Origin of the sequence: Stenotrophomonas sp. P2112 (genome assembly GCF_041897515.1) — a bacterium.
In the GTDB taxonomy this organism is placed as follows: domain Bacteria; phylum Pseudomonadota; class Gammaproteobacteria; order Xanthomonadales; family Xanthomonadaceae; genus Stenotrophomonas; species Stenotrophomonas sepilia.
The window spans coordinates 114,157-169,307 of sequence record NZ_CP169216.1 but is presented as its reverse complement, the minus strand read 5'-3'; the positions used below and the strand labels follow the sequence as shown (position 1 = coordinate 169,307).

At 67.5% G+C, this 55,151-nt stretch carries 53 protein-coding genes, 1 pseudogene and 1 riboswitch (2 of these 55 only partly in view); of the genes and pseudogenes, 25 read left to right on the top strand and 29 right to left on the bottom strand.

The annotated features are described in order from the left end of the window. On the bottom strand, positions 1-2,840 hold the 5' portion of the coding sequence (locus ACEPA4_RS00740) for a M16 family metallopeptidase (protein ID WP_374082924.1). The gene continues 10 nt to the left of window position 1, outside the view; only the first 2,840 of its 2,850 coding nucleotides appear in the window; its start codon is at positions 2,838-2,840; its stop codon lies off the left edge, out of view. Between the two features lie 416 nt (positions 2,841-3,256). Between ACEPA4_RS00740 and ACEPA4_RS00735 the strand changes: the two genes are divergently transcribed. Together ACEPA4_RS00735 and ACEPA4_RS00730 are read left to right on the top strand one after the other, a co-directional pair. Beyond that, entirely contained in the window at positions 3,257-3,733 is a 477-nt protein-coding gene (locus tag ACEPA4_RS00735) for a hypothetical protein (RefSeq protein ID WP_014035556.1), read from the top strand. A 69-nt stretch (positions 3,734-3,802) separates the two neighbouring features. Then, positions 3,803-4,282 carry a tRNA (cytidine(34)-2'-O)-methyltransferase gene (locus tag ACEPA4_RS00730; protein WP_049400563.1) on the top strand — a complete coding sequence of 160 codons (480 nt, stop codon included), beginning with the start codon at positions 3,803-3,805 and terminating at the stop codon, positions 4,280-4,282. Positions 4,283-4,616: 334 nt separating this feature from the next. Here the strand turns inward: ACEPA4_RS00730 and ACEPA4_RS00725 are convergent, their stop codons facing one another. After that, positions 4,617-5,780 (bottom strand): acyl-CoA dehydrogenase family protein, encoded by a 1,164-nt coding sequence (locus ACEPA4_RS00725; RefSeq protein ID WP_005420799.1) that lies wholly within the window; start codon positions 5,778-5,780, stop codon positions 4,617-4,619. A gap of 257 nt (positions 5,781-6,037) precedes the next feature. Between ACEPA4_RS00725 and ACEPA4_RS00720 the strand changes: the two genes are divergently transcribed. Both ACEPA4_RS00720 and ACEPA4_RS00715 read left to right on the top strand, forming a co-directional pair. Continuing rightward, complete coding sequence (locus ACEPA4_RS00720) at positions 6,038-7,714, top strand: electron transfer flavoprotein-ubiquinone oxidoreductase (RefSeq protein WP_235649693.1); 1,677 nt, start codon at positions 6,038-6,040, stop codon at positions 7,712-7,714. A gap of 65 nt (positions 7,715-7,779) precedes the next feature. After that, positions 7,780-8,181: a cytochrome c family protein gene (locus ACEPA4_RS00715; RefSeq protein ID WP_053497753.1), complete on the top strand. Its 402-nt coding sequence runs from the start codon at positions 7,780-7,782 to the stop codon at positions 8,179-8,181. Here the strand turns inward: ACEPA4_RS00715 and ACEPA4_RS00710 are convergent. Beyond that, entirely contained in the window at positions 8,175-11,774 is a 3,600-nt protein-coding gene (locus ACEPA4_RS00710) for an ATP-binding protein (protein ID WP_262090534.1), read from the bottom strand. The genes ACEPA4_RS00715 and ACEPA4_RS00710 overlap by 7 nt on opposite strands. 75 nt (positions 11,775-11,849) lie before the next feature. Here ACEPA4_RS00710 and ACEPA4_RS00705 point away from each other — a divergent pair, with 75 nt between their 5' ends. The 5 genes from ACEPA4_RS00705 to pnuC all read left to right on the top strand — a co-directional run bounded on the left by ACEPA4_RS00705 (position 11,850) and on the right by pnuC (position 17,617). Further along, entirely contained in the window at positions 11,850-12,488 is a 639-nt protein-coding gene (locus ACEPA4_RS00705; protein ID WP_065178373.1) for a response regulator transcription factor, read from the top strand. 436 nt (positions 12,489-12,924) lie between these two features. Further along, a complete protein-coding gene (locus tag ACEPA4_RS00700) occupies positions 12,925-13,332 on the top strand; it encodes a glycine zipper 2TM domain-containing protein (protein WP_065185565.1) in 408 nt (135 codons plus the stop codon). Positions 13,333-13,460: 128 nt separating this feature from the next. Next, positions 13,461-14,585 carry a phosphotransferase enzyme family protein gene (locus tag ACEPA4_RS00695; RefSeq protein WP_065185564.1) on the top strand — a complete coding sequence of 375 codons (1,125 nt, stop codon included), beginning with the start codon at positions 13,461-13,463 and terminating at the stop codon, positions 14,583-14,585. Positions 14,586-14,683: 98 nt separating this feature from the next. Beyond that, positions 14,684-14,779: riboswitch (TPP riboswitch) on the top strand. Between the two features lie 70 nt (positions 14,780-14,849). Then, positions 14,850-17,039 (top strand): TonB-dependent siderophore receptor, encoded by a 2,190-nt coding sequence (locus ACEPA4_RS00690; RefSeq protein ID WP_164093070.1) that lies wholly within the window; start codon positions 14,850-14,852, stop codon positions 17,037-17,039. A gap of 8 nt (positions 17,040-17,047) precedes the next feature. After that, positions 17,048-17,617, top strand: coding sequence for a nicotinamide riboside transporter PnuC (pnuC, locus tag ACEPA4_RS00685; RefSeq protein WP_005420817.1), 570 nt, complete (start codon positions 17,048-17,050; stop codon positions 17,615-17,617). 59 nt (positions 17,618-17,676) lie between these two features. Here pnuC and ACEPA4_RS00680 read toward each other — a convergent pair whose 3' ends face one another. The 4 genes from ACEPA4_RS00680 to ACEPA4_RS00665 form a co-directional block, all read right to left on the bottom strand. Further along, the gene (locus tag ACEPA4_RS00680; RefSeq protein ID WP_164093071.1) at positions 17,677-18,093 is read right to left on the bottom strand and encodes a hypothetical protein; all 417 of its coding nucleotides are present in this window, start codon (positions 18,091-18,093) and stop codon (positions 17,677-17,679) included. Between the two features lie 86 nt (positions 18,094-18,179). Beyond that, on the bottom strand, positions 18,180-19,154 hold the full coding sequence (locus ACEPA4_RS00675) for a Dyp-type peroxidase (RefSeq protein ID WP_139726591.1): 975 nt from the start codon (positions 19,152-19,154) through the stop codon (positions 18,180-18,182). A 254-nt stretch (positions 19,155-19,408) separates the two neighbouring features. Continuing rightward, positions 19,409-19,741 carry a YecR family lipoprotein gene (gene yecR, locus ACEPA4_RS00670; RefSeq protein WP_065185560.1) on the bottom strand — a complete coding sequence of 111 codons (333 nt, stop codon included), beginning with the start codon at positions 19,739-19,741 and terminating at the stop codon, positions 19,409-19,411. A gap of 182 nt (positions 19,742-19,923) precedes the next feature. Beyond that, the gene (locus ACEPA4_RS00665; RefSeq protein WP_053497769.1) at positions 19,924-20,499 is read right to left on the bottom strand and encodes an Ax21 family protein; all 576 of its coding nucleotides are present in this window, start codon (positions 20,497-20,499) and stop codon (positions 19,924-19,926) included. A 161-nt stretch (positions 20,500-20,660) separates the two neighbouring features. Between ACEPA4_RS00665 and ACEPA4_RS00660 the strand changes: the two genes are divergently transcribed. The 3 genes from ACEPA4_RS00660 (at position 20,661) to ACEPA4_RS00650 (ending at position 22,986) form a co-directional block, all read left to right on the top strand. Next, positions 20,661-21,656 (top strand): DUF2268 domain-containing putative Zn-dependent protease, encoded by a 996-nt coding sequence (locus ACEPA4_RS00660; protein ID WP_235649692.1) that lies wholly within the window; start codon positions 20,661-20,663, stop codon positions 21,654-21,656. Positions 21,657-21,868: 212 nt separating this feature from the next. Continuing rightward, the gene (locus ACEPA4_RS00655; protein ID WP_005420910.1) at positions 21,869-22,141 is read left to right on the top strand and encodes a hypothetical protein; all 273 of its coding nucleotides are present in this window, start codon (positions 21,869-21,871) and stop codon (positions 22,139-22,141) included. Positions 22,142-22,299: 158 nt separating this feature from the next. Next, entirely contained in the window at positions 22,300-22,986 is a 687-nt protein-coding gene (locus ACEPA4_RS00650; protein WP_139726589.1) for a murein L,D-transpeptidase, read from the top strand. 15 nt (positions 22,987-23,001) lie between these two features. On the opposite strand, the gene arsH is transcribed toward ACEPA4_RS00650, so the two are convergent. Then, positions 23,002-23,730, bottom strand: a complete 729-nt coding sequence (gene arsH / locus ACEPA4_RS00645) for an arsenical resistance protein ArsH (RefSeq protein WP_065185559.1) — start codon at positions 23,728-23,730, stop codon at positions 23,002-23,004. 17 nt (positions 23,731-23,747) lie between these two features. Here arsH and ACEPA4_RS00640 point away from each other — a divergent pair, with 17 nt between their 5' ends. The 5 genes and pseudogenes from ACEPA4_RS00640 to ACEPA4_RS00620 all read left to right on the top strand — a co-directional run bounded on the left by ACEPA4_RS00640 (position 23,748) and on the right by ACEPA4_RS00620 (position 26,945). Next, entirely contained in the window at positions 23,748-24,077 is a 330-nt protein-coding gene (locus tag ACEPA4_RS00640; RefSeq protein WP_139726588.1) for a helix-turn-helix transcriptional regulator, read from the top strand. Position 24,078: 1 nt separating this feature from the next. Further along, positions 24,079-24,498 (top strand): annotated as a pseudogene (gene arsN2 / locus ACEPA4_RS00635) (arsenic resistance N-acetyltransferase ArsN2); the annotation flags it as partial. A 36-nt stretch (positions 24,499-24,534) separates the two neighbouring features. Beyond that, positions 24,535-25,038 carry an arsenate reductase ArsC gene (locus ACEPA4_RS00630; RefSeq protein ID WP_235646199.1) on the top strand — a complete coding sequence of 168 codons (504 nt, stop codon included), beginning with the start codon at positions 24,535-24,537 and terminating at the stop codon, positions 25,036-25,038. Between the two features lie 13 nt (positions 25,039-25,051). Further along, positions 25,052-26,083, top strand: a complete 1,032-nt coding sequence (gene arsB, locus ACEPA4_RS00625) for an ACR3 family arsenite efflux transporter (RefSeq protein ID WP_005420922.1) — start codon at positions 25,052-25,054, stop codon at positions 26,081-26,083. A 487-nt stretch (positions 26,084-26,570) separates the two neighbouring features. Continuing rightward, a complete protein-coding gene (locus ACEPA4_RS00620; protein ID WP_065178711.1) occupies positions 26,571-26,945 on the top strand; it encodes a hypothetical protein in 375 nt (124 codons plus the stop codon). Positions 26,946-26,958: 13 nt separating this feature from the next. On the opposite strand, the gene ACEPA4_RS00615 is transcribed toward ACEPA4_RS00620, so the two are convergent. Further along, positions 26,959-27,633 (bottom strand): hypothetical protein, encoded by a 675-nt coding sequence (locus ACEPA4_RS00615; protein WP_065178710.1) that lies wholly within the window; start codon positions 27,631-27,633, stop codon positions 26,959-26,961. Between the two features lie 136 nt (positions 27,634-27,769). On the opposite strand from ACEPA4_RS00615, the gene ACEPA4_RS00610 reads away from it, so the two are divergent. Beyond that, positions 27,770-28,225: a DUF4440 domain-containing protein gene (locus tag ACEPA4_RS00610; protein ID WP_139726586.1), complete on the top strand. Its 456-nt coding sequence runs from the start codon at positions 27,770-27,772 to the stop codon at positions 28,223-28,225. Positions 28,226-28,368: 143 nt separating this feature from the next. Here ACEPA4_RS00610 and ACEPA4_RS00605 read toward each other — a convergent pair whose 3' ends face one another. The 5 genes from ACEPA4_RS00605 to ACEPA4_RS00585 form a co-directional block, all read right to left on the bottom strand. Beyond that, positions 28,369-29,394 (bottom strand): NAD(P)H-dependent glycerol-3-phosphate dehydrogenase, encoded by a 1,026-nt coding sequence (locus ACEPA4_RS00605; RefSeq protein WP_065195990.1) that lies wholly within the window; start codon positions 29,392-29,394, stop codon positions 28,369-28,371. A gap of 20 nt (positions 29,395-29,414) precedes the next feature. Continuing rightward, complete coding sequence (gene secB, locus ACEPA4_RS00600) at positions 29,415-29,933, bottom strand: protein-export chaperone SecB (RefSeq protein ID WP_005407596.1); 519 nt, start codon at positions 29,931-29,933, stop codon at positions 29,415-29,417. A gap of 100 nt (positions 29,934-30,033) precedes the next feature. Continuing rightward, the gene (locus ACEPA4_RS00595) at positions 30,034-30,471 is read right to left on the bottom strand and encodes a rhodanese-like domain-containing protein (protein WP_053497787.1); all 438 of its coding nucleotides are present in this window, start codon (positions 30,469-30,471) and stop codon (positions 30,034-30,036) included. Between the two features lie 57 nt (positions 30,472-30,528). Further along, complete coding sequence (locus ACEPA4_RS00590) at positions 30,529-30,954, bottom strand: hypothetical protein (protein ID WP_065195989.1); 426 nt, start codon at positions 30,952-30,954, stop codon at positions 30,529-30,531. A gap of 32 nt (positions 30,955-30,986) precedes the next feature. After that, positions 30,987-31,454 carry a YiiD C-terminal domain-containing protein gene (locus tag ACEPA4_RS00585; RefSeq protein WP_005407593.1) on the bottom strand — a complete coding sequence of 156 codons (468 nt, stop codon included), beginning with the start codon at positions 31,452-31,454 and terminating at the stop codon, positions 30,987-30,989. A 35-nt stretch (positions 31,455-31,489) separates the two neighbouring features. Here ACEPA4_RS00585 and ACEPA4_RS00580 point away from each other — a divergent pair, with 35 nt between their 5' ends. The 3 genes from ACEPA4_RS00580 to ACEPA4_RS00570 all read left to right on the top strand — a co-directional run bounded on the left by ACEPA4_RS00580 (position 31,490) and on the right by ACEPA4_RS00570 (position 34,684). Continuing rightward, positions 31,490-32,299 carry a uroporphyrinogen-III synthase gene (locus tag ACEPA4_RS00580; RefSeq protein WP_065195988.1) on the top strand — a complete coding sequence of 270 codons (810 nt, stop codon included), beginning with the start codon at positions 31,490-31,492 and terminating at the stop codon, positions 32,297-32,299. Between the two features lie 105 nt (positions 32,300-32,404). Beyond that, positions 32,405-33,382, top strand: a complete 978-nt coding sequence (locus ACEPA4_RS00575) for a uroporphyrinogen-III C-methyltransferase (RefSeq protein WP_262090531.1) — start codon at positions 32,405-32,407, stop codon at positions 33,380-33,382. A gap of 6 nt (positions 33,383-33,388) precedes the next feature. Then, positions 33,389-34,684: a heme biosynthesis HemY N-terminal domain-containing protein gene (locus tag ACEPA4_RS00570; RefSeq protein WP_065185554.1), complete on the top strand. Its 1,296-nt coding sequence runs from the start codon at positions 33,389-33,391 to the stop codon at positions 34,682-34,684. Positions 34,685-34,845: 161 nt separating this feature from the next. Here the strand turns inward: ACEPA4_RS00570 and ACEPA4_RS00565 are convergent, their stop codons facing one another. Beyond that, positions 34,846-36,141, bottom strand: coding sequence for an acetyl-CoA C-acetyltransferase (locus ACEPA4_RS00565; RefSeq protein WP_005420942.1), 1,296 nt, complete (start codon positions 36,139-36,141; stop codon positions 34,846-34,848). Between the two features lie 93 nt (positions 36,142-36,234). On the opposite strand from ACEPA4_RS00565, the gene ACEPA4_RS00560 reads away from it, so the two are divergent. After that, entirely contained in the window at positions 36,235-37,122 is an 888-nt protein-coding gene (locus tag ACEPA4_RS00560; RefSeq protein WP_065178704.1) for a hypothetical protein, read from the top strand. 121 nt (positions 37,123-37,243) lie between these two features. On the opposite strand, the gene ACEPA4_RS00555 is transcribed toward ACEPA4_RS00560, so the two are convergent. From ACEPA4_RS00555 to glnA, 11 genes are all read right to left on the bottom strand, one after another. Beyond that, the gene (locus ACEPA4_RS00555) at positions 37,244-37,870 is read right to left on the bottom strand and encodes a superoxide dismutase family protein (protein ID WP_053497798.1); all 627 of its coding nucleotides are present in this window, start codon (positions 37,868-37,870) and stop codon (positions 37,244-37,246) included. Positions 37,871-37,902: 32 nt separating this feature from the next. Further along, on the bottom strand, positions 37,903-38,472 hold the full coding sequence (locus tag ACEPA4_RS00550; protein WP_065178703.1) for a superoxide dismutase family protein: 570 nt from the start codon (positions 38,470-38,472) through the stop codon (positions 37,903-37,905). 93 nt (positions 38,473-38,565) lie between these two features. Next, the gene (gene ntrC / locus ACEPA4_RS00545; RefSeq protein WP_374082923.1) at positions 38,566-40,014 is read right to left on the bottom strand and encodes a nitrogen regulation protein NR(I); all 1,449 of its coding nucleotides are present in this window, start codon (positions 40,012-40,014) and stop codon (positions 38,566-38,568) included. Next, positions 40,007-41,068, bottom strand: a complete 1,062-nt coding sequence (locus ACEPA4_RS00540) for a nitrogen regulation protein NR(II) (protein ID WP_262090528.1) — start codon at positions 41,066-41,068, stop codon at positions 40,007-40,009. The genes ntrC and ACEPA4_RS00540 overlap by 8 nt, the downstream gene beginning before the upstream one ends. 171 nt (positions 41,069-41,239) lie before the next feature. Further along, entirely contained in the window at positions 41,240-43,285 is a 2,046-nt protein-coding gene (locus ACEPA4_RS00535) for a TonB-dependent receptor (RefSeq protein WP_262090527.1), read from the bottom strand. 103 nt (positions 43,286-43,388) lie between these two features. After that, positions 43,389-43,703, bottom strand: a complete 315-nt coding sequence (locus ACEPA4_RS00530) for a hypothetical protein (RefSeq protein WP_262090526.1) — start codon at positions 43,701-43,703, stop codon at positions 43,389-43,391. Positions 43,704-43,810: 107 nt separating this feature from the next. Further along, positions 43,811-44,977 (bottom strand): murein transglycosylase A, encoded by a 1,167-nt coding sequence (locus ACEPA4_RS00525; protein WP_262090524.1) that lies wholly within the window; start codon positions 44,975-44,977, stop codon positions 43,811-43,813. Positions 44,978-45,044: 67 nt separating this feature from the next. Beyond that, entirely contained in the window at positions 45,045-45,791 is a 747-nt protein-coding gene (locus tag ACEPA4_RS00520; RefSeq protein WP_235649685.1) for an N-acetylmuramoyl-L-alanine amidase, read from the bottom strand. Between the two features lie 217 nt (positions 45,792-46,008). Next, on the bottom strand, positions 46,009-47,439 hold the full coding sequence (amt, locus tag ACEPA4_RS00515) for an ammonium transporter (protein ID WP_235649684.1): 1,431 nt from the start codon (positions 47,437-47,439) through the stop codon (positions 46,009-46,011). Positions 47,440-47,461: 22 nt separating this feature from the next. Further along, positions 47,462-47,800, bottom strand: coding sequence for a P-II family nitrogen regulator (locus ACEPA4_RS00510; RefSeq protein ID WP_004134334.1), 339 nt, complete (start codon positions 47,798-47,800; stop codon positions 47,462-47,464). Positions 47,801-48,141: 341 nt separating this feature from the next. Then, positions 48,142-49,551 (bottom strand): type I glutamate--ammonia ligase, encoded by a 1,410-nt coding sequence (glnA, locus tag ACEPA4_RS00505; RefSeq protein ID WP_005420964.1) that lies wholly within the window; start codon positions 49,549-49,551, stop codon positions 48,142-48,144. Positions 49,552-49,774: 223 nt separating this feature from the next. Here glnA and ACEPA4_RS00500 point away from each other — a divergent pair, with 223 nt between their 5' ends. The 3 genes from ACEPA4_RS00500 (at position 49,775) to ACEPA4_RS00490 (ending at position 52,073) form a co-directional block, all read left to right on the top strand. Further along, complete coding sequence (locus tag ACEPA4_RS00500) at positions 49,775-50,569, top strand: undecaprenyl-diphosphate phosphatase (protein WP_139726579.1); 795 nt, start codon at positions 49,775-49,777, stop codon at positions 50,567-50,569. Positions 50,570-50,643: 74 nt separating this feature from the next. After that, positions 50,644-51,471: an META and DUF4377 domain-containing protein gene (locus ACEPA4_RS00495; RefSeq protein WP_065185550.1), complete on the top strand. Its 828-nt coding sequence runs from the start codon at positions 50,644-50,646 to the stop codon at positions 51,469-51,471. 143 nt (positions 51,472-51,614) lie between these two features. Then, positions 51,615-52,073: an META domain-containing protein gene (locus ACEPA4_RS00490; RefSeq protein ID WP_065185549.1), complete on the top strand. Its 459-nt coding sequence runs from the start codon at positions 51,615-51,617 to the stop codon at positions 52,071-52,073. A gap of 126 nt (positions 52,074-52,199) precedes the next feature. Here ACEPA4_RS00490 and ACEPA4_RS00485 read toward each other — a convergent pair whose 3' ends face one another. The 3 genes in view from ACEPA4_RS00485 to ACEPA4_RS00475 are tightly spaced (at most 56 nt apart) and all read right to left on the bottom strand, a layout consistent with a single transcriptional unit that may run on beyond the window. Next, positions 52,200-52,811, bottom strand: coding sequence for a YbhB/YbcL family Raf kinase inhibitor-like protein (locus ACEPA4_RS00485; RefSeq protein ID WP_065185548.1), 612 nt, complete (start codon positions 52,809-52,811; stop codon positions 52,200-52,202). A 10-nt stretch (positions 52,812-52,821) separates the two neighbouring features. Continuing rightward, positions 52,822-54,891 carry a lipopolysaccharide assembly protein LapB gene (locus tag ACEPA4_RS00480; protein WP_065185547.1) on the bottom strand — a complete coding sequence of 690 codons (2,070 nt, stop codon included), beginning with the start codon at positions 54,889-54,891 and terminating at the stop codon, positions 52,822-52,824. Positions 54,892-54,947: 56 nt separating this feature from the next. Beyond that, positions 54,948-55,151 carry the 3' end of a YheT family hydrolase gene (locus ACEPA4_RS00475; protein ID WP_050562730.1) on the bottom strand. Its footprint extends 786 nt past the window's final position, so the window shows 204 of its 990 coding nt (coding positions 787-990); the start codon falls outside the window, past its right edge; its stop codon occupies positions 54,948-54,950.

Below are 55,151 nucleotides of genomic sequence, written 5' to 3'. Positions count from 1 at the left end.
ACCGGGTTGCCTTCGGCGTCGATCACCGTCACCTCGCCCAGGTTCAGCGCGCGCACGGCCGCTTCGGTCTGCTTGAGGTCACCCACCACCACCCAGGTCAGGGCCTGCGGCTTGATCTCGGCGGCGGCCTGCTGCACCTGCGCCGGGGTCATCGCTTCGATCTCGGCCTTGCGCCGCAGCACGTAGTCGTCCGGGCGCTTGAACTGCACGATCGAACCGATGGTCGACGCCACCGCACTGGCGGTCTCGTAGGCACCGGGCAGGCTCAGGGTCTGGATGTTGCGGATGCGGTTGACCTCGGCAGCGGTGGCCGGCTTGCTGCCATCGGCGAACGCGGCGATTTCCTTGCGCATTTCCGCCAGTGCCGGGCCGGTCTTGTCGATCTGCACCGGCGCGCTGGCCATCCACGGGCGCTGGCCCACCGAACTGACCGCGCTGCTGCGCGCACCGTACGACCAGTGCTTGTCCTCGCGCAGGTTCATGTTCAGGCGCGAGGTGAAGTCGCCGCCGATCACGCCGTTGGCGATGTCGAAGCGGGTCGAACTGGTGGCGCTGGAAGGTGCCACCACCTGGCCGGCGAACAGGTTGGCCTGTACTGCGCCCGGCTGGTCGATCAGGAACACGCGCGGGCCCTTCGGCAGCGCAACGTCGGTGGCCGCCTTCACCTGCGGGGCCTCGCCACTGGCCTTCCAGTCGCCCAGCTGCTTGTCCAGCAGCGGCACGATCTCGGCCAGGGTGGTGTCGCCGACCACGATCAGGGTGCCGTTCTGCGGGCGCAGCCAGTCGTGGTGGAAGTCGACCAGGTCCTCGCGGGTCAGGCCGTTGATCGCCGCCTCGTCACCGCTACCGGTAAACGGAATGGCATACGGGTGGCCCTTGCCATACAGCAGCGGGGGCAGCACGCGCATCGCCACCGCACCCGGGTTCACCTTCTCCTGCTGGATGCCAGCGATCCAGCTCGCCTTGACCCGGTCGATCTCGCCCTGCTCGAAGCGCGGTTCGCGCAGCAGGTCGCGGTACAGCGCCAGCGACGGTGCCAGGTTTTCCTTCAGTGCCGACAGGTCCACGCTCATCGAATCCAGGCCGGCCGAAGCATCCAGGCTGGCGCCCAGCGCATCCGCGGCGTCGGCGAAGGCCAGCGAGCCCAGCTTGCCGGCGCCTTCGGTCATCAGGCTCATGGTGAAGTTGGCGGTGCCCGGCTTGCGGCCCTGGTCGGCACTGAAGCCGCCCGGGAACTGGTAGCTGAACTGCACCACCGGAATCTCGTGGCGCTCGGCCAGGATCACCTGGGTGCCGTTCTTCAGCGTGGCACGCTGCAGCGCCGGGAACTTCAGCTGCGGGAACTCGCTGGTCTGCGGCACGCCGGCCTTGCGGTCGACCTGCTCGGGCAGGGTGCTGTACTTCGGGTCCACCGCCGGCACGGTGAACGGCTTCGGCGCCTGGCTCGGGTCTTCCTTCAGCGCCACGCGCTCACCCGGTGCGATCACCAGGGTGTGACTGCCCTTGTCCAGCCACTGCGCGCCCAGCCGGCTCAGATCAGCAGCACTGGCCTTCTCGATGTTGGCCAGCGAGGTACGGAAGCAGCCCGGGTCGCCGGTGAACACCGCACATTCTGCAAGGGCGTCGGCCTTGCCGCCGAAGCCACCGATGCGCTCGATACCGCGGATGAAGCCTGCGCGGGCACCGGTCTTGGCACGCTCCAGTTCGGCCGCGGTCGGGCCCTGCTTGATCAGCCGGTCCAGTTCCTCGTCGATGATCTTCTCGACCTTGGCCGGGTCCTGGCCCTGCTTGACCGTCGCCATGATCACGAAGTTCGAGCCCAACTGCGAGGTCGACAGGCCCGACGCGATGCTGTCCACCAGCTTGTCCTGGTGCTGCAGGCGCTGGCTCAGGCGCGAAGACTTCGCACCGCCGAGCACCTGCGCGAACAACTGCAGCTGATCGACCTCGGTGGTGCCGACCTGCGGCACGTTCCAGGCGCGGTAGATGCGCGCCTGCGGCACCTTGTCGGTCATCGTCTCGCGCGTGTCGGCACTACGCTTGGCCACGTTCACCGCCGGCTGCGCCATGGTCGGGCCGGCCGGGATGCTGCCGAAGTACCTGGCGACCTTTTCCTTGGCGGTGGCCAGGTCGATGTCGCCGGCCAGCACCAGCACCGCATTGTTCGGGCCGTACCAGGTGCGGAACCAGGTCTTCACGTCATCCAGCGACGCCGCGTTCAGATCGTTCATCGACCCGATCACGCCGTGGTGGTACGGGTGGCCCACCGGGTACAGCGCCTTGTTGAGCTGGTCCCAGGCCTGGCCGTAGGGCTGGTTCTCGCCCTGGCGCTTCTCGTTCTGCACCACGCCACGCTGCTCGTCCAGCGCGGCCTGGTCGATCGCACCGACCAGATGGCCCATGCGGTCCGATTCCATCCACAGTGCCATGTCCAGCGCGGTGGTCGGCACGTTCTCGAAGTAATTGGTGCGGTCGGTGTTGGTGGTGCCGTTCTGGTTGGTGGCACCCACCTGCTTGAACGGCTCGAAGAACTCGCCGTCGTGGTTTTCGCTGCCCTGGAACATCAGGTGTTCGAACAGGTGCGCAAAGCCGGTACGGCCAGCCGGCTCGTCCTTGCTGCCCACGTGGTACCAGACGTTGACCGCAACGATCGGCGCCTTGCGATCGGTATGCACGATCACGCGCAGGCCGTTGGGCAGGGTGAACTGCTCGTACGGGATATCGACCTTGGCCGGTGCCGCCGGCTTGGCGGCGAGCGCATGGGTGGGCGCGAGCGTGCCCAGGGCGGTGCTGAGAGCGACGGCCAGCAGTGCAGCGCGCGGGCGAAGGGCGAGAGACATATCCGGATCCTTGGTCACGAAGGTGAACCCCGATCCTAGCCTGCGCGCGCGGCGGCCGGAATCGGTCGCCAGTCACTGGGGGTGTTTGCCCAGATGACCATCCAGCCCGACGCCCAGGGGCGCTCTTGAAACGTCACAGACGCCGGCTGAAGGCGTCCGGACAGTGTCCGCGGCTTATCGAATGGACAGGTGTCCGCCCAGCGGACACTTTCGGGACCACATAAAAGCCTTTCAAATCAATAACTAAAAGTTGGCACGCGGATTGCTTGGTACTTCCTGCGCCAGGAAGGGCTTCAGACAAAAGCTGACTGAAGACTGAACAGATGCAGGAAATCGAAAATTTCTCTTGCATGCCCAGAACTGGTGTACTACCTTACTACCACACCACTGCTCACCAACACTAAACAGGCCCCGTCATGAACGCCAAGACCATTGCCATCGCCATCGCCCTGATCGCCGGCACCGCGGTTGTTTCGTCGGTGCAGGCCTCCGAATCCATCAAGACCCTATCCACCGTGCAGGTTCGCCCGGCCGCCGACCAGCTGGCCCAGCAGGCCTGGGAACAGGCCAGCGGCATCCCGACCCTGGCCACCGTGGAAGTGCGCCCGAGCGCCGACCAGCTGGCCGAGCGCAACGGCTACGTCGCCGCCCCGGTCGCCGCCGCGATGCCGATCACCACGCTGGCCTCGGTGGAAGTGCGCCCGAGCCTGGAACAGCGCGTCGCCCTGGCCGCCGAACTGGAAGCCCAGCGCTACGCCGCCACCCTGGCTGCCGCGGCCACCAACGTCGCCAACTCGGTCATCGTCAACCTGCCGGCCCTGCAGGTGCGTCCGAGCGCTGCCGACCTGCAGGCCCTGGCCACCGAAACCGCCCAGGTCCTGCTGCGCCCGTAACCGGTGCCGCCCTGCCCCGCGCAGGGCGTGCGCCGTAAAGGCGGCGGTCGTCGCAGGTACACTGCGCCGATGAATGCCGCGCCCCAGTTCCACGTGATCCTGTTCCAACCGGAAATCCCGCCCAACACGGGCAATGTGATCCGGCTCTGCGCCAACACCGGCGCGCAGCTGCACCTGGTCGAGCCACTCGGCTTCGCACTGGAAGACAAGCAGCTCAAGCGCGCCGGCCTGGACTACCACGAGTACTCGCGCCTGCAGGTCCACCCCGACCTGGACACCGCGCTGGCGCGGATCGCACCAAAGCGGTTGTTCGCACTCAGTACCCGCGCCAGCGTGCGCTACGACAGCGTGGCCTTTGAAGACGGTGATGCGTTCCTGTTCGGCCCGGAAAGCCGTGGCCTGCCGCAGGAGGTGCTCGATGCCCTGCCCGACGGCCGCCGCCTGCGCCTGCCGATGCGGCCGGACAACCGCAGCCTCAATCTTTCCAACACCGTTGCGGTGGTGATGTACGAGGCGTGGCGGCAGCATGGGTTTGCCGGTGGGGCGTAGCTCACGTGTGTCACTTTCTTTGCTCGCGCAAAGAAAGTAACCAAAGAAACGCGCCGCCGCCCGCGAGCCGGTGCTCTGCACCGGTACCCTGCGCTCCTCGGCCCGCCGGGGGACGGCGCGGAACTCGCTGCGCTCAGACACCCGCGCCTCTTCGCCCCCGTCGGTCCTGTGGTGCTCGGCTCGCTTCAAGGCGGACCCAACAGCCGCGCGGTAAATCCACGCCATGCGTGGATGCCTTCCGCCTGGATCAATCAGGAGTGGGCGCCCTTGCGTTTCCCGGGGCGCGTGCACCCTACCTGGCAATGCCGGCCAGCGGCCGGCACTACCGGTGCACTCAGAACGCGTTGATGCCGGTCAGTTCGCGGCCGATCACCAGCTGGTGCACGGTCTCGGTGCCTTCATAGGTGATCACCGATTCCAGGTTCAGCGCGTGGCGGATCGCCACGTGCTCGGTGGTGATCCCAGCCCCACCAAGCAGATCGCGACACTCGCGGGCGATGTCAATCGCCATGCGGCAGTTGTTCCACTTGGCCAGGCTGACCTGCTGCGGCTGCAGCTGGCCGGCTTCCTTCAGGCGGCCCAGCTGCAAGGCCAGCAGCTGCGCGGTGGTGATGCGGCGGGCCATCTCGGCCAGCTTGATCTGCGCGCTCTGCGTGGCCGCCAGCGGACGACCAAACAGCACGCGCTCCTTGGCATAGCCAAGTGCTTCATCCAGGCAGGCAATCGCCGCACCGATCGGGCCCCAGCTGATGCCGTAACGGGCCTGGGTCAGGCAGCCCAGCGGCCCCTTCAGGCCCTTCACGTTCGGCAGGCGATGGCTGTCGGGCACGCGCACGTCATCGAAGAACAGCGCGCCGGTCAGCGACGCGCGCAGGCTCATCTTGTGCTTGATCTCCTGCGTCGTGAAGCCGGCCATGCCCTTTTCCAGCACGAAGCCTTGGATGCCATCTTCGGTCTGTGCCCAGACGATGGCCAGGTCGGCCACCGGGCCGCTGGTGATCCACATCTTGCTGCCGCTGATGCGCCAGTCGCTGCCGTCGCGCACCGCGCGGGTCTTCATGCTGGCCGGGTCGGACCCACCGTGCGCCTCGGTCAGGCCGAAGCAGCCGATCAGTTCGCCGCGTGCCATCGCCGGCAGCCACTGCTGGCGCTGTTCCTCGCTGCCGTACGCGTAGATGGGATACATGCACAGCGAGCTCTGCACCGAAACGAAGCTGCGCAGGCCCGAATCGCCGCGCTCCAGCTCCTGGCAGATCAGGCCATAGCTGACCGCGCCGAGGCCACCGCCGCCGTACTCGGCCGGCAGGGTCGCGCCCAGCAGGCCCAACGAGGCGATCTCAGGCACCAGTTCATCGGGGAAGCGGGCCTGGTCGAAGGCATCGCCGATGATCGGCAGCACGCGCTCGTTGGTGAAGCGGGCGACGCTCTCCTGCACTGCGCGCTCTTCCTCGTTGAGCAGGGAACGGACATCGAACAGATCGTACGGATGCAAAGCCATGGCACTCACACGCAGTCAGGACCCGGCCATTGTCGGTCATCCGGGCAGAGCGTGCCGACCAAGGTCGGCACCCACCAGAGCTGCAGCACTACGCTGCAATGCAGCAATCGTGGTGTGAACATCGCTGATCTAGCTCGATCACGCGCGTACCGGTACCCTGACACATTCAAACAACTGTTTCGCCCGTGGCCGCACGCGCGATTCCCAGGCACCGCCGGTGGCCCCGATGCCGGCCCTACCCACGAGTCATGCAATCGATGAGCGCTGAAGCCAACGCCCTGCCCCCGCGTGAAGTAATGGAATTCGACGTGGTGATCGTCGGTGCCGGCCCCGCCGGCCTGGCCACCGCGATCCGGCTGCGCCAGCGCGCGCTCGAAGCCGGCCGCGAGCTGTCGGTGTGCGTGCTGGAGAAGGGTTCCGAACCGGGCGCGCACGTGCTGTCCGGCGCGGTGATGGATCCGCGCGCGCTGACCGAGCTGTTCCCGGACTGGGCCGAGCGCGGCGCACCGCTGAAGCAGAAGGTCACCCGCGACGAATTCCTGTTCCTCAGCGAGACCGGCGCGCGCAGCACCCCCAACGCGCTGCTGCCGGAGTGCTTCCACAACGAAGGCAACTACATCATCAGCCTGGGCGAAGTGACCCGCTGGCTGGCGCAACAGGCCGAGGCGCTGGAGGTTGCGATCTTCCCGGGCTTCGCCGCTGCAGAAGTGCTGTACGGCGACGACGGCGAGGTGATCGGCGTGGCCACCGGCGACATGGGCATCGAGAAGGACGGCAGCATCGGCCCGGCCTTCGAGCGTGGGATGGCGCTGCACGCCAAGTACACGATCTTCGCCGAAGGTGCGCGCGGCCACCTCGGCCGCCAGCTGATCGCCCGCTACAAACTGGACGAAGGCAAGGACCCGCAGGCCTACGGCATCGGCATCAAGGAGCTGTGGCAGATCGACCCGGCCAGGCATGAGCCGGGCCTGGTGGTGCATGCGGCTGGCTGGCCGCTGGACAGCGACACCTACGGCGGCGCGTTCCTGTACCACGCCGACGGCGGCAAGGTCGCCATTGGTTACGTGGTCGGCCTGGACTACAAGAACCCGTGGCTGAGCCCGTTCGAGGAGTTCCAGCGTTTCAAGACCCATCCCTCCATCCGCAAGCACCTGGAGGGCGGCACCCGCATCGGTTACGGCGCCCGTGCGATCACCGCCGGCGGCCTGCTCTCGCTGCCGAAGACGGTGTTCCCCGGGGGGGCGCTGGTCGGCTGCGAGGCCGGCTACCTCAACGCCAGCCGCATCAAGGGCAGTCATGCCGCGATCAAGACCGGCATGCTGTGCGCCGACGCCGCGTTCGACGCGCTGGCCGCCGATCGCCAGCACGATGAACTGAGCGCCTACCCGAAGGCGTTTGAAGCCAGCTGGCTGTTCACCGAACTGCAGCAGGCCAAGAACTTCAAGCAGTGGTTCAAGAAGGGCCAGACCGTTGCCACGCTGATGACCGGCGTGGAGCAGTGGCTGCTGCCGAAGCTGGGCGTGCGCAACCCGCCGTGGACCCTGCACCGCACCCAGCCGGACCACGCCTGCCTGGAGCCGGCGTCGCAGCACACCCGCATCGCCTACCCCAAGCCCGATGGCGTGCTGACCTTCGATCGTCTCAGCTCGGTGTTCCTGAGCAGCACCAACCACGACGAGAACCAGCCCAGCCACCTGACGCTGAAGGATCCGAGCATTCCGGTGAAGGTGAACCTGGCCGAGTACGCCGGTCCCGAAGCCCGTTACTGCCCGGCCGGCGTGTACGAGTTCGTCGGCGACGCCGACAACGCGCGCCTGCAGATCAACGCGCAGAACTGCGTGCACTGCAAGACCTGCGACATCAAGGATCCGACCCAGAACATCGTCTGGGTGACCCCGCAGGGCGGCGGCGGCCCGAACTACTCGGGCATGTGATCGCCCCGGGCTGCGACCGCGTGTCGCAGCCCGGTCGCTCCACCGCACCGCTATCCTGCCCGCCCATGCGTGCCTCCCGCCTGCTCACCACCGTTGCCGTGGCCCTGCTTGCCACGGCCTGCCAGCGCCCGCCTGCGGCGCCGGCCACGCCCGAACAGGCCCGGCAGCAGGCCATGCAGCGCGCGTTCGAACTGTGCGCCGGCTGCCACACCGTGCAGCCTGGCGGCATCCACCGCTTCGGCCCCAACCTGCACGGCGTGATCGGCCGTCGCGCCGGCAGCCTGCCCGATTACGGCTATTCCGACGGTATGCGCCGCGCCGACATCACCTGGAGCGCGCAGACCCTGGACGCGTTCCTGCAGTCGCCCACCCACGTGGTGCCCGGCACGCGCATGTACAACGCCTTTCCCAGCGCCGAACGCCGCGCGCTGGTGATCGCCTACCTGCAACAGCAGTCGGCTCAGTGAGCCAGTCGCTGCAGCTGATGCTGCAGCCTTGCCACGAACGCCGTTACAGCGGCGAATACCGGTGCCGGATCGGCCTCGGTCGCATCCTGCAGGCGCTCGACCAGCGCGTTGGCCTGCCCGGCCAGTGCGCTTGCCCCGATCGCCCCCAGACCGCCCGCCTGGCGATGCAGGTGGAGCGCCGCAGTCGCGCGGTCACCGGCCCGCACGGCGCGCTGCACCGCCGCCAGATCACTTTCACTGGCCTGCAACAGGCTGTCGCGCAGCTGCTCGGCCACGGCGCGCGAGCCATAGCGCTGCTGCAGGGTGGCCAGATCAGGCAGCACTTCAGCGTCGTCGGCGACAGTCTCCTGCACCGGCGCATCGAATGACTGGCCCTGTGCCTGCGGCAGCCAGCGCAGCAGCGCGGTGCGCAGCGTGGCCAGCGACAGCGGCTTGGCCAGCACCTCGTCCATGCCGGCTTCGCGGCAGCGGCGCGCATCGTCGTCCAGCACGCTGGCGGTCAGCGCCAGCACCGTCAGCCGCGGCTGGCCGGTACGGCCCTCGCGCTCGCGCAACAGGCGGGTGAAACCGAAGCCGTCGAGTACCGGCATGCGGCAGTCGGTAATGACCAGGTCGAAGGCCTCCGATGACAAGCGGTCCAGTGCCTGCTGGCCATCGCCCAGCAGCACATGGGGTACGCCCAGCTGCTGCAGCCGCCACGCCATCATCGCCTGGTTGGTCGGGTGGTCCTCGATCACCAGCACGCGTGCCTCGCGCAACGCCGGCGGCAGCAGCGCCGCCTGCTCCTGCTCCGCAACCAGCGCTTCAACGTCACCCCTGCCTGCCTCCACCAGCGCCAGCCGCACCTCGGCGCGGGTGCCCTCGCCCAGCGTGCTGTGCAGCTCCAGCTCGCCGCCCATCATCTGCACCAGGCGCTGGCAGATGCTCAGGCCGAGGCCGGTACCACCATGGTCGCGCTGGATGTAGGCACCGGCCTGGGTGAACGGCGCAAACAGGTGCTGCAGCTGTTCCGGTGCGATTCCGATGCCGGTGTCGGTGACGCTCAGGCACAGCGGCTGGCTGCCGTCGTCGGCGGTCGGGCCCAGTACCTCCAGCTGCAGCCGCACTTCGCCGCGCGCAGTGAACTTGATGGCATTGCTGAGCAGGTTGAACACGATCTGGCGCAGGCGCACGCCATCCACTTCGTGCGCTGCCGCCAGCTGAGGGTCGATCTGCACATGCAGCTCCAGCCCGCGTGCACTGGCCTGCGCCGACATCAACCGGCACACGCTTTCCAGCAGCGGCCGCAGCGGTTGCGGTACCGGCTCCAGGCGCAGTGCACCCGCTTCCAGCCGCGAGTAATCGAGGATGTCGTCGAGGATCTGCCGCAGCATCTGCGCCGAATCCTCGATCACGCCGAGGATGCGCTGCTGCTCGCTGTCCAGCGGTGAGTGTGCCAGCACCTCCAGCATGCCCAGCACGCCGCTCATCGGCGTACGGATCTCGTGGCTCATCGTGGCCAGGAAACGCGATTTGGCCTCAGCGGCCTGCTCGGCGTCCGCCTTCGCCGCCGCCAGTGCATCGGCCTGCATCCGCGCCTCGCTTACATCCACCCAGTACCCGCTCCAGATCACCGCGCCTTCTTCGGCGGCGTAGGGATGGGCCTGGCTGCGCACCCAGCGCACGCCTTCCCCGTCGCTGCGCAGGCGAAACTCCAGGATCAACGGCGCGAACTGGTGCGCGGCCTGCTCGATGGAATGCAGGATGCGCGCGCGGTCCTCCTGCTCGACGCGTTCCAGCAACACCCTCGCATCCTGTTCGGCCTGCTGACGGGTGATACCGAACAACGCAGGCAGGTCACCGGCGATGAACGGGAAGCTCAGCGTGCCATCGGCATCGCGACGGGCCTGGTAGACCACCGCCGGCAGGTTGTCGGTCACCTCGGCCAGGCGCTGCTCCAGCTGGCGGCGTCCTGCCACCTCACGGCGCAGCCGCCAATGGCCCACGCCATGCACCAGCAGTGCGGTCAGCAGCACCATCAGCACGGGCACGCCCCACCGCAGCAGATTGCTCCAGTCGACCCCATTGCGGTACTCCACCGCCAGCCAGGCGCTGCGCAACGCCTCGCGCTTGCGTGGGGTCATCTGCAGCAGCAGGCGATCGAAGGTCGTGGCCAGGGCCGCATGGCGGCGATCCACCGCCAGCGCCAGCTGGTCGTTGAAACCGGCCGGAGCCGCGACCTGCATCCGCCCCGGGAAACGGCTGCGCAGCAAGTGATCGACCACGGCAAGGTTGCCCACATAGGCATCGGCTTCACCCTCAAGCAGGCGCTGCAGCGCCTGCTCGGCACTCCGCGCAGCAATGATCCGGGCCTGCGGCGCCTGTTGCTGCACATAGCCACGCACGCGCTCCGGGTCGGACAGCAGCACGCGCTTGCCCTGCAGGTCGGCCAGGCCCAGCAGCGATTCGCCATCGCTCCTGACCACAATCACGTTCGGCACGCTGATGAAGGGCTGGCTGAACACCCAGTCCGGGCCCAGGTAGCGCGAATCAACGGGTATGCCCATCACCGCCTGCAGTTCACCGCGGCGGGCCTTCTCACGCACCTCGTACCAGTCGTGGCTGTTCTCGACCTTCAGGTTGGCGCCGGCCTGCATCAGGCGCTGCAGGTACTCGCTGGCCAGGCCACTGGGCCGGCCATCCTCGCCGGTGAACGACAGGGGCGCGGCATTCGGCGCGAAACCGATCATCAGCGGCTGCTCCAGCACACGCTTCTCGGCCTGGCTCAGCGCCAGCTGCGCCGATGCCGACCAGTGCGGCGGTGACAACCAGCGTTGTGCGAGGGCATCGCGCTGGGCCTGGCTGGTCGCGGCCAGCGCCAGGTCCAGGGCTTCGGCCAGGGGTTGCTTGCTGTTGGGAATGCCGAAGTGCAACCGTTCGGGGGGCAGGTCGCTCGGCCGCAACAGCGCCACGCCCTGCAGGCGCCGGCTGGCAATCAGCTCGGTGGCGACGAAGGCATTGCCGATGTAGACGTCCGCTTTGTCGTCTATGACCATCTGCAATGCGCTCAACGTGTCGTTTGCGACAAGCTGGCGGGCACGCGGGAATCGGGCGCGCACCTGCGGACCGGTCAGGAAGTCCTGTTCGATCACCACCCTCAGCCCATCCAGGTCCGGCATGTCGGAGGCACGCAGGTCATCGGGCCGGCCCACCAGAGCGAGCGGCGCCTCACTGTAGGCTGCGGTATAGACCATGCAGCGGGTGCGGTCGGCACTGAGGCCGACATTCATCACCACGTCGATCTCGCCACGACATGCCGCATCCAGCACGAATGTCCAGTCCGGATAGCGGCGCGCCTCGACCTTCACACCGAGCTGGCGAGCAAGATGCGACAGGTAGTCCGGTCCCAGCCCGACCTGCTTGCCATCACGGAGGGACTCGAAGGGCGGCCAGCCGCTGTCATACTGCCCGACAACGATGGTCGGATGCGCCACCAGGTATTCGCGCTGCAACGGGCTGAGCGGCAGCAGGCCAGGGGCCGGCTGTGCCTGGGCCACGGGCAGCGCCAGCACCGCCAGCAGCAGGAGCAGCCCGCGAACAGCCCACCTACGCATCTGCGTCGATCTCCTAGAATCCTGCCAGGGACCGCGATGGTCGCGGTCCGGCGTGCCCGATGGCCATACTAGAGCATGAGCTTGCGCATCATCATCGCAGACGATCACCCCGTGGTCCGTATCGGTACCCGCGCCGTCATCGAGTCGAGCGGCGTCGGCCGCGTGGTCGGCGAGGCCGACAGCGCGCAGGCGCTGATGACCCTGCTCGCCAGCCAGCCCTGTGACCTGCTGGTCACCGACTACTCCATGCCGGGCAGCCCGCAGGCCGACGGCTTCGCCATGATCGGCATGATCCGCCGCCGCCATCCCGAACTGCCGGTGCTGATGCTCAGCGTCTCCAGCAACCTGGCGATCCTGCGCATGGTACTCGACAGCGGCGTGCTCGGCCTGGTCGACAAGAGTTCGTCGATGGACGAACTGCCACAGGCCATCCAGTCGGTCTACCGCGGCCAGCCCTACATCAGCCGCAGCCTGCGCGAGCGGGTGGAAGCGGCCGGCAGCTGGCGCATGCGCGAGGGCGACGGCAAGCCGCTGTCCCCGCGCGAGGTGGAGGTGCTGCGCTTGCTCGGCACCGGCATGACGGTAAAGGAGATTTCGCTGCTGCTGCACAAGAGCGTCAGCACCATCAGCCGGCAGAAAGGCGATGCGATGCTCAAGCTGGGGCTGAAGGGCGATGCCGAATTGTTCGACTATCTGCGTGACGGGAAAATCTGAGACGCGATTCACATAATCGCACCGGCAACAATGCGAGGTCGAAGGAATCGACCGGCGCATGTCCGGCCGCCAGCGGGCAGAGCCTGGCGCTTCGCAGCGGTTCGGTGCAGAGCGCGCCTGACGTGCTGCAGCCGCAGCAGGAGACCCCGCAGGAGCAGGCGCGGCAGGCCCAGAAAGCGATGGGCGTCGGACATGCCAACGCCTTGGCAGAGAAGGGAGGGGCCACCTCCGCGGCCCTTTTCCTTTCCGCCAGCTGAGCGGCCGCAGCCGCTTTCAGCCTTGCTTCATGCCGCCTGCCGCTAGATGAATGCGCAAGCCGCTCGGTGCACCAGGCAATGTTCCGGCAATGTTGGAACGCCAGCGTGGACATCACGGCAGCCGGGGCGCCCCGCGCCCTCCCTGCCCAGCGTGGCATGCACCTCACAGGAGAACGAACATGCTCAGTACTTCCACACTCAGCTTCCGTGGTCTGGCGATGGCTCTGGCACTGGTTGCCGGTGTCGCCATGGTCAGCGATGCCAGCGCGATGTCGAGGAAGGACAAGCGCACCCTGGTCGGCGCCGTGGTCGGTGGCGTGGCCGGCAACCTGCTCTCCAACGGTGATCCTGCCGCCACCGTCGGTGGTGCCGTGGCCGGCGGCGCGATCGGCAATCTGACCACCTCCGACCGCCGCGACCGTCGTTATTACGACAATCGCTACTACGACAACCGTTACGACCGCCGCTACGATCGTGGCTACTACCGCAGCGGTTACTACGATCGTGGCGACGACCGCCGCTGGCAGCGCGAGCGTTACTACGACAACCGCTACTACCACGACCGCGGTCGCCATCGCGGCTGGTAAGCGGCACAGCGGCGTTACCCTGCCGATGGCAGAGACGGGCGGGTCGATGACCCGCCCGTTTGCGTTGGCCGCGCGCATGGCGTTGAATGCGCAGCCTTGGATGTGACTTTCCCCTCTCGGGCTGCGGCATGACGTCTTCCTCCCACCGCGTGCAGGGCCTCAACAACGACGAGGTCGCTGCCGACTGGCCACCGATCAGCGCGGCGGACATCGCGTGGTTGCGGCAGTGCTATCCGCAGCTGCACAGCGGCAGCCAGCCGCGCTGGCACAGCCCGCGACCGCTGTCGGCTGCCGCCATCGTCGATGGCACGCGCGGCGCGGTGTTCATCAAGCGCCATCACCACAGCGTGCGCAACGCGGCCTGCCTGGAGGAAGAGCACCGCTTCATCGCCCATCTCGACGCTGCTGGCGTGCCGGTGGCACAGGTGCTGGCAGCGACCGATGGTCACACCGCGGTCGAACACGGCGAATGGACGTTTGAACTGCACGACGTCGGCGTAGGCGACGACCTGTACCGCGACGCGGTGTCGTGGTCGCTGCTGACCGACGTCGCGCAGGCCCGTGAAGCCGGACGCATGCTGGCCCAGCTGCACCGTGCTGCCGACGGCTACCGCGCGCCCCAGCGCAGCACCCATCTGCTGGTCGCGCGCGATGATCTGATCCGCGCCGACGATCCGGTGGCGGCAATCAAGGCAGGGCTGCACGAGCGCCCCGGCCTGGCCCGCTATCTCGCGCGCATTCCGTGGGAAGCACAGCTGCGGCGTGACGTGCTGCCTTGGCACACGGGACTGGCCGAGCGCCTGCGCGACGAACCACGGCTGTGGGCGCACAACGACTGGCATGTCTCCAACCTGCTGTGGCGCGACGGGCAGGTCAGCACCGTGCTGGATTTCGGCCTGGCCTCGCCCACCAGTGCACTGTTCGACCTGGCTACCGCCATCGAGCGCAACGCCGTGGCATGGCTGGAGCTGGAGCGCGGCATGGAGGCGGTGCGCATCGATATCGCGCTGGCGTTGCTCGATGGCTACCGCCAGGTGCTGCCGCTGTCGGCGGCACGCGTGCACCTGCTGGCCGACCTGCTGCCGATGGTGCATTTCGACTTCGCACTGTCCGAAGTGGAGTATTTCGAGGGCGTCACAGGCTCGACCGCCAATGCCGATGTGGCGTGGCAGCCCTTCATGCTTGGCCATCCGGCGTGGTTCCATACCGCCCCGGGGCAGGCACTGCTGCAGGCCCTGCACGCCGCCGCGTGATCCGGTTGATGCAGCGTTGGGGTCAGATCCCTTTCCGCAGGAAAGGGATCTGACCCTGGGTGGCGCTCGCAAATCCGTACCATTTGTAGTGAAATGGTCACCTGAAGCGGGGGTGCCTGGATCTGCCAGGCTGAGAGAGTCCCTTGGAACCTGATCCGGTTTGCACCGGCGTAGGGAGCTTTGAGCCGCAGCCACACCCCCGTCATGGGCCGGTGCACCTGCGCGCCGTCGCTTCGTCTCCCTTGTTGTCCGAAGACGAACCGAATGAACCGCTGCCTGCGCCCCACCCTGCTCTCCCTCGCACTCTGCGCCGCGCTGCCACTGCACGCCAGCGAGGCCGAAGCGTCCCCCGATGCGGCTGCCACCGGCGCCGAGCGCTCGCCGACCGAACTGGCGGCGGTGCGCGTGCAGGCCGGCAAACCGAAGGCCGATACCTCGCGCGTGAATGCCTTCGGTGGCGGCAGCTGGAAGGACACGCCCGCGTCGATGAACGTGCTCGAGCGCGATTACCTCGACCGCCGCCAGGTACGTTCGCTGTCCGAGCTGGCCAGCAACGATGCCTCGCTGGGTGATGCCTACGCGCCGGTGGGCTACTACCAGAACATCGCCATCCGCGGCTTCGCCCTGGACGCCGCCACCGGCTACCGCTTCAACGGGCTGTCCATCGCCGGCGAACAACGCCTGGCGCTGGAGAACGTGCAGTCGGTGGAGATCCTCAAGGGTGAAGCCGGCCTGGCGGCAGGCGTGATGGCGCCGGGCGGGATCATCAATTACATCGGCAAGCGCCCGGCGGAAGTGCGCACCGCCACGCTCGGCACCGATTCGGAAGGCTCGCGCTACGTTGCCGTCGATGTCGGCCACTGGATCACCCCGCGCTTCGGCGTGCGCCTGAATGCCGCATGGGATTCCAGCAATTCCTACGTCGAGCACGCCGATGGCCGCCGCAACTTCTACTCGCTGGCCGCCGACTGGCTGATCGGCGAGCGCGGCAAGCTGGAAGTGGATGCCAACTACCAGACCAGCTCGCAGCGCTCGGTGTCCGGCTACCAGCTGCTGGGCGCGCGTGACCTGCCGCGCGGTGTCGACCGCGAGCATCTGCTCGGCTACCAGCCGTGGCAGCGCCCGGTGGATATCGCCAGCACCAACATCACCGCGCTGCATACCTACGACTTCAACGACGCCTGGCAATCACGTGTATCGGTAGGCCATAGCCGTTCGGTGATCGATGACAACGTCGCCTTCGCCTACGGCTGCTACTACGCCGCGCAATGTGCCGATGGCAGCGTGCCGGGCAACTACTTCGCACCCGACGGCGACTATGACATCTACGACTACCGCAGCCCGGACGACACCCGCCGCAACCAGCAGGCCCGTGCCGAACTGCGTGGCCGCTTCGAGACCGGCAGCGTCGGCCACCAGCTGACCCTCGGTGCCGACTACTTCCGCCGCACCGTGGACAGGCGCCCGAGCGTCAACGAGTACGTCGGTACCAGCAACATCCACGAGGCACCGGTGCCGGTGTTCGCGCCATCGCCGAAGATGCCGGGCCCATCCGCACGACGCCTGGACAGCCGCCAGACCGCGTTCTTCGCGCTGGACCGGATGAGCTTCGGTGACGACTGGCAGTGGCTGGCCGGTGGCCGCTTCGTCCGCCTGGACGAGCGCGCCTTTGACAAGCGCGGCACCCCGCAACGCCACAGCCGCCTGTCGCGTTTCCTGCCACAGACCGCCGTGGTGTGGAAAGCCACCGACCAGCTCAACGCCTACGCCAGTTACGTGCGCGGCATTTCGCTGGGCCAGGAAGCGCCGTTCTGGACCAGCAATGCCGATACCTTCCTGCCGTCGGTGCAGTCGCGGCAGCTGGAAGTGGGCCTGAAGTACGTGCCGGTCGAGGCGCTGACGCTGGGCGCAGCCGTGTTCCGCATTTCGCAGCCGTACCAGTACGCCAAGCCGGACAACAGCGACGTGGGCTACACCTTCGTCGAGGAAGGCACGCAGACCCACACCGGGCTGGAGCTGACCGCCAACGGTCAGCTGACGGATGCATTGCAGATCGTGGCCAGCGCCAGCGTGCTGCAGGCGCGTGCGCGCGACACCGGCACGCCAGCCTATGAAGGCCATCAGCTGGTGAACGTGCCGAAGGTACGCGCCAGCGTGCACGTGGCCTACGCGCTGCCGTTCGTGCGGGGCCTGGACGTGACCGGCGGCTGGCGCTATGCCGGTGCCAACGTGGCACGTGCCGACGGCGGCGTGCGCGCACCGGACTATTCGGTATTCGATGCCGGCCTGCGCTTCCAGCATCGCCTGCACGAGCGCGCGGTGACCTGGAACCTGTCAGTGGACAACCTGTTCAACCGCTTCTACTGGCGTGATACCGGCAGCAGCGGCGGTGACTACTACCTGTTCCCCGGTGCACCACGACAGGCCCGCCTGTCGGTGACGTTCGCGCTGTGAGCAGCGTGATGCTCGAGTGGAGCGCCGCGCTGTGCAGCATCCTCGGCGTCTGGCTGATGGCCCGCCGCCGGTTGTCTGCATGGCCGGTGGGCCTGCTGTCGGTCACGCTGTATGGCCTGGTGTTCGCCGAGGCCAAGCTGTACTCGGACACCCTGCTGCAGGTCGCCTTCGGTGGCTTCCTGGTCTATGGCTGGCTCAACTGGCGCCAGCACGCCGCCGATGAGGGCAGCATCCGCATCGTGCCGCTGGCGCGCGGCAAGCTCTTGCGTGACCTGGCCATCGGCCTGTGCGGCGGCGTGATGCTGGGCGCCGGGATGCACACCTTCACCGATGCCGCGCTGCCGTGGCTGGACGCGATGCTGACCGCACTGAGCCTGGTCGGCCAGTGGTGGCAGGCACGCCGCCACGTCGCCTGCTGGTGGGTATGGATCGCCGTGGACGTGGTCTATGTGGGTGCGTACCTGTTCAAGTCGCTGCATGTGACCGCCGCGCTGTACGTGTTCTTCCTCGGCCTGGCCGTGTTCGGCCTGCGCGCATGGAGCGCGGCCGCGCGCGAGCCGCAGGTGGCAACGCAGTAGAGCCACGCCATGCGTGGCTGTTGCGGGCAATCGGCGCGCCATCCACGCATGGCGTGGATCTACGGGCTCAGGGCCAAACCCAGACGCAGCGGCTGGCGCATGTCGGCCGGTGGGGCCGCCTGCAACGGCGCAGCCTGCAGCGTCGCGCGCAGGTCGGCATCGACCTGGGCATCACCCAGGCTGTCGAATTCCAGTTTCGAAATGCGGCCGTCCGCGGCGATCCACAGGCTTACCGGTAGCGGCGTCGGTGTGTCCGGATGTGCCTGCAGCCATTCCAGCACGCGCTGCGCCTGCGGGTCCTGCTCCTGCTGCAGGCGCTGCTGCAGTTGGCCACCCACGGTGGTGGCGTAGGCCATCCAGTGTGCGGGAGCCTCCTGCGCGGAAACGCTGGCACTCCCCAGTGCCAATGCCCCGAACAACGCGGCAAGTGGCCGCCACCAGCGGCGTACGCCGGTCCTGTTCCCTGCCATGACCATCGCCAGCCTCCTGCACTCCCATCCAGCGCGCCATGGTCGGCGCCATAGATGACAGGCAGATGGCGGGCCGTGATGGCCCGGCGCGATCACTCGCCCAGGTCGGCCAGCACCTTGCGCGACGGCGCGAAGAAGGTCACGCCGGTGGTGGCGGTGGAGAAGTCGAGGATGCGGTCGTGCAGCGGCGCGGGATTGCCGATGAACATGCGCTCGAGCATCTTCTCGATCACCCACAGGCGGCGCGTGTAGCCGATGAAGTAGGTGCCGTACTCGCCACGGCCCGGGTTGGCGAACGGCATGTTGTCACGCAGGATCTCGTGCTCGCCGTCAGCGTCTTCGATGGTGCACAGCGTCTTGTGCGATTTCTGCGCATCGGCCGGCGCATCATCCAGCTCGATGTTGTCGTGCTTGGTGCGTCCGATGATCGCCTCCTGCGCCTCGGTCTTCTGCGCGCGCCAGGCATCGAGGTTGTGCAGGTACTTCTGCACCACCACGTAGCTGCCACCGGCATGCTCCGGGTCTTCATCGCCAACAATGGTGGCTTCCGGCAGCGACAGTCCTTCCGGGTTGGCGGTGCCATCGACGAAGTCGAGCAGGTCGCGGCCATCGAAGTAGCGGAAGCCGGCCACGTCATCGACCGCCTCGACCGCATCACCGAAGGCCATCAGCAGGTTGCGCTCGAACGCCACGATCAGGTCCATGGTGCGTGCGCGGATGTGGTACAGCAGGTCACCGGGCGTGGACACAGCGGTGTGGGTCGCGCCCTTGATCTCGCGGAACGGCTTCAGCTCGCGTGGCGGCGTGGAGCCCACCAGCGGCTGCCACACGCGATGGCCGATGGCCACGTTGCAGGTGAAAGTGCGCTCGATCTCGCGGATGGCGGTGTTCTTGATCAGATCATCAGTGCTGGCCAGCACCTCGCGCGCCTTGGCGATCGACGCCACGTCGTCCTTCACCTTCAGCACCAGGAACGCCGCCGAATGGGTGAGTGGCGCGGTGATCTGCTGCGGCTCGTTGTCGGGCGTGTGATTGAGAGCGGTGATCTGGGCGGGCTGGGTGTTCACGGCAGTTCCTGCTGGCTTGAGGCGGGTGCATCGTCAATGGCGACGTGCCGGGATCATAGCGGAACCGCCTGACCGGCGACGGAGCAGTTCTCGTTCCGTCCTGCGCGCAGTACCGTGCATTCCTGCGCTACATGGAACTGCTGCGGCCCACTCCGGGCGATACGCTGGCAGCGACCGCTTGGCAGACCGCGTTCGCGCAGCCAGTCGAACACCTCGCCGGGGCACCCCCATGCCCTGCGGCAAACGACACGACGTCACTGTGAAACCGCGGCACTGCACTGCAAGGGCATGGTGAACTGCCACCGCTTGCACTTGCCGAAACGGCTGCGCCCATCGCACGCACGCTCGATCTCACCGTTCAGTTCGGCAGCGGGAAGGCCCCAGGTTGCACACTGGCGCGTTGCGGTCTGTTCGGCCGCCTGCCGGTTGGCTGGTGTCAGTTCGGGCGTCTTGCTCACCAGGGTCAGCACAACCCGGCCTTCCGAACGGTTGGCGCCTTTCAGATTCCACTCGGCGCTCGAACGCGCCTGCGCCGTTCCCAGCAGCAGCAGTGCTGCCACAGCAGTGATCGCCTTCATCTTCATCATGTCCCTTGATCGTGATTGCGCTGGAATCCGCCGCGCCAGGCTCTGCAGGACCGCCCTGCGGCCCTGCACTCTACCGGATGCACAGAAAAGAAGAAGCCCGGCGCGAGGCCGGGCTTCGGTTGGCGTGTGGGAGAGAGAGAGAGTCACACGCCAGCACAACACGCTCTAACGACAGGCGTTTGTTACCAGGTGAAGCGCGGGCCCACGAACCACTCGCGGTCGCCGGCCTTGGCCAGCTTCACTTCGCCACTCAGGCCCCAGTTCTGGTTGAACTTGGCGGTGGCGCCGACGCGGCCGTAGAACTCGCCGTCCGGGTTGATACCGTGCTTCTTGGCGTAGTCCTCGTAGCCGGCCATCACGTAGCCTTCCACGTACGGGTTGAACGCGGTACGCACGCCGACTTCGGTCGAGTAGCCGTTGAAGTCCAGGCCGTGCTTCATGTCGAACTTCTGGTACGCGACACGCGCCACCAGGTCGGTGTTCGGTGCGATGCCGTAGTTGTAGCCGGCACCGATGCGCCACTGGTCGACGTCGTTCTTGAACTTGTCGGTCTCCTGCGCGCTGTAGTCGCCGAAGATGTGGAAGTTCGGGTGCACCGCCACGGAACCCTTCACCTTCCAGCCATCGGCGTCGCCGCCCTTGGCATCGGTGTTCACATAGCCGCCTTCAACGTAGTTGTACGACAGGCCATCGGTTGCCGATGCAGCGAACGGCAGGGCAGCCAGAAGACCCAGGGCGAGCAGCGAATTCTTGTTCATCGGGACACACCTTTAATTATTTTGGTTTCGTCGGCCGCCTCCCGGGAGGGGGAGAGAGAGGAGGCGGTCGACAGGTGTGAATTATCCGTTAGGGGGTCTAATCGACCCTGAATATTGAACTGACTGGTGTATAAATAAGGCTGGCGTTCAGGGAACTCCTCATGCCGCATGCATCCATCGCGTCACTGCTGTTTCCGCTTCATGCCCGGCGCACAGTGCGGGCTTTGCTGCTCTTCGCCCTGCCGATGATGCTGCAGGTAGCCAACGCAGCCGAGCGTACCCGCCCTTCCGGGCGCATCGTGATTCAGACCGACGATGTCGCGCGCTTCTTCAGCGTGCTGGATGCAAGCGGAGGGAAGCCAAGTGCCGACGATCTGCAGCGCGGCTATCTGCATGCGGGTACGGATGCACTACGCAGCTTCACTGACAGCCGTATCGGCTCGATGGATCGTCTTGCAGATGCGATCCAGCACAAACCTGCGCTGTTTGCCAAAGCCCGTACCTGTGCGACGGCGCTGCCGGAGATCCGCGAGCGGGTTGCCAAGGCACTCGATCGGTTGGGCACGCTGCTTCCCTCCGCACGTTTTCCGCCGGTCACCGTGCTGGTCGGTCGGGGAAACAGCGGCGGTGTCACCACGCCCGACGGCGTGGTGATCGGACTGGAGGCGCTGTGCAACGCCGACTGGATGCAGCCCGACATCGGCGATCGTTTCGTGCACCTGATCGCCCATGAGTACGTGCACGTGCAGCAGCCCGGTGCGAGCGTCGATGTCGCGCAACCGACCCTGCTCTATCAGACGCTGCTGGAAGGAGGCGCCGAGTACGTGGGCGAACTGATCTCGGGGCAACCGGCCAACGCGCATCTGCGTCGTTGGACGCAGGGCCGCGAATGCGCCCTGGAACGCCAGTTCGCCCGGGACAGCGCCGGTACTGATCTGTCGCAATGGCTCTACAACGGAGCGGGCGACGAAACGCGCCGCGGCGATCTTGGTTACTGGATCGGCTACCGCATTGCCGCTGACTACGTTGCCCGCACCGATGACAAAGCCGGTGCCGTCGCCACGCTGCTGGAGGTGCGCCCGGATAGTGCGCCGGCATTGTTCGCCGCAAGTGAATGGCGCCCGACGTGTGGGCCAGTGGAAAACGGGAAAGAATGAGGCCGTCTTCAGGCTGATGAATTGGGCGATTCGAGCAACCGCAAGGCCGTCGCCTCTGCGCACATCAGCTCGCCTGATCTCACTCGTTAAGCTTCGCTGACGAACATATTTCACAACCCTTCCACGTCTTCCAACTTCAGCTGAAAGCGCTTGTCAGCGTGGGGAACAAACGCCGCTATATTCCAGCTTCCCCAGACGAAGGAGGGAGTGCAATGAACCTGAACCCGCAACACATGAAGACGGCCCGCGCACTTGCTGTCGCGCTCATCGCCACCGTGAGCCTTGGCGCTTGTGCCACCTACAAGGACGAGTTCGCAACCATCAACTCGCGCCTCGATCAGCTCGATGTAAAGGTGCAGGGCGCTGCACAGAGTGCCGAGTCCGCCAACCAGTCGGCACAGCAGGCCAACCAGCGCCTGGACCAGATCGAAGGCCGCGTGCAGCAGCTTGAAAGGGCACCCGTCGGACGCAAGCCGCGCGGCTGATCGCTCCCTCACTGTTTGAATTGATCCACCTGTGTATCGGGAACCAGTGGCCCTCGCCGGCCACTGGCGTCCTTCCACCTCAGATCTGCATTGCCAGGAGCCGTCTCATTCGTACCTCCTCCTCCCCTGCACACCGCGCCCTGCACGCCACTCTGGCCGTGGCACTGGCCGTTGCATGCAGCGGCGTAGCCAACGCCAGGGACAAGGACGCACCCGCACCACAGGCGGCCGCCGTTGATGAACTTCCGCCCGACCAGAGCGTCTCCGAAACAGTGATCGAGCTGGCCGGCTGGGTGGTCGCCAGCAAGGACAATCAGGGTTATCCGTTCGCGATCATGGACAAGGCCGCCGCGCAGGTCCTGGTCTTCGGCGGCGACGGCAAGCTGCGCGGCGCCGCGCCGGCACTGTTCGGTTCGGCCATCGGCGATCATTCCGCACCGGGCGTCGCCAAGCTTGCTCTGAGCGCGATTCCCGGCCACGACCGCACCACGCCTGCGGGCCGCTTCATTGGCGCCTATGGCCCCTCCGACGATGCCGGGCGCGTGCTGTGGGTGGACTACGATTCCGCCGTCTCGATGCATCCGCTGCCACCGGGCAGCCCGAAGGAAAAGCGCGCCGAACGACTGGCGACGCCGACGCCGGACGACAACCGCGTCACCCACGGCTGCATCAACGTTTCGCCCGGCTTCTACGAACAGATCGTGCAATCCACGTTCCAGAAGGGCGGTGTGTTCTACATCCTGCCGGACAAGGATTCGATCGCGAAGACGTTCCCGGCGTTCGCGCAGAGCCGTGGCGATGCAAAGGACGAGAACAGCAAGGGCGCGCAGCGCGCGAGCAGGTAGCGCGCGTGCTGGAACTCAGGAAGCCGTCGCCCCTGCAGCCCGCGCCAAGGCCGCGGCGTGCGCGTCGCCCTTCCGCTCGCTGTAGCGGTCCACCAGGTAGTCCGACCGGCCCCGCGTCAGCAGCGTGAACTTCACCAGTTCTTCCATCACGTCCACCACCCGATCGTAGTACGGCGAGGGTTTCATCCGGCCGTCGTCATCGAATTCCTGCCAGGCCTTGGCCACCGACGACTGGTTGGGGATGGTCAGCATGCGCATCCAGCGGCCGAGCACGCGCAACGTGTTGACGGTATTGAACGACTGCGAGCCGCCGCTCACCTGCATCACCGCCAGCGTCCTGCCCTGCGTGGGCCGCACGCTGCCATCTTCCAGCGGCAACCAGTCGATCTGGTTCTTGAACACGCCGGTGACCGTGCCATGCCGCTCGGGGCTGACCCAGACCTGCCCTTCCGACCACTGTGACCATTCGCGCAGTCGCTGCACTTCGGGGTGATTCCTGTCCACGCTGTCCAGCATCGGCAGCGCATGCGGATCGAACACCCGGGTTTCGCACCCCAGGTGGCGCAGCAGCCGCTCGGCTTCCAGCGCAAGCTTGCGGCTGAACGACTGGGGCCGCAGCGAGCCGTAGAGCAGGAGAATGCGTGGCGGCCCCAGATCTGCCGCGGCGAGCTGGTGATGATTGGGCTGGGGCAATGACGATTCCAGCAGGTTGGGCAGGTCCAGGCTTGTGATTGGCTCATTCATTCGACTATTCTAGAAATATGGAAACATCTAATGCAATCACCGCCCTGACCGCCCTCGGCCATGCCACCCGCCTGGCTGCCTTCCGACTGCTGGTGGAGGCGGGCCCGGCAGGGCGCATGGCGGGCGACATCGCCACGGCCCTGCAGGTACCCCCAGCCACGCTCAGCTTCCACCTGAAGGAGCTGGTGCAGGCCGGGCTGGTGGAGAGCGAAAGCCAAGGCCGCCACGTCTGCTACCGCGCCAACTTCGATGCGATGAACGGCTTGGTCCAGTACCTGACGCACAACTGCTGCGCGGGCTCCCCGGATGAGCGGTGCACGGTGAGCGAACCGGCATGCAGGTGCTGAGATGAAACCCGACCCGGTGATTCGTGCAGGCACGCGCGACGACCTGTGCTCCATCCGTGACCTTCTGCAGCAGGCGCAGTTGCCCGTGGCCGATCTGGAAAGCAGCGAGGTGGCGTTTCTCGTCGCAGACCTCGACGGCGTTCCCGTGGGTGCCGTTGGATTGCAGATCTTCGGCGCGTCGGCCCTGCTTCGCTCGCTGGTGGTGTCCGACGACCGACGCAATACCGGCCTTGGGCGCGCGTTGCTGTCAGCGGCCGAGGACATGGCCCGCCGCATGCAGGTCAGGGAACTGGTGCTGCTGACAACGTCGGCAGGCCCATGGTTCGCGCGGCACGGCTATGCCGGATGCGATCGCGCGCAGATAGCCGAGGCGATCCGCAGCTCTGCCGAGTTCACTAGTCTCTGCCCGGCAAGCGCGCTTTGCATGTCCAAGCCACTCACTGACCACGGAAGCCACATGACCCGCAATGTCCTGTTCCTCTGCACCGGCAACAGCGCGCGCAGCGTGCTGGCTGAAGCCACCCTGCGCGCCTGGGGCGGCGATCGCTTCAGGGCTTTCAGTGCGGGCAGCCAGCCCACTGGCCAGATCAATCCCTTCGCGCTCGCCCAGTTGCAGGCCGAAGGAATGCCCATTGAAGGGCTGCGCAGCAAGTCGTGGGATGAGTTCGTAGATGCGGCCCCGATGGATCTGGTGATCACCGTGTGTGACGCGGCCGCTGCCGAAGCCTGCCCTGTGGTGTTCGGTGACTTCATCCGCAGCCACTGGGGCCTGCCCGATCCCGCCGCCGTGGCAGGCAGCGATGCCGACAAGGCCGCGGCCTTCGCACTGGCCCATGCCATCGTGAAAACGCGCCTGCGTGCGCTGCTCGCACTGCCCGAATCGGTGTGGTCCGAACGCGAAGCGCTGCAGCACGCGCTGGACCGGATCGGCCAGCTGCTGCCGACCGACGGCGCACAATGACGGTGCCACTGCCATGAGCCTGTTCGAGCGACACCTGACGCTGTGGGTTGTGCTGTGCATTGCGATGGGCACGCTGCTGGGCCACGTCCTGCCCGATGCCTTCGCGGTGCTGGCCTCCGCCGAAGTGGCCAAAGTCAACCTGCCGGTTGCGGTGCTGATCTGGCTGATGATCATCCCGATGCTGCTGAAGGTCGACTTCACTGCGATGCGCCAGTTGCAGCAGCACTGGAAGGGCATCGGCGTGACGCTGTTCATCAACTGGGCCGTGAAGCCGTTCTCGATGGCGCTGCTGGGCTGGCTGTTCCTGCGCCATGCCTTCGCGGACTGGTTGCCTGCAGCACAGATCGACAGCTACATCGCCGGGCTGATCCTGCTGGCGGCCGCGCCCTGCACCGCCATGGTGTTCGTGTGGAGCAACCTGTGCCGCGGTGATGCCAACTTCACCCTGAGCCAGGTGGCGTTGAACGACGCGATCATGGTGGTTGCCTACGCGCCGGTGGTTGCGCTGCTGCTGGGCCTGTCGGCGATCAGCGTGCCGTGGGACACCCTGCTGTTGTCGGTTGGCCTCTACATCGTGGTGCCCGTGCTGGTGGCCGCGTTGCTGCGGCGCTGGATCCTTTCGCGCAGCGGTGAGACGGGGCTGCAGCGTGCGCTTCGACGGCTGGGCCCGCTGTCGCTGTCCGCCCTGCTGCTGACGCTGGTGCTGCTGTTCGGGTTCCAGGGCCAGCAGATCGTGAAGCAACCGCTGGTGATCGCGCTGATTGCGGTGCCGATCCTGATCCAGGTCTATTTCACTTCGGGCCTGGCCTACCTTCTGAACCGCCGTCTGGGCGTGGCGCATTGCGTGGCCGGCCCGTCAGCGCTGATTGGTGCGAGCAACTTCTTCGAACTGGCTGTGGCCACAGCGGTGGGACTGTTCGGCGTGCACTCGGGAGCGGCGCTGGCCACCGTGGTGGGTGTGCTGATCGAGGTACCGGTCATGCTGTCCGTGGTGCGGATCGTGAACCGTACTCAGGCTTGGTACGAAGGACCCGAAGAGCGCTGACAACCAGAGTGGGGCGAGTTCGATTTACGTTCTTCGCTGCGCACTGTCGTCATCGGCCTGGTGGGGTACCCACATCCCTGTCATCAAGTTCGAATCATGTCGCATATTCTCCATGCTGCTACGGACGTTGCGGCACCTGCGTCCGCGACGGCTTAACAGCGTGCAAGAATGCTGAAAGCGTCTTCGATCAAACGCTGTTTGCAACTCGTCTGATTGGCGTTGCGCAGCGACAGCGGTACAGATGGCGGGCCACCGGAAGATGGGTGGCCGGGCCTCGAAAACCCGTCAGATCACGAACGTTGTTTGCGCTTGCCAGCCGGCGTCACCCCGCGTGGCGCCGGCTGGCATTCCGTCTGCCGGCTATGGCGGGCGGAGCGTGGAGGCCTTGCGCCTGCCGGTCTTGTTCGTGATCTCCCGGTTTTCGAGCCACGTCTCCGCCCGCCACCTTTGCGTGGCGGCTAACGTCTGTCCTGCACGGAGCACTGCCATGACCTCACCGGACTTCCCCCGCCTGCATCCGCATCGCTCGTCCGCCACTGGCGGTGAGCCCTCAAAGCACGCGGCTGCGACCGACCCGAACGCCTTCATCGCCACGCTTCACCGCATCGGCAAAGGCGCGGCCGCCGATGGCCAACCCTGGCCGGAGCGTCACCAGATGCCGGGCCGTTGCATGGCGCTGGCCGATGCGGACTGTGCACTGGCCGGCCAACGCGTGACGTTGGAGCTGCTGCTGGCGGCCGAGCGCGTGCGTCAGAACGGCGCGGAGGCCGAGTACGTGGGCGACCGGGTGATGGAAGGGCTGATCATGGCGTGCCTGACGATGAACGCACAGGCCAGCGCGCGCATGCAGCCGGACGGGTGACGCCGGCGCCACATCACTCGCAGAGCGCGCTGTCTTCCTTCAACGCGGCATCCTGCAGTGGCTGGCGCTGTTCGATCTGCTCACGTTGTTCCGCCGTCGGCTCGCCCAGCCACCACACACGGCAGCGCGCGGTAAGACGGCCGACCATCTTCGCTTCCGTCGGCGAATACAGCATCGCCAACGCGGTGCCGGGGCAGTCGTGGGCCTGGCAAGCGGTGTAGAACCACCATGGCTCGCCTTGCAGCACCAGCAGCTCGCCGGGCCCACTGGGTCCGCTCAACAGGCGTTGGCGCAGCGAGGGAATCTCCTTGTCGCTGGATTCGGCTGCCGAAGTACCCTTCATCAGGCTGTTGAAGGCCGCCAGCACCTTCGGGTCCTTGCGGCCGCAGTCGTCCACGGTACTGCCGCCGACCAGGGTGAAGAAGTGGGTCGCCAGCGGATTGTCCGCACAGGTCTGTTCGCCGCCGGCACTGGGGTCTTCCGGTTCACCTTCGTTGTCCCACACCGCGGGATCCACGCTGTCTTCGATGGACGGTTCCTTCTCGACCACCGTGGCCGTGGCGGCCAGAGCTTCGGTGGTTGGTGCTGGCGCCGCAGCAGGCGCGGCCTCGCCAGTCTTCTCCGGTGCCTGTCCGCAGGCTGCCAGCAGCGCGGCCATCATCGCCATCCCTGTGATTCGCGTCTTCATCGCGTGTCCTTGTCTGATCTGCGCTGCATCCACCGAATCGGCGGCCGCGTGATTCTAACCAGCGGCGCGCTAGGATGCGTCTGAAGTCTTCCCATCATCGCCAGGGCCTGGACGCATGCGCCGCACACGACTCGCCATGATCTTCTGCAGTGCCCTGCTGATGGCATCGCCGGCAAATGTCCACGATGCAGAAGGCGCGGAGCCTGCGCAGCCTCTCCCGGACGCAGCCCTGCCCGCACCGCTGGACCGTGTGCTGCGCAACTACGAGCAGGCGTGGCGCGGGGGTGATGCCAGGGCACTGGCTGCGCTCTTCGCCGAGGATGGCTTTGTGCTGCAGAGCAACCAGCCACCCGTGCGCGGGCGCACTGCGATCGAGGCTGCATATGCCGGACAGGGCGGCAGTCCGTTGCGGTTGCGTGCCTTGGCATATGCGGTGGAGGGGAACACGGGTTACATCGTCGGTGCGTACAGCTACGGCAACAACGTGGGCGATACCGGCAAGTTCACGCTCACGCTGAAGCGTGAGCGTGATGGGCCTTGGCTGATCTTTTCGGACATGGACAACAGCAACGCGCCGCCGCCGGCGCGGTGAGGGATTCCGCAGGGCATGGCCCGGCGCTACTGGGCGCCAACCAAGGTTGGCCGCTACCAGAAGCGGGTTCCGTCCTGGATCCACGCCATGCGTGGATGAGGCGCACAAGAAAAAACCCCGGCACCTGGCCGGGGTTTTTCGATTCACTTGAACAGCGTGTCCGGATACTCCGGTTTCTGTTCCCGCGCCAGCAGTGCGCGCAAGCCTTCTTCCGGGGTCTGCTCGCCATGCAGCACGGCACGCACACCGTCGGAGATCGGCAGGTCGATGCCATGGCGGCGTGCCTGTCGCATCACTTCGTCGGCGGTTTGCACCGACTCGACCACCTGACCGATCTCGCGCACGGCATCCTGCAGCGTCTGGCCGCGGCCCAGGGCCAGGCCCAGGCGGCGGTTGCGCGACAGGTCGCCGGTGCAGGTCAGCACCAGATCGCCCAGGCCGGCCAGGCCCATCAGCGTTTCCGGCTTGGCGCCGATCGCAGCGGCCAGGCGCAGCATTTCGTTGAGGCCGCGGGTGATCAGGCCGGCACGGGCGTTGAGGCCCAACTGCATGCCATCGGCCACGCCGGTGGCCACCGCCAGCACGTTCTTCATCGCGCCGCCCAGCTCGGCACCGACCATGTCGTCGCCGGTGTAGGCGCGGAACGCCGGGCCATGCATCGCCTCGGCCACCGTCTGCGCGAACTCGGGCACGTCGCCGTGCACGGTGATCGCGGTCGGCAGGCCCTGCGTGACTTCCTTGGCGAACGACGGCCCGGTGACGACGGCCAGCGGCACATCCTCACCCAGCACTTCGCGCGCCACTTCATGCAGGAAACGGCCCGAACCGGGTTCGAAGCCCTTGGTGGCCCAGGCCACGCCGGCACCGGCCGGTCGCAGCGGCGCCAGCGCACGCACGGTCTCGCCGAACGCGTGCGACGGCGTCACCACCAGGATCCAGGCCGCGCCCTGCACCGCCGACGCCAGATCGGTGGTGGCACGCAGGCTGTCCGGCAGCGGGATGCCCGGCAGGTAGCGCGGGTTCTCGTGGCGCTGGTCGATGGCCTCGACCACGGCCGCGTCGCGCCCCCACAGCACGGTCGGGTGACCGTGCCGTGCGAGCAGGCTGGCCAGCGCGGTTCCCCAGGAACCGGCGCCGAGCACGGCGATCTTGTCAGCGGGAGTGCTCATCCGTGACGTCGCGGCAGGAATCAGGCGTTGCCGGCCGGCTCGGAGTCAGCCAGCGACGGTGCGTCGCCCTGCTCCTGGCGCTGGCGCAGGGTTTCTGCGTACAGGCCTTCGAAGTTGATCGGCTGCAGGAAGAACGGCGGGAAGCCGCCGGCCTGGATCAGGTCGCTGATCAGCTGGCGCACGTACGGGAACAGGATGTTCGGGCACTGGGTGCCGAGCAGCACGTCGATCGACTGCGGGTCCAGGCCGACCAGGCCGAACACGCCGGCCTGCTTCACTTCGGCCACGTAGGCGGTGCGCTCACCGGCCTGGCAGGTCAGGGTCACGGCCAGCACGACTTCGAAGGCGTTCTCACCCAGGCGCTGCACCTGCTGGTTCAGGTTCAGCTGCAGCTCCGGCTGCACCTGGTCATTGAAGATGGTCGGCGCGTTCGGCGACTCGAAGGAGACGTCCTTGACGTAGATCTTCTCGACGGTGAAAGCGGGGCCGGTAGCGGCATCGACCGGCGCAGCGGCGCCGTTGGTGATCTCTTCGGACATTTCCAGTAACTCCAGGTGAATGCAATGAAAACGATGGTCGAACTACTGCGATGGGGGCGGGACCAGGCCCAGACAAGGCCGGATCCGCCACCTGCGGCAATCAGTTGCGGCCCTTGACCAGCGGCAGTTCGGCCTGCTGCCAGGCGGGAATGCCGCCATCGAGCACGTAGACCTTCTCGAAACCGGCCTTCTTCAGCGCCTTGGCGGCGGTTTCCGAAGCGTTGCCGCTGCGGCACACCAGCACCACCGGCGACTGCTTGGCATTGGCCACCAGCTTGTTTTCCGGGCCGAAGGCACTGGCCTGGGCATTGCGGCTGCCGGCAATGTGGCCCTTTTCGAAGTCACCGCTGGCCGACAGGTCGACCACCACCGTGCCGCCCGCGTTCATCAGCTGGGTCAGTTCGGCGGGCTTGATGCCCTTGAAGCCCCGGAACAGGCGGCGGATCTCGGTGACGATGATGGCCACGGTCAGGCCGACCAGGGCCGCGGACAGCATCGGGTTTCGGCCTGCAAAGGCCAGCAACTCTTCGTAATTCACTCAGGTCACGGGTCGATTAAGCGGGCGCCGATTGTCGCACAAGCCGGACGCGGCCCGTCACTGCCCCTTCCACAGGTCCGGCAGGCCGGCGGTCTGCCACCAGCGCTTGGCCTCCGGATCCCAGCGCCAGCGCTCGACCACGACCACGGTGCGCTCGGCCTGGGTGTTCTGGTTGATCACCCCGATTTCGACCCGGCGCTCGACCAGGCCACCGTCCAGCGAGGCGCTGCTGCGCTCGCGATAGGACGACACGCGCAGCTGCGCGTATCGGTTGAGCTCGAACTCGGTCGGCGGCTTTTCCTTGCGCAGCTTGGGGTCGAGGTAGCCGATGGCATCGTCCATGCTGCCCCAGCGGATGGTCGCGCCATACGCGACCTGGGTCTCTTCCAGCAGCTTGCGCTGCTTGCGGCTGAGGTCGTCGGCCGAGGCCACGGCGCTGACCAGCAGCAGGGAATACATCAGGAACTGGATGAGGCGGCGCATCGGTGGTTTCCCCAGAACGTCAGCCTGCCATCCTACCCTTTGGCGAAGGCAACAAAGCGACCGCTGAATTCGGCGGCGGGCTTGCCATCGGCACCGGGCTGGGTGGCGATGATGCTGATGCGGGCCTTGCGGCGCTGCCGGAAGGTATTCAGGAAGGCGTCCCAGCCGGTGGCTTCGGCCGCTTCGGCGTGGGCGTGCAGGTCCTCATAGACCGGCGCCAGATAGCGCAGGTTGCTGTCGGCCACATAGACCTCGGCATCGTGGCCGGCCAGGCGCAGGCGCAGGCTGACCAGCGCCCAGCCGGACAGGGTCAGCACCGAGGCCAGGCTGCCGCCGAAGGCGTTGCCCTTGTCGTTGACGTTGGCCGCCAGCGGCGCGGTGATGCGCAGCACGCCATCGGCATAGCCGTCGAGCTGGATCTGCATGGCGCGGACCGCCGGCATGCAGTCCAGCACGTCCTGCAGGGCGGCCAACGAGGAAGTCAGGGCATCAACGGACATCGGAGCAGCGACCACGACAACGAAGGGCCCGCATAATGCAGGCAATGGTCGACCATACGATACCCACTGGCGCCACCCGTTCCGGCCCGCGCTGGACCCTGATCTCGCTGCGCCCGCGGGGCCAGAACGTGGCGCTGCGCCGCGCCGTTGCCGGGCTGGGCGGGAATGTCCTGGCCCTGGCGCCCTGGCGCCTGCAGCGCCTGCAGGGCACGGCTGTGGTGCGCCAGCTGCAACGCGCGCTGAACTGCGACCGGGTGGTGTTCACCAGCCCGGCCGCCGTTGCCGCAGCCGCGTCCCTGCTGCCGCTGGCCGGCGTGCAGCGCAGCCCGTGGCTGACCGTGGGCGAAGGCACTGCGCGCGCATTGCAGGCACATGGCATCACCGAGGTGCACGCGCCGCAGCGGATGGACAGTGAAGGCCTGCTGGCGCTGCCGGTGCTGGCCGACGTACAGGGCCTGCGCATCGGACTGGTGACCGCGCCCGCCGGGCGTGGCCTGATTGCCGCGCAGCTGCAGGCGGCGGGCGCCACGATCGAACGTGCCGACGTCTACAAGCGTCGCCTGCTGCGACTGCCCCCGCGAACGCTGGCGCGATTGGCGCATTCAGCACAGCCGTGGGTACTGGCCGTGAGCAGTGGCGAAGCGCTGCAGCATTTCTGGCAACAGCTTCCGCCGGCCGGGCAGCAGCGCCTGCGGGCGTCTGCCCGCGTGGTGGTTGCCAGTGACCGCCTCGGCGAACAGGCGCAGGCGCTCGGCCTGCAGCGCATCACACGCAGCGCCGGCCCCACCGCTGCGCAGCTGGTGGCCGCTGCACACGCCACGCTCACCGTCCCGGCAGCGACCTGAACAGGGACGTGGATCACGCTTGCCGCTGCCGTCGGCAACGGTGATGCTGTGCACAACGCAGCCTGCCGGCACCCCGACCGGCGACGTTGCCGACAAGGAAGCCTGATGAACGATACTCCGCCCGCACCCCCACCCCATCGACCCGTGCGCTGGCTGCTGCCGCTGGCCGCCGTGGTCGTGCTCGGCGCGGGCGGCTATGCCGGCTGGTACGTCTGGCAGCAGCAACAGAACGAACAGGCAGCGCAGGCACAGACCACCGCCGTACAGCTGAAGGGCCTGGAGGCCACGCTGGATGCGCTGCGCCGTGACCAGCGTGCGACCAGCCAGCGCCTGCAGGACGCGGCGACCACCAACCGCGTGCTGCGCGACGAGATGCTGGGACTCTCGCAGCGCAGCGCTTTGCTGGAAGAGAACCTGGCCAAGCTGGCCGACAGCGCCAACCAGGGCCGCCAGGCGGTGCAGCGCGACGAGGCCGAGCTGCTGCTGACCCAGGCTGCGCAGCGTCTGAACTACGCCGACGACGTGGACGGCGCACGCCGCCTGTATGCACAGGCCGCCACCGCGCTGGCCGATCTGCCCGACGCCGACGGCCTGAACCTGCGCCAGGCGCTGGTGCAGGAGCGCGAGGCACTGGATGCGCTCGGCAGTGGCCCGCGCGTGCAGTCGCTGCAGCGTCTGGATGCTGTGGCCCGGGCGCTGCAGGGCCTGCCCTCGCAGATCACCGGCACGACCGGCAGCAGCACCGCCAAGCCCTGGTGGCAGGCCACGCTGGCACCGTTCGTGGACATCACCCCGAGCCGCCAGAACGGCCCACTGACTGCCGCCGAACAGCGCAACGCCGACGATGCCCTGCAGCTGGAACTGACCTTGGCGCGTGCCGCGATCGAGCGCGGCGACAGCGCGGGCCGCAACACCGCATTGGACCGCGTGGAGCAGTGGGCACAGCGGCGCTGGCCGGATTCACCGGCCCTGCGCGCACAACGTGCTGAACTGAAGGCCCTGCGCGAACTTCCGCTGCAGGCCAGCGACGCTGTTCTTGGCAGCACCCTGCAACAACTGCGCACCCAGACCGACCGGAGGTAAGCCCGCATGAAACCCCTGCAATCCCTGGTCGTGCTGTTGCTGGCCGTGGCCATCGGCGTGGTCGCCGCGCAATGGCTCGGCGCCGATGACCTGAACCGCTTCGGCGAAGTGACCCTGCGCTACGGCGGCTACGACTATCACAGCAACCTGCCGAAGGTAGCGCTGCTGGCAGTGATCACGGTGCTGGTGCTGTGGCTGCTGTGGAGCCTGATCGCTGCACCGTTCCGTGCCTGGGGCCGCTACCGCCGCAAGCAGGGCCGGGTGCGCCTGATCGACGGCCTGCAGGCCTACGAGCATGGCCAGTGGCAGCGTGCGGAGAAGCTGCTGGACGGCGCCGCCAAGGACCCGGAAGTGAGCGCGGTGGCACTGGCCACCGCCGTGCGCAGCGCGCAGGCACGGGCCGATGGCCCCGCCGGAGAGGCGCTGCTGCAGCGCCTGGGTGAAAGTGACGCCACCCTGCAGGCACTGCTGCGCGCCGAACAGCTGCTGGCGCGCGATCTGCCGGTCGATGCGATCAACGCGCTGGACGTAGCGGCGATCCAGCCGCTGCCACCACGCGGCCTGTGGCTGCGTACCGAAGCGCTGGCACAGGCCGGCCGCGCCCACGAAGCGTATGGCCAGCTGGGTGCGCTGCGCCAGAGCAAGGTGCTGCCGGCCGACGCGAACAGCGAACTGGAGGCACGCCTGGCCGCACAGGCGCTACTGGAAGCGGCCGACGTCAACGCGCTGGCCGCACAGTGGGAGGCCACGCCGAAGGCACTGCGCCCCACCCCGGACGTAGTGGGCGCCTATGCCAGCCGTGCGGTGGCGCTGGACTGGGATGAGCCGGCGCTGCTGGCGCTGGAACAGGCACTGGACCAGCGTTGGAATGACGATCTGGTGGCGCTGTATGGCCGCCTGCCCGCCGAGCGCCTGGCCACCCGCCAGGCCAATCTGGCGCGCTGGCGCAACGTGCATGACGGCTCGGCCGCGCTGCGCCTGGCGCAGGGCCGCGTGGCCCTGGCCCAGCAGCAGTGGGATGCCGCCGATGCGTTCCTGCACGAGGCCATTGCCGCTGGCGCCGGTGCACCGGCGTGGGAAGCGCTGGGTGAAGTGTTCGCGCAACGTGGCGAACACGCGCTGGCCGCACAGTGCCTGGCCAATGCGCTGCGCCTGCAGCGCGGCGAGGACAGCGTGGAACTGGTGCGTGGCACCGAGACGCCGCTGCGCGCCACGGTGGAGGAGCAGCCCATCGTTGCACAGCCGCCGGTGTATGACGCCAACGAAGAGCGCGACGAATTCGGCAACCCGCGGTTGCCCTGATGGGTAGTGCTGGCCGCTGGCCGGCATCCACCGGTGAATTTGGCACCCACCAGAGCAACAATCCGAACAAAAAAAACGCCGCCCGATGGGCGGCGTTTTCAGTTCCAGGAGTGCCGGCCGGATCGTGCCGACCAACGGTCGGCACCCACCGATGGATGCGATCAGCGTTCGACGATCGCCACCACGCCCATGCCGCCAGCGGTGCAGATCGACACCAGTGCGCGGCCACCGCCGCGTTCGGCCAGCTGCTTGGCTGCCGTGGCGATCACGCGTGCGCCGGTAGCGGCGAACGGGTGGCCGGTGGCCAGCGACGAGCCCAGCAGGTTGATCTTGTCCGGGTCGATGCGGCCCAGCGGCGCGTCCAGGCCCAGGCGGTTGCGGCAGTAGTCCTCGCTCTCCCACGCACGCAGGGTGCACAACACCTGTGCGGCAAAGGCTTCGTGGATCTCGTAGATGTCGAAGTCCTGCAGGGTCAGGCCGTTGCGCTTGAGCATCTCCGGCACCGCGATGGTCGGTGCCATCAGCAGGCCTTCGCCGTGCACGAAGTCCACCGCGGCCACGTGCGCGTCACGCAGGTAAGCCTGGGGTTCATGGCCATGCGCGCGTGCCCACTCTTCGCTGGCCAGCAGTACCGCAGCGGCACCGTCGGTCAGCGGGGTGGAGTTGGCGGCAGTGAGCGTGCCACGCCCTGAAACCTTGTCGAACGCCGGCTTCAGCGTGGCCAGCTTTTCCAGCGAGGTGTCCGGGCGCAGGATGTTGTCGCGCTCGACGCCACGGAACGGTGCGATCAGATCGTTGAAGAAGCCACGCTCGTAGGCGGCAGCCAGCTTCTTGTGCGACGACACCGCCCACTCATCCTGCGAGTCGCGCGAGATGTTCCACTCCTTCGCCATGTCCTCGCAGTGGTCGCCCATGCTCTTGCCGGTGCGCGGCTCGGCCACGCCCGGGAACTCGGGCTTGAGCTCGGAGAACTTGAAGCCGGCGGTGAGCGCACGGATCTTGTCGCCGGTGCTCTTGGCGCGGTTGGCCGCCAGCAGGCGTGCACGCAGTTTCTTGCCGTAGACGATCGGCACGTCGGAGGTGGTGTCCGAACCACCGCCGATGCCCGATTCGATCTGGCCCAGCGCGATCTTGTTGGCCACGGTGATGATGCTGTCCAGCGAGGTACCGCAGGCACGCTGCAGGGTGATGCCCGGGGTCAGCGGCGACAGGCCGGACGACAGCGTGGCTTCGCGGCCCAGGTTCCAGTCGCTGGAATGCTTGATCACCGCGCCCATCGCCACTTCACCCAGCTGCTGGCCATGCAGGCCGAACCGTTCGACCAGCGCACCCAGCGTACGGACCGACATGCCGAGGTTGCCGACATCCGAATACGCGGTGTTCTGGCGGCAGAACGGAATGCGGACGCCACCGAGGATGGCGACGGGACGAGCGTTGGGCATGGAGATACCTGGCATGGATGAGGGTGTCTGCAACATGGCCTGCACGACGGAGCAGGCATAATGGAGCCAAGTGTAGCTGCCGCCCTGTGATGGGCCAACCGTGGAACCATGAGCAAACCCGACCCCGCGATGAATGCCCTTGGCGTGCTGGCCCTGGAACTGGCCGGCGGCGAAATCCCCCGCCAGGCGGTGCTCAGCGCTGAACAGGCCGGTGAACTGGCCGAACGCGTCGGCCGTGACCTGGCCAAGCTGGTGCCACAGGTGGCCGAGCTGGACCTGGTGTTCGCCGCCGCGCATTTCGACCCGGCCGAAGTGCTGCGTCCGGGCTGGCCGATCCATCGCCGCCTGGAAGAACTGCAGATGCGTGCCCCGGGCCGCAACCAGGGCCCGCGCCTGCTGGCTTTCGGTACCGATGCCGAAGGTGACGTGCCACTGCCGTTCCAGGCCGATGCCACGCTGGTGGGCGGTGGCCTGCGCGTGGTGCCGTTCCTGCTGACCGGCAGCGACGTGGCCACCACCAGCGCGGTCGCCGATGCGCTGGAAGAAACCTTGCTGGCCAACGGCATGGCGCACGCCGACACCGCGCTGATGGCGCAGAACACCTTCGGTGCCCGCATCGAGCACGCGCGCTATTTCACCGTGAACGACCTGGCCGCGATGATGTCGATGCAGTACGACAACCAGGGCCTGGCCGCACTGTGGCCGCTGATCGAGACCGCGATCATGGCGCCGGGCGAGGACGAGTGGCTCAATGCCGCGCCCGAGCCGCTGCTGCGCTATACGCATGGCGAAGCACGCATGGCGCTGTTCGACCCGGCCGGTTGGTGCGCGCACTACAGCCACAGCAAGAACGACTGCGATCGCCTGAAGGGCATCTACGAGCAGTTCCTGATGCGCCAGCGACAGATGGCCGCGGTGCTGGAAGCACATGGCGTGCCGGTACTGTTCGTGCACTGCGAGGCCGGGCAGGACGCGCGCGAACTGCTGGCGCGCTGATCCGGGTGATATGTGGGTAGTGCCGGCCGCTGGCCGGCACCCTCCGGATCTGTGATTGCCGGCCAGCGGCCGGCACTACCCATCAGGAAAAACGCCGGCTTGTGCCGGCGTTCTTTGTTTCTTACGGGGCCTTCTGGATCACCGCACAGGCCAGGCGCGCGCCGGCGTTGCCGGTCGGCTGGGTCTTGTAGTCGTCCGCGTCGGCGTGGACGATCAGGCCGCGGCCGATGATGTCGAAGTCATCACCCTTGCCGATGTTGACGTTGCTGGAGACCGGACCGTCGATGGTGGCCACGCCCTTGTCGTCGGCCTTGATGTTGGGCATGTCGCCGCCGTGGTGCGGATCGGTGGCGACGTTGCCGTGATCCTGCTTGCCCGGGTTGAAGTGGCCGCCGGCGCTCATGCCGTCCGGCGCGCTGCAGTCGCCCTTCTCGTGGATGTGGAAGCCATGTTCGCTGCCCGGCTTCAGGCCGGTGATCTGGCCGGTCACGTGGACCTTGCCATCAACCACCTTGAAGGTGACGCTGCCCTTGGTCTCGTTGCCCTGGGTCGGTGCCAGTTCGGCCGTTGCCGAAGCATCGCCCGTCGGTGCCGCCGCCGGTGCCGGGGCTGCAGCCGGCTCGGTGGTGGCGCCGTCGGCCGGCGCGGCCGGCGGGGTTTCAGTCTGCGGCGCGGCGGGCTGCTGGTTGCAGGCCGCCAGGCCCAGCGCGGCGATGGCCGCAAACAGCGAAGTGTGGATCAGACGCATTGGAATCTCTCCCTCGATGATGCCTGCAGTGATCAGCGGACGACCCGGATCACGCCACAGGCGATGCGGACGCCGGCATTGCCGGCGGGCTGGCTGCGATAGTCGTCGGCGTTGGCATGCACGACCAGTGCGCGTCCGGCGATATCGGTGGCGGCGCCTCCGCCAAGGGTAACCCCCTTGACGTGGATATCGACGTTGGCGCGGCCCTGGGCATCGGCACGCAGATTGTCCATGTCGCCCAGGTGGTGCTTGCCGGTGCCGGCGCGGCCATGCGCAGCGCCACCGGGATTGAAGTGATTGCCGGCACTGCTGGCATCCACCGCACTGCAGTCGCCGCGCTCATGGATGTGGAAGCCGGCCTGCTGCATCGGCTGCAGGCCACCGACCAGGCCGGTGATGTGGATGCCACCGGGCTCCACCATCAGCGCGATGCGGCCACTGACGATGCTGGCCGAGGCCGGCGCGAGATTGGCCTCGCCCTGCTTCGCAGCACTGACCACGGTCGGCGGTGGCGGCGTGGGTTCGGCCTTCTTCGGTGCACTGCCACAGGCAGACAGCAGCACGGCGGCGGACAACGGCAGGATGGCAAAGGACAGACGCATCGAAGACTCCTTGCAGGTGACACTAAGCATTGCATCGTCCATGAACGATCAACGGTTCGGCAAGCCGGTGCGAGGATCGCGTGCAGGGACCGTTCAATGGCCCCCGCGACGGCGCCCGGCGCCCAGCTTGCGGGTAAGGGTATTGCGGCCGAGGCCGAGACGGGCAGCGGCTTCGGCGCGGCGGCCGTGGGTGATCTGCAGCGCGGCCTCCAGCAGGGCATGGTCGACCCGCTCGCGCACCTGCGGGTGCAGCCCTTCCACGCCTTCGGCCAGCTGACGGCGCGCCCATTCGGCCAGCAGCGCTTCCCACTGCCCCGGATCGGCTGCGCTGGTACTGCTGCGGCGCCCGCGCGCGCGGTTCAGCGCGGTATCGACATCGGCCACGCCGATGGTGTCGGCGGCGGCCAGCGCGGCCATCCGCCAGCACACGTTCTCCAGCTCGCGCACGTTGCCGGGCCAGTCGTGTTCGCGCAGCGCCTGCAGCGCCGCGGCGGTGAGGCGCTTCGGTGGCGTGTCCAGCCTGCGTGCGGCGGCGGCCAGGAAGGTGCTGGCCAGCTGTGCGATGTCCTCGCGGCGCTCGCGCAGTGGCGGCAGCTGCAGGCGCACCACGTCCAGGCGGTGCAGCAGATCTGCGCGGAACTTCCCCTGCGCGACCAGTCCCTCCAGATCCTGGTGGGTGGCGGCCACCACGCGCACGTCGACGCGGATCAGCTCGCGGCCACCGACGCGGAAGAACTCACCCTGCGCCAGCACACGCAGCAGGCGGGTCTGCAGCGGCAACGGCATGTCGCCGATCTCATCCAGGAACAGCGTGCCACCGTTGGCCTGCTCGAAGCGGCCGATGTGGCGGCGCTGCGCACCGGTGAAGGCACCGGCCTCGTGGCCGAACAACTCGCTTTCCAGCAGCTCGGACGGGATTGCAGCGGTATTGAGCGCGACGAACGGACCCAGCGCGCGCGGTGATTCGCGATGCAGCGCATTGGCCACCAGCTCCTTGCCGGTGCCGGTCTCGCCGGTGATCAGCACCGCCAGCGGTGCCTGCGCCAGGCGACCGATGGCGCGGAACAGCGCGCGCATCGGCGGCGTATCACCCACCAGTTGCGGCGGCTGGTCGCTGGGCGCTTCGGTGGCGGGGCTGGGAGCGGCCAGCGCGGGCGCCACCGCCGGCAGTACCCGCTGCGCCAATGCCACCGCATCGTCCAGATCGAACGGCTTGGACAGGAATTCATGCGCGCCACCGCGGAATGCGCCGGCCGTGCTGGCGACATCGGTATAGGCCGACATCACCACCACCGGCAGCTGCGGCAGCGCGGCCTTGAGCTTGTCCAGCAGCACCAGGCCATCGTCGCCGGGCATGCGCACATCGGTGAACAGCAGCGCCGGCGGCGCGCCTTTGCCCAGGGCCTGCAGGGCAGCCGCAGCGCTGTCGAAATCGACAACCTGGTAGCCCGCCTCGCGCAGCGCGGTGCACAGCACGAAGCGCACCGCACGATCGTCATCGACTACCCAGATGCGCTGCGCGGTGGTGGGGAACTCAGACATCGCGCGGGGCCTCCTCGGCCGGGGCGGCGCCGTTGCCGATCGGCAACAGCAGGGTGAACACGGTATGGCCCGGGCGCGAGCGGTAGGTCAGCGTGCCGCGATGCTCGCGCGCCACCTGCTGGGCCAGCGCCAGACCCAGCCCGGTGCCTTCGGCGCGGCCACTCACCAAGGGCAGGAACAGGTGTTCGGCCAGTTCCTCCGGTACGCCACGGCCGTCGTCGGCGATCTCCAGGCGCAACGCCAGCGTGTGCAGCTGCTCGGCGATGCGCACGCCATGCTCCACGCGGGTGCGCAGGGTGATGCTGCCGGCACCGGCCTGGATTGCGTTGCGCACCAGGTTCCACACCGCCTGGGTGAGGCGGTCGGCATCGCCATGGAATTCGGGAATGCTGGGGTCGTAGTCACGCTGCAGGCGTACAGCCCAGCCGGCCTCGTTCTCGGCCAGGCGCAGCACGCGTTCGAGCGCGGCATGGATGTTCAGTTCGGCGTGCGGTGCGGCCGGGGCCGGCGACAGCAGCTGGTCGAGCAGGCCGTTGAGGCGCTCGATCTCCGAGCCGATCAGCTCGATCAGCTCGCGTTCGCTGGCCTCGCGCTGTGCGGCCCGGCGGGCCAGCAGCTGGGCCGCTCCCTTCAACCCGGCCAGCGGGTTGCGCAGCTCGTGGGCCAGGCCCTTCAGCGCCGCGCTGAGCGCGCTGGGCAGGGCCTGGGTCGGGTCCAGCCCGGGGAATTCATCGACCGGATGCGCCTCCAGCAGCCAGCCGCCATCGTCGCGGCGACTCATCCAGCCCTCGGCGAAGCGCGGCGCTTCGCCGGGCACCGCCAGCGCCAGCCGGTTCAGGCGCAGGCTGTCGCGCTCATCGCGGGCAAGGAAATGGGCCAGTGCCTCGCCCTGCACTTCCAGTGCGGCCAATGGCTGGCCCAGCAGGCGGCGCCCGCTGACGCCCAGCCAGCGCCCGAAGGCCGGATTGCAGCCGATGATGCGGCCATCGGCCCCGGCCCAGGCCAGCGGCGTGCCCAGGGCATCGAGGGACGGCGGGGGAGAGGGGTCGGACATTGCACCAATGTAGTGCAAAACGCGGGGTTCGGGGTCAGAGCCCTTTCCAGGCGGAAAGGGATCTGACCGCATGCGCTGCGGGGTCCGGGGTCGGAGCCCTTTCCGCCTGGAAAGGGCTCTGACCCCTGCCGCAGGTCGAGCAAGCTCGACCACGACCACATGCGTGGCCGGTTACAGCTTCATGTTGAGGCCGACGAACACGCTGCGGCCCGGGGCCGGCGAGAACATCGGGCGTGCGCTGTCCCAGAAGAAGCTGTCGTACCAGGCGTAGGCGTACTCGCGGCCGGTCACGTTCTTCAGCTGCAGGTCCACGCTGAAACGCGGGGTGAGTTGGTAGGCCGCGCTGAGGTCGAGCACGGCGAAGCCTCCGAACTTGCCGGCCACGTTGCGCTCTTCCAGGTAGTAATCGCCCTGTGCACGCGCCTGCAGGCCCAGCCGCAGCGCATCCGTGGCGCGGTAGTCCACGCCCAGGTTGCTGATGTGGCGCGGGGTGGCGGCCACTTCGCGGCCCTGCAGTGAAATGCTGGCATCGCGGTCGTCGCGGGTGATCTTCGCTTCCTGGTAGGCGTGCGACGCCCACACCGTCCAGTCTTCGCCCAGCTGCAGGCTCAGCTGCGCATCCACGCCGCGCCGGCGGGTCTTGCCCAGGGTGACCGTGGTGCCGGTGGCTGGCATGTTGGACACCTCGTTTTCCGCATCCTGCTGCCACACCGCCAGGCGTGCCTGGCTTCCCGCGAACGGCTGGAACTTCAGGCCCAGCTCCATGCCGGTGTTGGTGGACGGCTGCAAGGGCGCCTGCCCCGGGGTGAGGTAGGCCGGTGCGGTGGAGCCGGTCAGCACCTGGAAGGTGCGGCCCCAGTTCGCGTAGACGTGGGTGGTCTGGCCCAGGGTGTGGATGATGCTCAGCTTGGGCTGGCCGATGCTGCCGTAATCCTGCAGGCGGCCGCTGAGGCCGTTCATCAGGTGGGTGCGGCCACTGAAACGGTCGACGCGGTAGGCCGGCACGATCTTCCAGGCCTCGACGGGCTGGTAGACGGCCTGCACGTAGGCGCCCCAGTTGTCGAAGCTGTGGCGATCATTGTTCTGCACCCGCGCGGGGGGCTGGCTGAAATCGGTGGGTTCAGCGTAGGCGTAGCGCTCGCGGAGGTAGCCGTTGTCCTGCTGCTCGTAGTTCAGGCCACCCTCGACGGTGAGCGTGGGGCTGGCCTGCCAGGTGAGCGTGCTGAGCAGGCCATGCTGCCGCTCGTCCCATACGCGGCGCTGGCGCGGCAGGTTGCCGGTGGGGAGATCGCTGAAGGTCACGCGACGGTCGTCTTCGTAGCGGTTGTAGTACAGGCGGGTGCCGAAGGTGATTGCGTCGGACAGTTTCATGTCCAGGTGCACGGCAAGCTGGCGCATGTCGCGGTCATCGCCATCGTTGCCGTTGCGCAGGTCGCTGCCACGGCGGTGCGTGCGCAGCTCGTCGGCGGTCATGAAGCCGGGTTCGTCGGCTTCGTGGTGGTACGCACGGGCGGTCAGACCCACGCGCAGGCCGTCGTCCAGCGAGCCGTAGAACCACTTGCCGCCCAGCGAATATTTCTTCGAGGTGTCGTGGTCGCGGTAGCCGTCGCTGGCCTGGGTGCCGACGAAATAGTTCTGCGCGAAGCCATTGGCTTCACGGCCGACTGCCAGCTGCGCATCGCGGGTGTTATAGCTGCCGTAGGCCAGGCGCGCATCGGTGTAGCTGCCACCCTGGCGCGTACCGAAGTTCACGTTGCCGCCGATGCTGTGCAGGCCATAGCGCGGATCGTTGGTACCGCGCACTACTTCGATGTAGCTGATGTCCAGCGGGAACAGCATGTCGATGAAGCGCTGGTTGCCGCTGTTGACGTTGCTGGGGATGCCGTCGATCAGCGTCTTGATGGCGTTGAGGTAGCCCTCGCCGTTGAAGGCGCGGAAGCTGACCTTGCCCGATTCGGCGCCCTGCCGGGTTTCGGTGAGCTGGATGCCGGGCATCTGCCCGAGCAATTCCCAGCTGTGCGAGACGTTGCGGTTTTCGATCTGGTCTGCACCCAGCACGTCCACCGAGGTCAGCACCTGGTGCGCACTGAGCTGGCCTTCGCCGTGCTGGTGTACCTGCACCTTTCCGAGAGTGAGCGCGGCGTCGGCCGACTGTGCGAAGGCTTCAGGGGCGAACGGTGCGGCCGCGAGGGCGGCCACCAGGGTGGGAGTCTTCATGGAAAGGGGCGGTTGCGATGAAATGTAATCATATAACATTTCACGTGCCCACTTTTGCAGCGTCGAGCAAGGCTCGGCACTACAAGGGCGGGTGCCGGGGGGATTACACCGGGTAACCGGTGGCTTCCCGTGCCTTCTTCCAGGCGGCTTCGAATTCACGCGCGGAGATTTCGTCGTCCTCCTCGAAATCCAGGAACGACACTGGCTGGTCGGCCAGCAGGAAGCGGTCGTCGCTGTGGGCATGCTCGTCGGCCCAGACCATCTTGGTGCCGTAGATTTCCACCTGCCGCACGATCTTCTCGCCACGGGCTTCCATCAGCACGTTGCCCTTGCCCAGGCCCGATTCGGCCCAGTGCTTGTAGTACTTCTTTGCGGCGGATTTCGCGCCGGATTTTGCGGTGTGCTTTGCGTAGGTCATTGCAGGAGCCCTGGCCGCAGGCGCGGCCGGAAAGTACGAAATGGCGCCATTATCAGGCATCCGGGGTCAGAGCCCTTTCCTTTGGAAGGGATCCGACCCCTGCTGGTTCAGTTCGGCAGGGGCACGCCCTTTGGCCACAGCATCCAGATGTTGCCCTTCTGCTTCATGTCGCCAGCCAGCTTGCCGGCGGCATCGCCGCTGCCCCAGTACAGGTCGGCGCGCACTTCACCGGCGATGGCGCCGCCGGTGTCCTGCGCGACCACCGGGCGCACCACCGGGCTACCGTCCGGGCGCGTGGTGGATAGCCACAGCAGGCTGCCCAGTGGCACCACGGTGCGATCCACCGCCACGCTGTAGCCGGCGGTGAGCGGCACATTCAGTGAACCGCGCGGGCCTTCCGGGCTGTCCGGGGTGCGCACGAAGAACACGTAGCTGGGATTGCTGCGCAGCAGTTCCGGCACGCGCGCGGGGTTGGCCCGTGCCCAGGTGCGGATGGCGTCCATGGTGACGTCTTCCTTCTTCAGCTGGCCCTGGTCCACCAGCCAACGGCCGATCGCACGGTAGGGGTGGCCGTTCTGTTCCGCGTAGGCCAGCCGCACCTGCTTGCCATCGGCCAGGCACACGCGGCCGGACCCCTGGATCTGCAGCAGCTGCAGGTCCATCGGGTCGGTCAGCCAGGCCAGCACCGGCGCCTTGGCGCCCTTGGCCGCGATGGTGCCGGCGTCGTCATAGGGCTTGAGTACTTTGCCTTCGACGCGCCCGCGCAGGCGCTTGCCCTTCAGTTCCGGGTAGAGGCTCTCCAGCTGCACCACCACCAGATCATCCGGCGTGCCGTACACCGGCACCGTGGCCTTATCGGTACGGGTAAGACTGCCGGGGTAGATCGGCTCGTAGTAGCCGGTAATCAGCCCGTCGGCCTGATGGCCACCGGCACGTAGCGCGTAGGCATCGAGATCGCGCTGCAGGAACTGGCGGATCGCGGCCGGGTCCTTGTCGGATACCGCGGCGGCGGTGGCGCAGGGTTTGGCCCAGACAGCGTCGTTCTTCAGGCGGGCGCAGCTGCTGCGCCAAGCCACGAAGCCGGCCTGCAGATCAGCATCGGAGACCACTGGCAGGGCTTTCCAGTCGACCTTGGCGTAGGTGGCCGCCGGCGGCGAGGTCGGCGTGGGCGCTTCGGAGCCTGCGCGCGGAGCGGTGGTGGAGCAGCCTGCGAGCACCACCGCTGCCAACAGGGTCCAGTGCGTGCGCTTGAAGAAGGTAGCGGAATCGATCATGCCGCCATGGTGGAGTGCCGGCCGCTGGGCGGCAACCCAGCGCGAGGTCAAGCGTTCATGCGCGGGGTCACGGCATCTGCAGCAGCAACGAATGCAGAATACGGGCGTCCTCGGCATCCAGCGTCTTCGGCAGGTCGTCGCGGCCACGGAACCGGCGGTGGAAGGCGGCGACGGTGGCGTCGCGGTTGTCGAGCGGATAACCGAAGCGGGCCAGCGCATTCCACCCATCGAAGCCTTCCGGTGCGGCACCATCGGCCGCGCGCGGCCACACGCCGAACCCGGCCTCGGCCAGCTGCTGCCATGGGAAGAAGCGGCTCGGATCCTGCTTGCGCGTCGGCGCCAGGTCGGCATGGCCGATCACCTGGCGCGGCGGGATGTTCAGGCGCGTGGTGAGGTCGCGCAGCAGCACGATCAGCGATTCGATCTGTGCCGCACTGAACGGGCTGCGGCCATCGTTGTCGAGTTCGATGCCGATCGAGGCCGAATTGAGATCGGTGATGGTGCCCCAGCGCCCGGCCCCGGCGTGCCAGGCACGGCGCTCATCGGCGACCAGCTGGTAACGATGGCCATCGGCGCCGATCAGGTAGTGCGCACTGACCGGTCCACCGCTGTTGGCGGTGCGCAACGTATGCAGGCTCTGCTGCACCGACTTCTGCTCGGTGTGGTGGATGACGATGATGACCGGCGTGCGCGCGTTCTGGTTGGGTGACGGCACCCAGGTGGCGAGCGGGTTGCGGGTTTCCTGCGGCGTGGAGGCGCAGGCGGCCACCAGCAGGCAGGCCGAGAGCATCAGGGACGTGCGGATCGGGTGCATGGCCCGATTGTGCGCGATCAGGCCCGATGATGCATGCCGCCGTGCCAACCAAGCTTGGCACCCACCAGAGAGGATGCGGTAGATCCACGCCATGCGTGGATGCGCCACTCCGGCCGTGCCGACCAACGGTCGGCACCCACCAGAGCAGGAGCAGTGCCAGGCAAGCCTGGCACCGACCAAACGCAAAAGGCGGCCCCGCCGGGCCGCCCGTCATGCCTCAGGCCTCGTAGGCAGACTCGCCGTGCGAAGTCACATCCAGGCCGGTGCGTTCAGCCTCTTCGGTCACGCGCAGACCGACCACGACCTTGACCACCAGCAGGATGACCGCGGTCACCACCGCCGACCACAGTACGGTCAGGCCGACGCTGACCACCTGCACCCACACCTGATGGGCGATATCCAGATCGGCCTTGGTACCGCCCAGCGACTGTGCACTGAACACGCCGGTGAGAATCGCGCCGACGATGCCGCCGACACCATGCACACCGAACACGTCGGCCGTGTCGTCCACTTTGAGCAGGCGCTTGAGGCCGGTCACGCCCCACACGCAGACCACGCCGGCGACGAAGCCGATCACGATCGCGCCAAGCGGGCCGACCGTGCCGCAGGCCGGGGTGATGCCGACCAGGCCGGCCACCGCACCCGAGGCCGCGCCCAGTGCCGACGGCTTGCCCTTGCCGATCGCTTCCACCAGCGTCCAGCCGAGCACCGCGGCAGCGGTGGCCAGCACGGTGTTGAGGAAGGCCAGCGAGGCCACCGTATCGGCGGCGGCGGCGGAACCAGCATTGAAGCCGAACCAGCCCACCCACAGCAGCATGGCGCCGATGTAGGTAAACGGTACGTTGTGCGGCTTCAGCGCGGTCTGGCCGTAGCCCAGGCGCTTGCCGACGAACCACGCGCCGACCAGGCCGGCCACGCCCGCGTTGATATGGACCACGGTGCCACCGGCGAAGTCGATCGCGCCCAGTTCACCCAGGTAACCGCCACCCCAGACGATGTGTGCCATCGGGATGTAGCTGAGGGTGAACCACAGTGCCGAGAACAGCAGTACCGCACGGAACTTGATGCGCTCGGCAAAGGCTCCGACGATCAGCGCGGTGGTGATGCCGGCGAAGGTCGACTGGAAGGCGACGAACAGGTAGTCCGGCAGGCCCTTGATCGGCGTGTTGCCCACCGAGTCGGGCGTGAAGCCCTTGAGGAAGGCGAATTCGGTGAACGAACCGAAGAATGGATTGCCCGCACTGAACACCGCGCTGTAGCCGTAGGCCACCCACAGCAGCAGCACCAGCGAGAACACCACCAGGATCTGGCTGAGCACCGACAGCACATTCTTCGAACGCACCAGTCCGCCGTAGAACAGGGCCAGACCGGGCACCACCATCAGCAGCACCAGCAACGTGGAGGTAAGCATCCAGGCGACGTCGCCACGATCATAGGCGGCGGCCGCTTCGGCCACGGCCGGCGCAGCGGCGGTGGCGGCCGGATCGTGCAGCGGCTCCACCGCCACGGTTTCGCTCGGCAGCGGCGACACCTGTGCCTGGGCATGGGCGCTGCCCGGCCACGCACCGGCGGCCAGCGCGCTGAGCAGCATCAACAGGCACACCAGGTGGAACCGGGCTTGCCACCCGGTGAGAAGGCGCATCTTCATTGGGGGAGTCTCCGGAAGGGGGTTACAGCGCGTCGGCACCGATTTCGCCGGTGCGGATGCGGATGACCTGTTCGACGGCGGTGACGAAGATCTTGCCGTCACCGATCTTGCCGGTGCCTGCCGACGACTGGATCGCTTCGATCACCGCGTCGGCACGCTCGTCGGTGACCACCGTTTCGATCTTGATCTTGGGCAGGAAATCGACGACGTACTCGGCGCCGCGATACAGCTCGGTGTGGCCCTTCTGGCGACCGAAACCTTTCACTTCGGTCACAGTGATGCCCGACACGCCTGCATCGGACAGGGCCTCGCGGACCTCGTCGAGCTTGAACGGTCGGATGATGGCGGAGATCAGTTTCATGCGCATGTCCCGAGGGTGGATGGGGCCAGCGCGCCAGCGCGCGTTGGCATCAGGCAACCACGGGTCATCAGGTGATGACCGTGGCTGTTGCACCGGACACGTACAGGGCCGGGACGGCCGTGCCTCTCTCCTTGCACGACCGACGCGGGAGGGAGGGCGGCCCTGGTCGCGTATCCGGTCTCTCTTGCCCCTGTTTCAGCGGACCGGCAGTCCGCTGTACTGCAGCGGGCCAGCGACCCGCTCTACAACGGCGGGCCTGCGCCCGCCTTGCGGCTCCCCAGCCGCGAGAACGGAAGCGATGGCGGCGGGTGGGAGGGGGGACCCACCGCCATCGCGCCCGGTCAGCTGGCGTAGTACAGCTGGTATTCCAGCGGGTGGGTGGCCGCGCGGAACTTGGTCACTTCCTGCATCTTCAGCGCGATGTAGCCGTCGATGAAGTCATCGCTCATCACGCCGCCGGCCTTGAGGAACTCGCGGTCCTTGTCCAGCGCTTCCAGCGCCTGGTCCAGCGAGGAGCAGACCTGCGGGATCAGCTTCTCTTCCTCCGGCGGCAGGTCGTACAGGTCCTTGTCGCTCGGTGCACCCGGGTCGATCTGGTTCTTGATGCCGTCCAGACCGGCCATCATCAGCGCGGTGAAGGTCAGGTAGCCGGACTGGATCGGATCCGGGAAGCGCATTTCGATGCGGCGCGCCTTCGGGTTGGAGACCCACGGAATGCGGCACGACGCCGAACGGTTGCGGGCCGAATAAGCCAGCATCACCGGGGCCTCGAAGCCCGGCACCAGGCGCTTGTAGCTGTTGGTGCCCGAATTGGCGAAGGCATTGATGGCCTTGGCGTGCTTGAAGATGCCGCCGATGTACCACAGCGCCAGCTGGCTCAGGCCACCGTAGCCGTCACCGGAGAACAGGTTGGTGCCGCCCTTGGACAGCGACTGGTGCACATGCATGCCGCTGCCGTTGTCGCCGACGATCGGCTTGGGCATGAAGGTGACGGTCTTGCCGTTGCGGTGCGCGACGTTCTTGATGACGTACTTCATGCGCAGCAGCTCGTCGGCCTTCTGCACCAGGGTGCTGAACTTGGTGCCGATCTCGCACTGGCCCGCAGTGGCCACTTCGTGGTGCTGCACTTCCACTTCGATGCCGACCTGTTCCAGGGTCTTGCACATTTCCGCGCGCAGGTCGTGCAGGGTGTCGGTCGGCGGGACGGGGAAGTAGCCGCCCTTCACGCCCGGACGGTAGCCGCTGTTGGCGCCGTCATACTTGGCGCCGCTGTTCCACGCCGCTTCTTCCGAGTCGACCTTGAAGAAGGTGTTGCCCATTTCGTTGGCGAAACGGACCGAGTCGAAGATGAAGAACTCCGGCTCCGGGCCGAAAAACGCGGTTTCGGCGATGCCGGAGGACTTCAGGTAGGCCTCGGCACGCTTGGCGATGCCGCGCGGGCAGCGGCCATAGGCCTGCATGGTGGCCGGATCGAGGATGTCGCAGCTGATCACGATGGTCGGATCGGCGTAGAACGGATCGACGTACGCGCTGGACGGGTCCGGCAGCAGCACCATGTCCGATTCGTTGATGCCCTTCCAGCCGGCGATCGAGCTGCCGTCGAACATCTTGCCTTCTTCGAACAGCGACGGTTCGACGATGCTGACCGGGAAGGTGACGTGCTGCTCGACGCCACGCATGTCCACGAAACGCAGATCGACGAACTCGATCTGGTTGTCCTTGATCAGCTTCTCAACGTTTTCCACGGACATCGGTACGACCTCGGATGGGGATGAATGCCTGCTGAGGTACAGCAATGACCGTGCCAACTTTTTGATTCCCGCAAGTTGTTGATTTCAATATGGCTGCTCCGCGCCGGTGCAGAACGGTGCGCACCAAACCGGTGCACCCGCCATCAGACGCACCCGTTTGGTGCAGCAGGGATCGTCTATCCTCTCGACCTCCTTCCTTCCGCCGCCCGTGCCCGCACCGTCCATGTCCGACCTGCTCTCCGCCCTGCTGCTGGGCATCCTCGAAGGCTTGACCGAATTCCTGCCGATCTCCAGCACCGGCCACCTGCTCATCGCCCAGCACTGGCTGGGTGCCCGCTCGGACTTCTTCAACATCGTCATCCAGGCCGGCGCGATCGTGGCCGTGGTGCTGGTGTTCCGCCAGCGCCTGCTGCAGCTGGCCACCGGCTTGAACCAACGCGAGAACCGTGAGTACGTGTTCAAGCTGGGCGCTGCGTTCCTGGTCACCGCCGTGGTCGGCCTGGTGGTGCGCAAGGCCGGCTGGTCGCTGCCGGAGACGGTCAGCCCGGTAGCCTGGGCACTGATCATCGGTGGCGTCTGGATGCTGCTGGTGGAGGCCTACACCGCGCGCCTGCCCGACCGCGACCAGGTGACCTGGATCGTGGCGATCGGCGTCGGCCTGGCGCAGGTGGTGGCGGGCGTGTTCCCCGGTACCTCGCGCTCGGCCTCGGCGATCTTCCTGGCCATGCTGCTGGGCCTGAGCCGCCGCGCCGCTGCCGCCGAGTTCGTGTTCCTGGTTGGCATTCCCACCATGTTCGCCGCCAGCGCCTACACCTTCCTGGAACTGGCCAGGGACGGGCAGCTGGGCAGCGAGAACTGGACCGAGGTGGGCGTGGCCTTCCTTGCCGCGGCCATCACCGGCTTCGTCGTAGTGAAGTGGCTGATGGGCTACATCAAGTCGCACCGGTTCACCGCCTTTGCGATCTACCGCATCGCGCTGGGCGCTGCGTTGCTGCTGTGGTTGCCCTCCGGCAGCTGAACAGCGCCGGCCGCACGGTAACCCCATTGCCGGCCCCACCCCGTTTTCCCCACGGTTCCCCAAGGAGAATCACCATGAACCGCAAGCTCACCCTGCTCCTCCCGCTGGCCCTGATGGCCGCCTGCAGCCAGACCCCGGCCCCGGCCGGCAATGGCGGCGACGACGTGGCCCCGGCCGCGACCAAGGCAGCGGACCAGCAGACGCTGGCGCACCTGGATGCGCAGCGCCTGCAGAGCCAGCACTGGCTGCTGCAGCAGGCCACCGGCGCCGACGGCAAGCGCATCGACGCGCTGTTCGCCCGCGAAGACAAGCCGGTCACCCTGGACTTCGCTGATGGCCGCCTGTCGGTCAGCAACACCTGCAACCGCATGGGCGGCGGCTACACCCTGGCCGACGGCAAGCTGACGGTCAGTGCGATGGCCTCGACCATGATGGCCTGCACCGACAAGGCGCTGATGGCGCTGGACGAAGCCGTGTCGAGCCGCCTGCAGGGCGAACTGAAGGCCGAGCAGGATGCCGATGGCAAGCTGACCCTGACCAACGCCAAGGGCGACGTGCTGGTGTTCAACCCGGAACCGACCGCTGAAACCCGCTACGGCGGCGCCGGCGAAACCGTGTTCCTGGAAGTGGCCGCGAAGACCGAGAAGTGCTCGCACCCGCTGATCCCGGACTACCAGTGCCTGCAGGTGCGCGAAGTGAAGTTCGACGACAAGGGCCTGAAGCAGGGTGAGCCGGGCAAGTTCGAGAACTTCTACGGCAACATCGAGGGCTACACCCACGAAGACGGCGTGCGCAACGTGGTGCGCGTGAAGCGCTACGAAGTGAAGAACCCGCCGGCCGATGCGCCGTCGCAGGCGTATGTACTGGACATGGTGGTCGAGTCGGCCATCGAGAAGAAGTAAAACCACAGGAGGGCGGCCGCGAGGTCGCCCTTCTTCGTGGTGGGTAGAGCCGGCCGCTGGCCGGCTGCCTTGCGGAGCACCGCCAACACACGGATGTTGCCGGCCAACGGCCGGCACTACCCGCATGCATCAGGGAGATCGGCATGAAGCACGTCCCCGCCCTCATCATTGCCGCGCTGCTGGCCATGTCTACGGATGTGGCCGCTGCCAGCACGCCCACCACCGGGCAGCTCGAGGCACATCCGTGGCAACTCGCGCGCGCCACCGACGCGCAGGGCCGGCGCATTGATGCGTTGTTCGTGCGCGGTCGACCGCCCTACACGCTGCGCTTCCAACCCGGCTACATGAGCGAGTTGAACCTGTGCAACCAGTCAAGCAGCACCTATCACCTGCAAGGTGACCGGCTGGTTCTTGAGGGCGGCATCATCACCACAGCCGCTTGCATGCGGGCCGAGGTGGCCGAACAGGAACGTGTCGCCGGCACGCTGGTGAATGCACGCGCAGAGATGACGCTTGCGCTGGATGAGCGTGGCCGCCTGCTGCTGCGCAATGCGCACGGCGATGTGCTGGTGTTCGCGCCGGTAGCCGGTACGGACGAATGAAAAGGGCGGCCGCAGGGTCGCCCGTCTTCGTCAGCGGTAGAGCCGGCCGCTGGCCGGCTGCCACGGGCGAATGCAGCAGCACACGGGCGTTGCCGGCCAGCGGCCGGCACGACCCGTTATGCCGCCTCAGCCCAGCGCCGGATTCAACGTGTAGGTGCCGTGCAGTGCCGCTTCGGCCAGCACGTGGCCGTGCATGGTCCGGTAGGCGTCGGCGGCGGTAAAGCGTTCCGGCAGCTGCAGCGATGCCACGTCCAGCGCGAACACGCGGAAGAAGTAGCGGTGCACGCGCTCGTCGTTGAACGGCGGATAGGGGCCGTCGTAGCCCAGGTAGTCACCGGCCATGTCCGGGTTGCCGGCGAACCAGCCGGTGAAGTCGTTCAGGCCCTGGCGGCTGCCGGCCGGCCCGGCCGGCGTGGTCTTGCCCTTCACCACGAAGCCGTCGCTGCAGCTGCCTGCGGCAATCTCGCGCACCGAAGCCGGAATATCGGCCATCACCCAGTGCACGAAATCACAGCGGGGCTGGTCGCGCGGCACGCTCATGTCGGTGCGGCCGACCGTCTCCGGCACGGTCGGCACGTCCGGATCGACGCATACCAGCAGGAACGAACGGGTGCCCTCCGGCACATCGCTCCAGGCCAGGTGCGGATTGCGGTCCGGTGCGAAGCCCGCGGCATCGCCTGCGGCGAATTCGCGGTCGATCGGTGCACCGTTGGTCAGGCTGTGGCTGCTCAGTTGCATCGGCGTGTCCTCACTCTTCCGGGTAACCCAGGCGCACCGCGATCGGGGTGAGCTTGGCGAAGGCGGCGCTCATCACGTCGCGGTAGTTGCGCCAGTGGCCCGGCGGGAAGCGCGGCGCGCCCAGCTGCGCGGCCGGCGGCATCGGCCGCTCGAACAGTCGGCCCAGCAGTTCGGCCATCGCCTGCGGATCGTTGCCGATCTGGTCGATGCGCAGCAGCACCTGCGGGTACAGATCGTCCTCGTGCAAAGCGGCGACCTGGGCCAGCGCGCGCGCCAGCCATTCGCTGGCTTCGGCCAGCGAGGTCATCGCCAGCGGCGCGGCGGCACCATAGGCCACCCAGTCCAGCAGCATGTCGCGCGGGTCGCGCAGCACCACCAGCAGGCGGCCCTGCGGCAACTGCGGGCGCAGCGCCCACAGCAGCGCGTTGTCCCACCACAGCAGCCAGTCGATGATCGCGTCGTCCTGCACGCCGCGCGACGGCAGCTGTTCGCGCCAGCGCTGCACCAGCCGCTCCGGCGTCAGCACGCCCGAAGCGAGGTCCTGCAGCGTGTGGTAGTTCTGGAAGGCGTCGTCGGGTGCGTTGGAGGTATAGCGGTCGCTGCGCAGCACCGGGCTGGCCGCGGCCAGGCCGGTCGCCACGCGCTCCACGCCCGACCCTGGCGCGCCCCACAGGAAGATCGGCGCGGAGGTGGCATCGCCGTCGATCTCGCCCTTGTCCGGCCAGCTCGGCGGTGCCTTGGCCTGCGGCGGCAGCGGCAGGCGCTGCGGGGCCTGGTCGGCCTGCAGGGCCAGCCAGGTCTGCAGCGCATCTTCGTGCTGCCCGGCGCGATCCTGGATCTCACCCAGCCAGGTGCGCAGGTCGGCGCGGTGGCCTTCCGGTGCCATGCCGATCAGCGCCTGCACGCGGGCGACCGCAGCGGCCGGATCGCGCTGCAGCAGGCCTTCGACCAGGCGGGTTTCGCCGCTGACGCGGCCCGGTTCGAGGCTGACGATGCGCTCGGCGATCGCTTCGGCCTGGGCGTGTTCGCCCACCATGTCGTGCAGCCGCAGGCGCGCTTCCAGCGCCGGCAGGTGGCCCGGCATCGCGTCCATCCAGCGCTCGACCGTGGCGGCGGCGGTGGCACTGCCGACCTCCTCCACCGCCAGGCGTGCCAGCCACAGGTCGTGCAGCTGCGGGTGCTGCTCCAGGGCTGCATCCAGGCGGGCGCGGGCCTCGTCTTCGCGGCCCAGGCGCTGCCAGGACATCAGCAGCAGCTGCAGCACGTCGCGGTCATCAGGCAGCGATTCCAGCAACGGCAGCAGGTGCTCCAGCGCCTGCAGCGGCTGGCCGCTGCGCAGTGCCAGTTCGCCGGCCAGGCGGCGCATCGAAGGCGTATCCAGGCCTTCCTGCTGCAGCGCGATCTGCATCGCCTCTGCCGCAGCTTCCAGGTTGCCCTGGCGCATGGCCAGCTGCACCACCAGGCCATGCAATGAGGCGATGGTCGGGTTCAGTTCCAGCACGCGCCGGAACGCCTGCTCGGCGAAGGCCAGCATGTTCTTGCCCAGGTAGGCGAAGCCCAGTGCGTAAAGCACGCGGATGTCGTTGGGCAGGGCCTGGTTGGCGGCCGACAGCAGCGTCAGCGCGCGATCGGCATCATCGCGGCGCAGCGCGATCATGCCATCGATGGTCAGCAGCTCCGGGTGGTCCGGTTCGACACGCGAGGCCAGCGTGGACAGGCGCTGCGCTTCATCGAAATCGTTGCGACCGATCGCCAGGTGGGCCTGCATCAGGTACGCGGCGAATGCGTTCGGGTCCAGCCCGGTGGTGCGCGTCAGTGCTTCGCCTGCGCCGTCGAACTGGCGCAGGGCCAGCAGCAGGCCGGCGTGCTGCAGGTGCAGCTGGGCGTTGTCCGGGGCCAGCTGCAGCGCCTGCTGCAGGGCCTCCATCGCGTCCTCGGCCTTGCCCTGCTGCTGCAGCGCAAGCGCCAGCCAGCGGTGGGCCTCGGCCTGGCCGGGTTCATCACGGGTCCACGCCTGGGCCAGCTGCACGGCCCGGTCGGCCTCGTTCTGGCGCAACGCTTGGATGATCTGGTCTTGCATGGCGGTCCGGTTCAAGGGCAAACCCGCATTGTAGCGGCCTGCGCGCCCGTGCCGGTTCAGCCTTGCAGCACGCGCTGCAGGCGCTGCGCCACCCAGCGCTCGGAGAAGCCGTCACCGCGCCAGTTTTCCAGGAAGCCACAGTGTCCGCCCCAGCTGGCGGTTTCCAGATGCGCCTGGTGCGGCAGCTGCCAGTCGCTGAAGGTCGCGTAGGGGATCACCGGGTCGTCCTGCGCCATCAGGATGTCGGCCGGCACCTGCAA

Bases quoted from the DNA above. Each gene is read 5' to 3' on its own strand.
- ACEPA4_RS00695 (WP_065185564.1), top strand. From the start codon at position 13,461: ATGACGTCTTCCTCCCACCGCGTGCAGGGCCTCAACAACGACGAGGTC.
- ACEPA4_RS00610 (WP_139726586.1), top strand. From the start codon at position 27,770: ATGATCTTCTGCAGTGCCCTGCTGATGGCATCGCCGGCAAATGTCCAC.
- ACEPA4_RS00570 (WP_065185554.1), top strand. From the start codon at position 33,389: ATGAAACCCCTGCAATCCCTGGTCGTGCTGTTGCTGGCCGTGGCCATC.
- ACEPA4_RS00605 (WP_065195990.1), bottom strand. From the start codon at position 29,394: ATGAGCACTCCCGCTGACAAGATCGCCGTGCTCGGCGCCGGTTCCTGG.
- ACEPA4_RS00715 (WP_053497753.1), top strand. From the start codon at position 7,780: ATGCGTGCCTCCCGCCTGCTCACCACCGTTGCCGTGGCCCTGCTTGCC.
- secB (WP_005407596.1), bottom strand. From the start codon at position 29,933: ATGTCCGAAGAGATCACCAACGGCGCCGCTGCGCCGGTCGATGCCGCT.
- ACEPA4_RS00495 (WP_065185550.1), top strand. From the start codon at position 50,644: ATGAACCGCAAGCTCACCCTGCTCCTCCCGCTGGCCCTGATGGCCGCC.
- pnuC (WP_005420817.1), top strand. From the start codon at position 17,048: ATGCTCGAGTGGAGCGCCGCGCTGTGCAGCATCCTCGGCGTCTGGCTG.
- ACEPA4_RS00690 (WP_164093070.1), top strand. From the start codon at position 14,850: ATGAACCGCTGCCTGCGCCCCACCCTGCTCTCCCTCGCACTCTGCGCC.
- glnA (WP_005420964.1), bottom strand. From the start codon at position 49,551: ATGTCCGTGGAAAACGTTGAGAAGCTGATCAAGGACAACCAGATCGAG.
- ACEPA4_RS00655 (WP_005420910.1), top strand. From the start codon at position 21,869: ATGAACCTGAACCCGCAACACATGAAGACGGCCCGCGCACTTGCTGTC.
- amt (WP_235649684.1), bottom strand. From the start codon at position 47,439: ATGAAGATGCGCCTTCTCACCGGGTGGCAAGCCCGGTTCCACCTGGTG.
- ACEPA4_RS00530 (WP_262090526.1), bottom strand. From the start codon at position 43,703: ATGACCTACGCAAAGCACACCGCAAAATCCGGCGCGAAATCCGCCGCA.
- ACEPA4_RS00700 (WP_065185565.1), top strand. From the start codon at position 12,925: ATGCTCAGTACTTCCACACTCAGCTTCCGTGGTCTGGCGATGGCTCTG.
- ACEPA4_RS00550 (WP_065178703.1), bottom strand. From the start codon at position 38,472: ATGCGTCTGTCCTTTGCCATCCTGCCGTTGTCCGCCGCCGTGCTGCTG.
- ACEPA4_RS00510 (WP_004134334.1), bottom strand. From the start codon at position 47,800: ATGAAACTGATCTCCGCCATCATCCGACCGTTCAAGCTCGACGAGGTC.
- ACEPA4_RS00620 (WP_065178711.1), top strand. From the start codon at position 26,571: ATGACCTCACCGGACTTCCCCCGCCTGCATCCGCATCGCTCGTCCGCC.
- ACEPA4_RS00705 (WP_065178373.1), top strand. From the start codon at position 11,850: ATGAGCTTGCGCATCATCATCGCAGACGATCACCCCGTGGTCCGTATC.
- ACEPA4_RS00525 (WP_262090524.1), bottom strand. From the start codon at position 44,977: ATGATCGATTCCGCTACCTTCTTCAAGCGCACGCACTGGACCCTGTTG.
- ACEPA4_RS00680 (WP_164093071.1), bottom strand. From the start codon at position 18,093: ATGGTCATGGCAGGGAACAGGACCGGCGTACGCCGCTGGTGGCGGCCA.
- ACEPA4_RS00480 (WP_065185547.1), bottom strand. From the start codon at position 54,891: ATGCAAGACCAGATCATCCAAGCGTTGCGCCAGAACGAGGCCGACCGG.
- ACEPA4_RS00500 (WP_139726579.1), top strand. From the start codon at position 49,775: ATGTCCGACCTGCTCTCCGCCCTGCTGCTGGGCATCCTCGAAGGCTTG.
- ACEPA4_RS00560 (WP_065178704.1), top strand. From the start codon at position 36,235: ATGAGCAAACCCGACCCCGCGATGAATGCCCTTGGCGTGCTGGCCCTG.
- ACEPA4_RS00585 (WP_005407593.1), bottom strand. From the start codon at position 31,454: ATGTCCGTTGATGCCCTGACTTCCTCGTTGGCCGCCCTGCAGGACGTG.
- ACEPA4_RS00720 (WP_235649693.1), top strand. From the start codon at position 6,038: ATGAGCGCTGAAGCCAACGCCCTGCCCCCGCGTGAAGTAATGGAATTC.
- ACEPA4_RS00590 (WP_065195989.1), bottom strand. From the start codon at position 30,954: ATGCGCCGCCTCATCCAGTTCCTGATGTATTCCCTGCTGCTGGTCAGC.
- ACEPA4_RS00540 (WP_262090528.1), bottom strand. From the start codon at position 41,068: ATGTCCGACCCCTCTCCCCCGCCGTCCCTCGATGCCCTGGGCACGCCG.
- ACEPA4_RS00490 (WP_065185549.1), top strand. From the start codon at position 51,615: ATGAAGCACGTCCCCGCCCTCATCATTGCCGCGCTGCTGGCCATGTCT.
- ACEPA4_RS00535 (WP_262090527.1), bottom strand. From the start codon at position 43,285: ATGAAGACTCCCACCCTGGTGGCCGCCCTCGCGGCCGCACCGTTCGCC.
- arsH (WP_065185559.1), bottom strand. From the start codon at position 23,730: ATGAATGAGCCAATCACAAGCCTGGACCTGCCCAACCTGCTGGAATCG.
- yecR (WP_065185560.1), bottom strand. From the start codon at position 19,741: ATGATGAAGATGAAGGCGATCACTGCTGTGGCAGCACTGCTGCTGCTG.
- ACEPA4_RS00555 (WP_053497798.1), bottom strand. From the start codon at position 37,870: ATGCGTCTGATCCACACTTCGCTGTTTGCGGCCATCGCCGCGCTGGGC.
- ACEPA4_RS00520 (WP_235649685.1), bottom strand. From the start codon at position 45,791: ATGCACCCGATCCGCACGTCCCTGATGCTCTCGGCCTGCCTGCTGGTG.
- ACEPA4_RS00575 (WP_262090531.1), top strand. From the start codon at position 32,405: ATGAACGATACTCCGCCCGCACCCCCACCCCATCGACCCGTGCGCTGG.
- ACEPA4_RS00725 (WP_005420799.1), bottom strand. From the start codon at position 5,780: ATGGCTTTGCATCCGTACGATCTGTTCGATGTCCGTTCCCTGCTCAAC.
- ntrC (WP_374082923.1), bottom strand. From the start codon at position 40,014: ATGTCTGAGTTCCCCACCACCGCGCAGCGCATCTGGGTAGTCGATGAC.
- ACEPA4_RS00565 (WP_005420942.1), bottom strand. From the start codon at position 36,141: ATGCCAGGTATCTCCATGCCCAACGCTCGTCCCGTCGCCATCCTCGGT.
- ACEPA4_RS00485 (WP_065185548.1), bottom strand. From the start codon at position 52,811: ATGCAACTGAGCAGCCACAGCCTGACCAACGGTGCACCGATCGACCGC.
- ACEPA4_RS00630 (WP_235646199.1), top strand. From the start codon at position 24,535: ATGACCCGCAATGTCCTGTTCCTCTGCACCGGCAACAGCGCGCGCAGC.
- ACEPA4_RS00665 (WP_053497769.1), bottom strand. From the start codon at position 20,499: ATGAACAAGAATTCGCTGCTCGCCCTGGGTCTTCTGGCTGCCCTGCCG.
- ACEPA4_RS00660 (WP_235649692.1), top strand. From the start codon at position 20,661: ATGCCGCATGCATCCATCGCGTCACTGCTGTTTCCGCTTCATGCCCGG.
- ACEPA4_RS00580 (WP_065195988.1), top strand. From the start codon at position 31,490: ATGCAGGCAATGGTCGACCATACGATACCCACTGGCGCCACCCGTTCC.
- ACEPA4_RS00640 (WP_139726588.1), top strand. From the start codon at position 23,748: ATGGAAACATCTAATGCAATCACCGCCCTGACCGCCCTCGGCCATGCC.
- ACEPA4_RS00735 (WP_014035556.1), top strand. From the start codon at position 3,257: ATGAACGCCAAGACCATTGCCATCGCCATCGCCCTGATCGCCGGCACC.
- ACEPA4_RS00730 (WP_049400563.1), top strand. From the start codon at position 3,803: ATGAATGCCGCGCCCCAGTTCCACGTGATCCTGTTCCAACCGGAAATC.
- ACEPA4_RS00615 (WP_065178710.1), bottom strand. From the start codon at position 27,633: ATGAAGACGCGAATCACAGGGATGGCGATGATGGCCGCGCTGCTGGCA.
- arsB (WP_005420922.1), top strand. From the start codon at position 25,052: ATGAGCCTGTTCGAGCGACACCTGACGCTGTGGGTTGTGCTGTGCATT.
- ACEPA4_RS00710 (WP_262090534.1), bottom strand. From the start codon at position 11,774: ATGCGTAGGTGGGCTGTTCGCGGGCTGCTCCTGCTGCTGGCGGTGCTG.